The following is a 57,671-nucleotide window of genomic DNA, read 5'->3' as shown; positions in this document are numbered from 1 at the left end:
GCGCAGGACTTCCAGGCACGGACCGGTCGCCCGCCGACCCGGCGGGAAGCGTGGGCGCTGGCGCAGCAGGCGACGCTCGAGACCCGTCAGGCCAAGCACGAGCCGCGGACGCTGGGCGAGCAGCGTGCCGCGTGGGCCGCGCAGGCCGCCGGCCTGCTCGGCAGTCGACGCGCCGTCGAGCGGATGGTCAGCCGTGCGTTGGCACCTCAGCCCGAGGTCGCTCGGCCGGCAGATGCCGACGCCGTCGCCGATCTCGCCGGTCAGGTCGTCGCCGCCATGGAGGCCGAGCGGGCGACGTGGGGTACTTGGCATCTCCAAGCGGAGGCGCAACGACGTCTTCGTGCCTTCGACGTTCCCCCCGGCATGGTCGAGCACGTGGCCGACCTCGTGGTCGGGGAGGCAGTCAATCGGTGCGTTCCCCTGTCCGGCCCGACCGGGGTCGAGGTTCCGGACGAGCTGCGCCGATCGAACGGCTCGTCGGCGTACGAGCTGACCGGCACCCAGCGCTGGACGTCGACCCGGGTGCTCGCTGCGGAGGAGCGGCTCCTCACTGCAGCAACCCGTCGCGGCGGCCGCTGTGTGGACCCGGCCACGGTCGAGGTCGTCCTGCAGGAGTCTGCGCTCGAGGGGCGGCCGTTGAACGCGGGCCAGGCCGGGCTCGTCCGCGATCTGGCCGGTTCCGGCGCCCGGCTCCAGCTGGCACTGGCTCCGGCGGGAACCGGCAAGACCACGGCACTGCGCGTCTTGGCGCGTGCCTGGACGGGCGGCGGGGGGAACGTCATCGGGCTGGCCCCATCCGCGGCGGCGGCCAGCGTGTTGGGACAGGAACTCGACGGTCCGACCGACACCCTCGCCAAGCTCGTCTGGTCCCTCGACCACCCCGGGTCGCCCCAGCCCAGCTGGGTCGCCGGTCTCGGCTCGGGCTCGTTGGTGGTGGTCGACGAGGCGGGGCTGGCAGACAGCCCGAGCCTGGCCCGAGCGGTCGAGCACGTGCTGAAGGTCGGCGCCTCGGTCCGGCTGGTCGGGGACGACCAGCAGCTCGGCGCGGTCGGCGCCGGCGGCCTGCTCCGCGACCTCGCCGCCCGGCACGGCGCGGTCCGGCTGGACGATGTCGTCCGCTTCACCGACCCGGCCGAGGCCGCCGCCTCGCTCGCGCTGCGCGACGGGCGAGCGGAGGCCCTCGGCTTCTACCTCGACGAGCACCGCGTGCATGTCGGCGTCCCGACGACCGCCGCCGACCAGTTGTTCGCCGCGTGGACCGCCGACCGTGCGACAGGGCTCGACAGCCTGATGCTGGCCCCGACCCGCGATCTCGTCGCCGACCTCAACGCTCGCGCTCGAACGGCGCGCCTCGACGCTGTTCCTACGTCCTCGCTCGCGTGGGAGGTGACCTTGGCTGACCGGAACCCGGCGAGCGCCGGCGACACCGTCATCACCAGGACAAACGACAGGCGCCTGACCACGGGCCGAGAATCGGGTCGGCGGTGGGTCCGCAACGGTGACCGGTGGTTGGTCGTCCAGGCGCACCCGGACGGGGTCCTGACCGTCCGCTCGCTCAAGGACGAGCAGACGATCACTCTGCCTGCCGACTACGTGGCCGCGTCGGTCGAGCTCGGCTACGCCAGCACCATCCACGCCGCGCAGGGCTCGACCTGCGACACGGTCCACGGTCTCCTCAACGGGCGCGAGACGCGTGCGCAGCTATACACGCTCCTGACGCGCGGCCGAATAGCGAGCCACGTCTACCTCCAGCTCGACTCGGACGCCCCGACGCACGAACTGGCAAGCTCCGACGCCGCACCGCTACAAACCGCGACCCAGGTGCTCGAGCGAGTCCTCGCCCGCGACAGCGACGACCGGTCCGCGACCGGGGCCCGAGATGATCTCCACGACCCCGCGCTCCGGCTCCCGGTCGAGATCGACCGGTACCTCGACAGCCTCCGCCTCGCCGCCGAACGCACCACCTCACCCCAGGTCGACGTCCACCTGATAGCGACCGCGGAGCGGCTCGTCCCGGGACTGACCGACGAACCCGCCTGGCCCACCCTCCGCTCCGAGCTCCTCCTCGGCGCCGCGACCGGCACCGACCCCGCCCACCGCCTCACGCTTGCCATTGCCGTCCAACCGCTGGACGACCCCGACCGCCCCGCGCAGGACCGCGCAGCGCTCCTGCACCACCACCTCGTCAATCGTCAGGCACCACCTGTCGGCGGCCCCCTCCCCTGGCTTCCCCCCATCGCCGACCGCCTCCTGACGCATCCCAGCTGGGGTCCTTACCTCACCGCCCGGGCCGCCCTCATCAGCGACCTCGCGCATCAGGTCGGCGCCCGGACCGTCGACGACGGCCGTACCGACAGGACTCGCCCGGGCTGGACGACCGTCCTGCCCGCCGGCCTCCAGCGACGCACGATCGGCGACATCGCCATCTGGCGGGCCAGCCATCGCGTACCGGACAGCGACCACAGCCCACTGGGACCACCACCGACCAGCCCCACGTCGCAGCGCTGGTTCCAGCACCTCGGCGCCGCCACCTCGACCACGGGACCGGAACAGACCGACGGCTTGCTCCCACCAGCGATCGGCCGTGAGTCGGATCCCTTCCGCAGCCAGTTCAACCGGTACCTCAACCGGCTTACCGCGTCGGGCGTCGACGTCCAGCCCGCGCTGCACGCGGCAGCCGCAGCTCGAGCGCTTCCCGACGACCACCCCTCCGCCGCGCTCTGGTGGCGCCTACACCGCCACCTCCCCGGCTCGACCCTCACGGCGTCGAAGGCATCACTGGGCGAAGGACGGGCTTCCGGTGAGCTGACCCCTCAAGCAGACCAGCCCACGCCCACCCAACCGATGACCCGGGAGGGCCGGGTCGACGTCGCGCTCCTGGTCGCCGGGCTGCTCCGCCTAGGCCAACCTCGACCGCTTCTCGCGCCACCTAGGGACGACCTGCCCGCACCACGGCGCTCGGAGCTGCTCAGGGTCAACGAGCTCACCCTGCGCTACTACCAGGACCAGTACCCGGGCTCCTGGTCCGCCCGCTACCTCGCCGAACGCTGCGGCACCGATCTCCACCAGGACCCCCGCTTCACACCCGGCCACGCTCCCTCCGGCTGGACCTCTCTCGTCGACCACCTCCGCAGGCACGACGTCGGCGACCAGGACATGCTCGACGCCGGCGTCGCCCGCCGCGCCGGCAACGGTCACCTCATCGACCTGTTCCGCGACCGTCTCGTCCTTCCTATCCGCAACACCGACCACGAGGTCGTTGCGTTCGTCGCGCGGCGCCACGACGGCCCAGACCACGCCGAAGGAGGGCCGAAGTACCTCAACACGCCAACGACGGCTCTCTACGACAAGAGCGAGAGCCTCTACGGCGTGCATCTCCTCTCCCCCTTGTCAGAGCCAGGAATTGACGAGGGTGCGCACTCCGGCAACGGCCGCGCCCAGCAGGAAGTCGTCCTCGTCGAAGGACCGATCGACGCCATCGCGGTCAACCTCGCCGCCCGTGACCACACCACCGGTGTCGCCGTCCTCGGTACCGCGGTGACCGACCACCAAGCCAGGCTGCTGGCCCGCCACACAACCAACGCCGTCCTCGGACTCGACCCCGACCCTGCCGGGTTCGTCGCGGCCGAGCGCGCCTTCTGGACCCTGACCGCCGCCAACCTCGACCCGAATGTGGCAACCCTGCCGCACGGGACGGACCCGGCCCAACTCTTCCACGACTCAGGCGCCGACGCCCTCGCAGCAGTGGTCGACCGGTCGCAGAGTCTCGGCGAACAGCTCGCCCGCCGCGCTGTCCGGACGACCTCGGGCCCCGAGCTGATCGACGCGCTCGTGCGAATCTCCGCAGCACGGCCGCCGCACACCTGGGCAGCGTCGCTAGGCGACTTCTCGGCCGGGTGCGGACTCAACCAGGCGCAGCTGCGCGAACAACTCCTCCAACACGTTCGCGGCACCGCCAGCGCGCCCACTGATCGACGTCACGTATCGAGTACCAGACGATCAAGCGTCGGTGACTCCATCACGTCGAGGCCTCGCGCGAACTCAGCGCTCGATCGATCTACAACAGCGGCTGACGCCGAGGTCAGCCCTCCTCAGCGCATGTTGATGCGACAAGGACCGCATCGATGACCGCTCAATGCCAAGACGCCCGGCTGACGAGAATCAAACGCGGTCCGGGTTTCAGGAGCTAGCACCGCACGTGAGGGTCGGCCAGTGTTGTCCACTCCCGCTCACGCCCCACGGTCGGCTCGCGCGAGCTATAGACCAGCATCCGAGGCACTCCTCCGGTCTCTGAGGCGAAGTGGCATTGAGCATTGCGTATCGCGCCTTGAGGCGTGTAGCACATTCGCCGAACGTCAGTAAGTGCTCCTGATCGGTGCGAACATGCCCCGGTGCCGATGACAGACCTGTCTCTCTTGAAGCTCCTCCTGAGTTGCAGGCATGGGCTCGATCGGCCGATCCCAGACGAGAAGTCTTTAGGCGCAGGGTGACGGTCAACCTCAGCTGGTGGAACGACGCCCTAGCTCGTCGGTGGCCGTCGATACCTCCGCTCAACGCTGGAGCAGCCCCAGCAGGCGCGACGGCAGGCCATGCCACTCTCATAAGCCTGCGCCAGCTGGTCGAACAACCCACTGGGCCGCGGCTGCAGGCAGCCTCAGTGTCGTGAGCCGGCTCCTGGTGGGCGTAAGCCTCGCCGTGCTCCTACTCCTTACTGCATGTACGCCGGCGTCCTCGCGAGACCAAACCCCAGCGGCAGCACCCGACAGGCGTGCGGCAGCGCGGACTGCACTTGACGGCCTTCGCGTGGTGGCGAGGCCCGTGGCGGATCCGAGCTATCGCCGAGCCGCGTTCGGACCGGCCTGGGCCGACGTCGACCACGACGGCTGCAGCCAGAGGAAGGACGCGTTGGCCGCGTCAGTGGACCGGACCCGACCCCTGACTGAACGCCGCAACAAACGGTGCGCCCACGACGTCATCGCAGGCACTTGGACCGATCCGTACACAGGTGCCCTCTTGACCTTCACCGACCTTACTGACACTCGACAGGCACAGCAGATCCCGATCGACCATGTCGTTGCGCTCGCGGTTGCCTACCGCTACGGAGCGAGCAGGTGGACGGCAGAGCTCCGCCTCGCCTTCGCCAACGATCTGTCCAACCTTCAGCCGACAGCCCGTGCGACGAACTTGTCGAAGAGCGACCGCGACCCAGCTGCGTGGAAGCCGGTCCGGGCCTTCCAGTGTCCTTACGCGACCCGCTATATCTCGGTAAAGGCGAAGTACGCGCTACCAGTCGACGTGTCGGAGAAGCGCGCCCTGAGCGAGATGCTGGACCGCTGCTAACGCAAGGCCTCCAACGCGGGCGACGACGCGGCCTCTCTCCGGAGTTGAATTGCTCGAGCCAGCTCGAGTGGGAGCTCCTGGTGGTACCTCCCTTTGGATGATGCTCGTCAGAACCTCCGCGCGGAGATGCAGTTCCTGCAACACTGCGCTTGCCTGGTGCACGGGTGGGGTGCAACTAGGCAGAGGGGAGCTCCCATGCTCGGCATCGGCATCTCAGCGACGAGATCGTGGGCCGCCGCGCTGCTGTTCAGCGCGCTCGTCGCCGCCTTCATGATCCTGCCGGCTCCAGCTGCTGAAGCTCACCGTGACGGATGCCACCGGTGGCACTCCTGCCCCTCCGACACCGGGTCCTACGTTTGCGGCGACCTCGGTTACTACAGCGAGTGCCCCGGCGGTAAGCCAAGCAAGGACGATTCCACGTCGGCGACACCAGAAACTGACTACGAGCCGCCGGACTACGAAGCGCCGAATACGCCTCACCTCGCTCGAAGCCTCACCGGAGCAGGCGGACGCGTCACGGTCAAGGTGCGGGCGGAGAAACGGTCCACCATCCGCGTGCGGACCGAGACGGGCAAGCAGGTCGCAAAGATCACTGCGTCCGGCAAACAGCAGAAGATCCGTTTCAAGGCCAAGACCGGCCACCGCACCTACACGGTGACCGCCACTGACAAGGCCGGCAACGAAAGCCTGGAGGCGACGACCACGGTCAATGTCGACGCCACCGCCCCCCGCCTCAGCCGCGTGATCGCAACCGCTGGGACCGACGTCACCGGCGCATCGTCGCTGTCGTTCACCAGCGACCCAGGCGCGACGTGGACTCTCACCGGCGCCGGACGCAAGTCGGTGCGCGGCACCGTCACCGAGCCGACCACCACGCTCGCCCTGTGGCTACCCAACGGTACCTACAAGCCATCACTTACTGTGCGCGACAAGATCGGCAACACCCGGGGCACGACCATGACAATGAGGGTGCGTGTTCCCCGGCCGTTGCTTCGAGCGACTCGGACCAGCGCGTCCACCGAACGTCGACTTGCCTACGCCCTTACCGGCACGCCGCGCAGCACCGGCAAGCTCATCTTGAAGCACCTCGACGCGGTCCCGTTCAGCATCGATGATCACGGCAGCGCGAGCATCGCGCTCGACGCCGTCGACGGCACCTACGGCCCTGGGCGTGCGGTCCTCACCGACTTCGCCGGCCGCACGACGACCGCAGCTCTTCCCGAGGTCGTGGTCGACACCACCGCCCCCACCCTCGACCTGACCGTCGACCCAGCCCAGGCCAAGACCGGCACCCTCTCTCTGCAGGTTGCCGCGGAGTTGGGTAGCACGGTCCGTCTCACCGCACCCTTGAAGGACATCGGGGGTGACGACGAACGACTGGCCGAGATGTTCACCGCCACCGCAGTGCCGACCCGTCTCATCCGACGCCCTGCCGCGGGCTCCTACACCGTCGTTGCGACCGCGGCAGACGCCGTTGGCAACACGACAACACGACAGGTCGACGTCGACATTGTCATCCCCGCCACCCCGACCGAGACGGCGCTTGGAATAGCCATCCTGCTGTGGTTTGCCGCTATACCCGTTGCGGCCGCGATCCTGATCTGGCACTTCCGCGGACGGATCGGGGCGTGGCGGGCACGCCAGGCGGAGGCAGCACGTAGGCGAAAAGCTCAACGCGCAGCGAGGGCCGCCGAGGCGGCCTACCGACGCCAACTCGCAGCCCACACACACGCACTCGGAATCCACCGTGCCGCACTTGCTGATTGGGAACGGCACCGTCGTCGCTTGAACGACTTGATCAGCAAAGCCAGCACTTTCCAACCGACGAACGACACGGAAGGACTGCTGCAGCTGAAGCGATCCGAGACCTGCTATGGCACCTTCTCGGCCGTCATGGTCGAGCAGCGAACCCGTCAAGGAGGGACCACCCTCGAGGACGCGGCCGCCGGCCAAGCCGTCATCACTAGCCACCGCGTCGTCTTCGTCGCGGACAAGAAACGAGAGTGGACCTTCACCAAGCTCGACCGCGTGGTCCAGGACGGCCCACTCACGCTGCTGTCCGTAAGTAATCGCAAGCAGCCCTCTGGACTTCGGCCAACCCCGGGAAGCCTCGACGACTTCCGGCTGCGGCTCGACCTCGCACTCGCCGACCGCTTGGGCGACCGACAAGACATCATTAGTCGCCGCCTCCGAGCACTCCACCTGCACGACCAGCAGAAACCGGTAGCGCCCACGCCCCCGATCCCCCCGACAGCGCCGCCCGCAACCACCGGTACGCCCACGACTACCTTGCGGTAAGGCATGCGACGTATCGAGGCCAAAGTCGCGGGACCGGATGCACCTGGGTTAGGCCGAGCGTCCCAACGACCGGAAGTCGAGACCCCGCGCTCGCGGCTCCCGTCGCGTCAGGGTGCTCCAGCGCCCATACTTCGACGCCGAACGACGGGGAGCAATCACCGCGCTTGATCGCGTCGACCAGCGCAAGTCCAGGCCAACACGCAGGTCGCTGGGCCGCGCCCGACCTCAGTAGGGCTGGTGGTCGGCGGCGCACCACTGGCCGATGCTGGCTCTCGTGCGGTCGAGGAACGCGGGCAGAACGACGCGGTGCCAGTGTTCGAGCGCAGTGCTGCTGGTGGTGTCCTCGGCTCGCCGTCGTTGGTCGGCGAGGACGGCGATGTCGTGGACGAGGTGGGGGTGGCGCGACCAGCAGGGTGGGATGGCGCTGTCGGGGTTCCAGGTGTGCTGGGCGTTGAGCCAGTCGACGACGTCGCCGAACCATGCGCGGAGCTCGTGGAGCAGGCCGGGGCTGGTGCAGGTGGCGGGTATCCACGGCCTCGGCAAGTCGGGCGGGGCCGGCGCGCTCAGCGCCTCCACCGCGTCCCACTCGAGCTGAACAGCGGCGAGGAGATCGCCACCGACGGGGAAGCGCACGATCTCCGCGAACTGCCCGTCCTTGGCACTCATCGTCTTGTCCGTCGTCCTTCCCTAGGAGGAGCAGGTCCCGCTCACGAGTCGCTTCCCCCGTTGCGCCGAAGCCAGCCTTGGTCCCGCAGGAGTTGTTGCCCTCGAGCACCACGCGTGGCTCGCCGGAGTTGGGCGATGAGGGGTGGCGCTTGATCAGCGAGGACGAGGGCGTGGCCCGGTGGGAGGAGGCGGATCTCGTCGTCGGTGAGCGTGGCGAGATCCTCGCCGCTGATGTTCCGGCTCCGGGCTGTCCCGAGGCTTCCGGTCGTCCAGCTCACCCGCGGCGTACGGGTGCGTCCCGACAGCCGGGTGAGGTGCTGGGTGAGGGTGGCGTCGGTGGTGCCGCCGAAGACGACGAGGACGTTGGTGAGGCCGAGCAGCGTCTGGGCGCCGGTGGTGCCGAAGCGGGCGACGAGCTGGGTCCAGGTCTGCGCGGCCCAGACGAAGGAGATGCCGAGGGCGCGGTCGTTGGCCATGCGGGTCTGCAGGGTGGGCAGCGGGGCGATGGAAGGGAGCTCGTCGAGGCAGGCGAGCAGTGGCGGGCACAGCCTGCCGTACGGGCTGGTGTGGGCGAGGTGGAGGGCGGTGTCGAGGACGTCTTCGGCGATGGCGGTCATGAGCGGCGTGGCTGGAGCGTAGGGGTCGTCGCGGCCGAGCAGGTACACGGTCCCCCGCCGCTGCAACACGTCGGCGAGGTCGGTGGCCGGGGTCTGCGGGGTCGGCGTGCAGCGGGCGCGAAGCGCAGGCTGGAAGAACAGGCCGAGGGCTTGCTGGACGGTGGTGGCGGTGTTCGCGGCGGTGCGGTCGTCGCCGTGGAGGGCGGCGTGCAGCAGGCCGTGCCACTGGGGCGCGGCGCCGGGGTGGCGGCGCAGGATGTGGACGGGTTCGACGGCGGCAGTGGGGTCGGCGACCCAGCGCAGCAGCTGGTCGAGGGGGTGTCCGGCGAGTGCCGCAGCGTGGAGGAAGCCAGCGGTGACCTTCGCGGCTTCAGCGGCGTAGAAGCGGGACGCGTCGCTCCCTCCTCCCCCACCACCGGCGCCGTCGGCGCCGCTCAGGCCGCCGCAGAAGGCCTGGGCCCGGCGATGCGCGATCCAGGGGTCGGCGCAGCCAGCGATCGGGTCCCACACGAGCGGCGTGAGATGGGGCGCGAGGCCGAAGGGGTCGGCCACGACGCACGGACGGTCCGGGCCCGGCAGGTCGGCGCTCCCGCCGGAGTGCGGCAATCGGTGGTGACGGCGATGGTTCCAGGTGAGGTAGAGGTCGTCGGGTTTCGTCGTGCTCACCAGCGCTGCTCCGGGAGCGTCGAGCAGGGCCGGGACGAGGAGGTCGAGGGTCTTGCCGCTGCCCTGGGGTCCGAGGACGCCGGTGGTGCGGTCCCACGGCACCCAGAGCTGCTGCCTGGTGGACGGGGTGTGGGCGCGGCCGAGTCGCCATCCAACCTGGGTCGCATCGAAGCTGGTTTGAGCCGTCCGGGACGTCGCCGTTCGCCGTTGCCGGTCCGGGTGCCTCATCGGCGTCTCCTTCGGCCCGCGGACCATTGGCCTCGATGGTGCAGGTCGGGTCGGATGAAGTTCGCCGTGCTGCGAAGCCGGCGAATGCCGAGGACGGTGTCGACCTGGGCCGGAGTGGCGAAGCCCTGCGGCCGGTAGGGGCTCCAGCGCCGCCAGGCCCACCGCAGCGCGAGAACCGTGGGGACGAGGGTGACCAGCTGGACGAGCGCGATGATGAGCCAGAGCACGGTTGACGCGGCAGCGCGGGCAGGGTGTGGGTCGAGCCCGGCGCCGGCGTCGCCGGTGATGACCGCGAGGGTGGTTGTGGGCCAGGTCTCGGGGGGCGCGAGCTGCCAGTGTCCGGTGGTGAGGCCGTTGGCGAGGGCGCGTCCGGCCTGGACGCCGAGCAGGACGACAAGGGCGGGGACGCCGAGCAGAAGGGCGGCGGGTTCCCAGGTCCACGGGTAGGGGGTGCGGCGCCGTTCCTGCTGGCTCACGGTCGGGCCTCCGGGACTGCGTTCGCCGCCCGTCCGGTGGTGGCGGCGGGCGACCGGGTTCCTACCGGGCGCCAGATCTCGTAGCGGTGGTGGCGTGGTTGGTAGGTGAAGTGGCCGACACCCTGGCGCGTATTGTGCGCCTCGATGGTGGTGCGACGGGTGGGGTCCTGGACGAGGACGACGTGGCCGATGGTGCGGGGGCCGAGGTAGGAGTCCCAGAAGATCAGGTCGCCGGGTTGTTCGTGGCCGGGTGGGATGCGGGTGCCGTGGCCGTCGGCGAGCCAGTCGCGCTGGTCCTGCGCGATGCGCGGCAGCCGGACGCCGACCGTGGCCCAGGCGGCTTGGGTGAAGCTGGAGCAGTCCCAGGCGTGGGGGCCGGCCGCGCCCATGCGGTAGGCGTCGCCGGTGTGGCTGTCGGCCCACCGCAGCACCCGCGCGACGGCGTCCGCGGGTGTCGGGCCGGCTTCGTCGCCGGCGATGACCGCCGGGTCGGCGTCGTTCGGGGGACTCGACGAGGCGGTGGCTGCGAGCGCGAGGGCGGCGGCGAGGGGTAGGACGAGCAACGCCGCGCCGAGGGCAGTGAGCGCGACGAGGAGGCGGGTCATCCGGTGCTGCCGTTGCTGCTCGAGCGGCTGGGGTTTCGGCCGTCTCGGAGGCGGCTGTTGGTGTCGTAGAGCTGCTGCTCGAGCGGGTGCAGGACGGTCTGGACCCGGTGCAGTCGAGGGCCGAGGCACCAGACGGCTCGACCGGTGCCGTGCATGGCCCAGCCGGTGACGGCCTGCCGGGCGACCGGGCCGAGTCCGAGGATGTGGTCGAGGTCGTCGGCGGTGGCCGGGTCTTGTCCGTGGAGGATGCGGATGTCGGTGAGGTGGAGCAGGTCGCGGGCGATCTCGACGGCCTGGCTGCCGGTGTCGCCGGCGGTGAGCAGGTCGGACGGTTTGTGCGCGACCGCGATCTGGATGTCGCCGGTCGATCGCGACAGCCGCAGGTCGGCGTCGAACGCGGCGACGGCGTCGACGCCGAGGCGGAGCTGCTTCCACGCCTCGTCGCGCACCACTAGCCGGGGCCGACCCGGGCCTTCTCCTGAGCCTTTCGTGCCGGTGGACGGTCGGGTGGCGGCGGCCCAGGCGTTCAGGCAGAGCAGCGCGGTGCCGACGGCGTCGTCGCCGGCGGCGTTGAGGCGGGCGAGGGAGAGGCTTTGGATCGGCGCGTCCGGGTCGAGACGCACGGTGGTAGGGGCGTCGAACAGCCCGGCGAGGGTGCCGGTGACGAGCTGGCCGAGCGAGTCGCGCAGCAACCTGGTCTCGTCGAGGAAGTGCCGAGCGTCGGCGTAGCTGCAGGCGTCGATCAGCTCCTGCGTCGGCTGGGCGAGCCGCTGCCACAGCAGCGGAACCGTCACCGGTGCGAGTCGCGTGCCTGCGCGGTTCACGCCGGTCACGTCGCGCAGCGCGTGGGTGACGACGGTGGTGTCCGTCGGGGTGACCGGGGCGCGGCCGCCGCTGCGTCGGGCTGCGCCGACGAGCGCGGCCGTGAGCCGTACCCAGTGCCCGATGGTGGCGTCGAGCTCGGCTTGATCACCGGGGCGAGTGGCATGGGTGTCGTACGGGTTGAGGCGGGCGGGCAGGCCGGGGCCGAGGTCGACGGGTTCGACACCGAGCGCGCGGCACAGCGGGGCGTACTCGTCCTTGGGGTCGCCGAGGACGAGGGTGCGGTGGCCGAGGTCGGCCATCCGCAGGATCAGTGCCTTGATGGTGGCGGACTTGCCCCGGCCGGGCTTGCCGAAGACGAACACGTTCGGGTTCGCGACGGGCAGGTTGGGGTCGAGGACCCATCCAGCCGGGTCGGCGTGGAACAGCCCGCCCGACCCGAGGTCCCAGCCCATCAACGCCCCGGTCGCGGGCGGCGCCTGCCCGGCGATCAGCGGCCACAGCACCGGCGCCTGGTCTGAGGTCATCCGCCACCGCCACCGCGACACGGCCGGCCGGACCGGACGCGACCACATTGGGCGCTGCCGAGAACGACTGATGGGGAGGGCCATGGCCGCAAGGTGGGTGCCGCCAGCACTGCTGCGCGCGTGGCGCCTCATCGGGCGCCGCCCGCGCGCTCGAGGGTGTGGCCGAGGGGGATGCAGCCGGTGGCGAAGGCGGTGTCGTGGGCGAGGTCGAGGCGTTGTGCGGCGAACCCGGCCCGCCGGACCGACGCCTCGAGACTCCGGACGGCGTCGCCGATCCGCACCTGGTCGGTCCTGCTCGGGTCGGAAACACTGGTGAGGGGTGTGGCGGGAACGGTGGTGGTGGCGATGGCGTAGGGGCGCACGAGAGCAGCGCCGGCGACGAGCTTGGCGTCGACGCCGCGGGCGGTGGCCTGGTCGGCGCGTGTCTTAGCCCGCGGCCGGACCCCGGCGCGAGTGCGAAGGCCGTCGCCGAGGTCGGCGGCCCACTCCCGCGACGCGGTGACCCGATCGGCGACCGTCGCCGTGATCACCGGGTACGCGACGAGCAGGCAGCGGCGCTCCCCCACCGTGCCGCCGGACAGGACCGGTGCGAGCGCGCCGAGGGTGGCGCCGCGGGCAGGGAGCAGCACAGACACCGACGCCGACTCCCAAGCGTCGTGCGCGTAGGACAGGGGCGCGGTGTTCGTGTGCGCCGGCCCGGCTGCCGCCCATGGGACCCCGACCTCCGTCTGCTCCTCTCCGGTCCGCGGCCGCGCGTCGACCAGGACGGCGTGGCTGTCGGGGTGGTAGCCGGTACGGCAGGCCTGGGCCAGCCCGGACGCGTCCAACCAGTCGACGAGCTCGATGCCGCACCGAGCGCTGGCCTGCTGCCCGACTTCCGCCGCTGCGGCGGCGAGCAGGCTGAGCTGGTCGTCCTGCCGGTTCTTAGCCCCTCGGACAGACCTTCCACGCCGGGCCTGCTTGCGCAGCCTCGCGTCAGGCACGACGAGGACGAGGAACGCCTCCGAGTACCTAGCGGCCGGCGTCAGGTGACGGCGCAGACCATCATGAACCGTGCGCGCCAGTTCGGCAGCGTCAGCCGGGAATACGCCGGGTGTTGGTGCCGAGGGCTCTCGACCGTCGTGGAGCCAGCGTTCCCGCTCGGCTCCGTCGTCGGGGCACGCCCGGATCAGGAGCTGGAGCTCGCTGACGAGCTCGGTGCGGCACGCGGTGTCGAGCAGCGCGGCCAGCCCATCCCCGCGCACATCACGCTCCGCTCCCGTCAGCCAGCCGAGGTCACCGTGAGTGATCCGAGCAGCCAGGGCCCACGACCGTGCGGCCCGGTCCTGCACCACCCCGACCATGCCGCTCGACTCGCGGGCGGCGACCTGGTGAATGAGCAGCTGGTCGAGGGGTGGAGGCAGGTCGGGCGCCCCGGCGGGTCCGGCGAGGCCTGTGGCCAGGCCGCTGCGCCACGTCGTCGCGCCGGCGAGCCGGAGCGCGAGGAAGGTCGCCGAGGCGACAGTCCACCCGACCGCGCTGCGGCCGCGGACCGGGACGACGACCAGCGCCAGCAACCCGACCCAGCCGAGCAGCCCGGCGAACGCGCCCGCCCACCATCCTGTCCGCGCGGCCCAGCAGGTGGGAAGCGCACCCGCGGCCAGCAACCCCAGCTGCAACCCCGTCAGGCCGAAGAACCAGCCGACCCGGTCGCGCTGGTAGTCCCGGTACACCCGGCCGGTCACGAGTCGTACCCCCGAACCGCACGGGAGTCGAGTGAGCACCCCGGCCTCGCGGCAGAGCGGACCCGGCTCCTCATACCGGCACCATCGGAACGGCGCCCGCTTCCGCCACGGCCGCACCCGACCCTTCTGACTGGGGCCCGCCCGACGCCCCACCCGACGGCGCGCGACCCGTAGGGGCTCCGGCAGCGGAGTCCCCGGAACCGGACGCACCGCCCTGGGAAGCGCCGGTGTGCTCCCGTGCCGGGGACTGCGCAGGACTGGTAGGAGAGGCGGTCGAAGCCGGAGGCTTGCCGCCCGAGCCGGCGCCGGCTTGAGCGCCGGTCGAGGACGCGCTGCCCTGCAGCTGGCGCTCCGCGTCGTCGCGGCGGTCGGCCGACGCGTCGGAGCCCGACGAGCCGGTCGTCGACGCGTCGTCGGCCCCCGATCCGCTCGACGTCGTCGCCGCCTCCTCCGCGGCGGAGGGCCCGCCACCGGGTCCGGCGAGCATGAGGCCGGTCCGCAGCGCCGAGGCGAGGGCGTGGCGGAACGCGCCGCCGGACGGCGTCGCCGGGTCGACGAACGCCAACAGCCGGAACAGCGCCACCGGCGCGAAGCAGGACGTCAGAATCAGCAGCACTCCCGGTAGCGCCGAGCCCACGGCGCGCACCGCGCCGTCCGACAGACCGGCGGTCACCCCGCTTGTGGTTTGGACCCCGACCCCGAGGAGCAGCGCCATGAGCAGCGGGGTGAGCGCAGCGGCGTGGAACCAGCGCACGCTGCGCCAGAACCAGCCCCGACCCAGCTCACCCATCAACCCCGCCGCGGCGATCGGCGTCGTCGCCGCCAGCACCAGCAAGGCCACCGCCCGGCCGAGCATCACCAGCACGTGACCCAGCGCGGCCAGCCAGAGCACCATCCCGAGCAGCCCAAGGACCGTCGCGACCGTCACGTCCACCGCCTGCTCCGGCGACACACCGAGGGCTGGTCGCCACCCGGCGAACGACGACACGTGCAGCAGGCTGCGCAACACGGCGCGGGTCAAGCCCCCGCACACGGCGACCACCGCGCTCGCCCAGGCGACCCAACCGGCCCAGACCACGACGAACTTCGCGCAGCCCAGCAGGGCGGCACCCAGGCTGCGCGCGTCGCGTCGCAGCAACGTCACCAGCAGCTGCGCCAGCAGCATCAGCAGCCCCAGCGCCGCGGCGAGCCAGAACGTCAGCCCGTACGCCTCGCCCGCCGGCCCGCCGCTACGGAGGTCCGGGGTGAGAAGCGCATCTTCGAGGTGCAGGACCAGGCCCAGCAGCCAGAGCCCGGCGTTCCACAAGCCGAGCATCGCCACTTGCCACGCCTCGGCCGCCACCCCGCCCAGTAGTCCGGACCCCGGAACCCAGGGGACGCCCGGCGTCACCGGCCCTCCGCCGTCAGCGAGTCGATCAGCGCGAGAAGCTGCTCGACCAGGAGCATGCGGCGGCCGCCTGTGTTGTCGCGCATCAGATGCACCCGGAGCCGAGGATCGACTGCAGCATCCCCGGCAGCACCAGGTACGCGATGGCGCAGAGGAACACCACCACGATGCTGACCACGCCGAGCTTCGACGACTGCGGCATGGAGAACAGCCGGCCCGCGACGATCGCGCCGATGGAGACGACCAGAGCCACGACGAACATCACCTTGACGCCCCACTGCACGTAACCGGTGATCTGGTCCACGTAAGCCTGCGCACCTGCCGGTGCCACCGGGCACGTCTCGAGCAGCGTCCATCCCCAGCCGGTCACGACGCGTCCAACCGGTCATCGCGCGTTGCGTCCGGGGCTGCGGGGCCAGCCGTGCGCCACCCGTCCGTCGTGGACGCCGGGGAGGCTTCCATGACCGGCTGGTCGGACGCCTCTCGCGCCTCCGCCACCTCGGCGTCGGTGACGTCGAGCAGCGTCTGCCGTGCTCTACGCACAGCGTGCAGCTGGGCGACGCAGTCGTCGAGCCAGCCGAGAAGCGCCTCCTCCTGACGGATCAGCTCCAGCAGCGCCACGGTCTGCCGCAGAGCTCCGTCCACCCTCGCCGGCTGCTCCTCCCGCAGCGTCCAGCCCGCACCGGAGGCGGCCCGACGAGGCGAGCGCGGGCTGATCATGCGGCCTCGATCAGGCCAGCGCGGTGGGCGTCAGCCATCCTGACGACGATCCGGCGGATCCGTCGACGCACAGTCGCCGGCGACAGTCCCGCCTCCTCGGAGACCTGGCTCACCACGCGGTCCGCAAGCAGGCCGCCGCAGCCGCGACGGGCACCAGCGCCGGCCGTCCGGGCCTGCTCCAGCAACACGCCCAGCAGGTCCCGGTCCGCCAGGGACAGCGTTCCGGTGGCTGCTGCGTCGGCGATCAGCCCCTCAAGCTCGACGGACGCATCTGGGCCGGCTTGAAGCGGCGCCTCCGAGAGCTGCTCCCACCAGAGACTGTGCGGGTCGACGACACGGAGCCGACCGCCGTCACCTCGAGCGACAGGTCCCTCCGCCGACAGCTCGCTCGCCAGCACCCTGGCGCGGGTGTTGGCGAGCACGTTCGCCGCGACCTTCTTCAGTCGTTCCCAAGGGAACGCCCGGACCTCCAACCACAGCTGCGTCGCCACCAGCCGATCGACGTCCGGGGACAGGCCACGAAGGCGGTGGGCCAGTGCGCGCGCCCCAGGCAGCAGCGCCCACGCCACGACGTCGACCGCTTGCGGCTCGTCATTGCCCGACGGAGAGCCGACGTGTACCAGCGCGTGCAGCACGCGATCCGCCTCGGGAGGCGCCGCGGACCTCAGCCACGGAGCCAAGGTGTCCAACCCGGTTGGCCCGGCCAGCAAGGCCGTCGACGCGGACCACCTGGGCCAACAACTTGACGCTGCCACCATCGACGGGCTTCCCAGCCCACCCTCCAGACCCAACTCTCTCGCCACGCTCACCGCTGACCTCCCTGGTTCTTGCTCGACAGCAAGAACCTGAGGCGGTGACGTCACCCGACGGTCGACCTCGGCGGCCGCACAGCAACCAGGGACACCTGGGGGAACGAGGCAAAGCTCCTACTCAGACGGCGTTCCCCAGCGTTCCCCCACGGCAGCTCTTATGGTTGCCCGACCTGGCCGGCTACGACGCGACGAGAACCTGCGACCTTGCGGCGGCTCAACCAATGCTCCGTCGCACACCTCGCCGTCGAGGTGGTCCAGCAGAGGCGCCCCTTGCTTGACCACCGCCAACCGGGCCAGTGCACCGTCGTCGAGTGCCGGCACAGCCGCACGTCAAAGGCTCTCGAGGAACCATGACTAGTGCACGAAAGACGACCCCTCGTACGGAACACGCAGATCGAGCCGTGCTAGAACGCTCGGCGATTGCGGAGGCCATTCCAAGGCGGACCCTCAGGCAGGTCCTCTAGCTGCAGAGGTGAGATTTCGCAGTAGACCGACGGTCATGCTGGCCAGACCGACCAAGAAGATCCCGACGATCACCCATGTGAACGCCGACCCGCTAGTGACGCCCGCAACGACTAGGCAGCCAGCAGCAACCACTGCAAACCCGATGAGCAGGAGCCTCGTGCGCGTGGTCAGCGGCTCACTCGCGCCAACCGGAGTGAAGACCCGGAGTTGAACAAGGGCCCCGACCGCGACAGCCAGGGAACTTCCTGCCATCATCCACGCCCCCTCTCGACCGAGGAGGGCCAGTACCAGGCTCACCGCACCAAGCAGCAGCATCACGACTAAGACGGCCATCAGACCTCGATGACGAGCCACCGGAGACATATTCGTCAGTATCCGTCGCGAGGGGACTTCGCGCAGACCCGGTTGAGAAGTTTAGTCAGTAGCGCGTGAGTCAGCGCACGCACTGCGTTTGTCCTGCGAGCACCGATGCGTCGCCGCAAGCCGTCCGTCCTACGGGCGCCCGTAAGACGACCGTCTCGCGAAGCACCTGACCAGCCCTCGTGCGAAGCGCGACAGAGCTACAGCTTCTGCAAAGCGTCCAGCGACTTCCTCGAATGGTCGGCGGCCAACATCGCACCGATGGCGTAGTTCCGACCTACGAGCCGGTCCAGCTCCTGCAAGATGCGTCTGGCATCGCGCTTACCTGGCGCGTCGAACCAGCCGTTGTTGCCGGCAAAGTCGAGATCCTTCAAGAGGTCGGATACCGGCTCCGCCGGCGCCGCGATGGGCTGCCGGGTCACTATGTCGACGGCTCCTAGTGCGGCAGCCCATCCGTCTAGCCAGTGATCGTTGCCCCAAGCAACATAGACCAGTGGGCGGCGATGTCCGAACTTTTCGAGCCCGGCCACACCGATGCAGTATGCAAGCAGCGGTCCAGGTCCAACACGGGCGGCCGTCTTCACCGACGTCGTCTGACGGCCTCGAGCAAAGGACTTGATGAGGTCGCTGTAGTCGACGGCCTGTGGGGTCACCAGCCCAGCTCGAAGGCCCGTGCTTTGTTCGAGTCCCTCTGTCCAACGAATTGCGGCCAAGGTGCGCTCGTCTAACGGTGCATCGGGTCGTACAAAGGCGACCTGCGATTGGGCAACCATGGGCACATCACGGTAGCCGACCGTCGGGCGGAACCCGCACAAGCCGACCGTTCTGCGCAGAGGTCGTTCCACGGGTTTCGGTGCCGCCCACGATGAGCGGCTATGCCCTCACGACGACAGGAACCCGAGCCGAGGCCGCCACCCGCCGCGGGCGCAGCAGAGCAGACAGCCGAGGATGCGACTGAAAGTCGCTCATCACGTTCAGGACGGTGCTCTCCTCGAACAAGCCGAACCCGTCGCTGACGTTGATCAAAGTCAACGTCTCGGCGTCGAGCCAGCGCAGGCTCTTCGAGGTCCGCGCAAAGCTCTCGACCGTGCTGTACGCATCTAGGGCCGCGCTCGACCGGATCACCTGCCCGCTTACTCGATCGAGCAACTCAACCTGAACGCGTCCGAACCCGTCGTCACACAGCCAGAAGCGTGTCCGCGCTGCACGGCGCCGATCACGCGCCGCGACCATGCGTCCTTCCCACTTGAAGTGGAGGCCCGACGCTAACACCCGCCGCTTCGTCTCCGCCACCGCCTCAGACGGCCAGCCCTTCGCGGCCGCAAGCTCGCGCAGGACCAGGTCGATGGCGTCGAGCACCAGTCGAGCCCGCACCAGCGGGGTGAGGTTCCTGACCGACGCGGGCACCTCGATGCGAGCCCCCTCGAAGTCAGCCGCGGCGAACGCGTGGACCACCACGTCCGGGCCGGGACCACGGCCAGGCATCAGACGCAGTCCCTTTACCCGGCTGGGCAGGCTCACGTGCTTCAGCGCTTCGCCATACAGCTCACACACCCGGCGCGACGACTTCACCCACGCATCGACCTCGGTCTCGGCAACCCAAGGCTTGCGCTGATGCCCAGTCGCCGGCCAGAACTCAATCGACGACAAGTCCGGCACGAACGCACCTCCTCCTTGGTGATCAGGAGGAGTCTCACCCGTTCCCGCCCACCGATCAGCAGACGGGGCCCGCCCGCGCCAGAAGACGTCCGTTCTGCGGGCACCGATCGTCATCATGGCCTAACCACCATGCGCCGGCCACCGATCGGGAGGCGCCCAGAGCCAAGAGCCGGGCTGTTCGATCCGACCGCTCGACCACTTGCTGGTGGATCAGATCGCGTGCAGGGTTAGCCGATGTCGACAGGTGTTTCCACTTCCGCGCTGCGCAGCCGGACCTGCCGCTCTCGACGCCTATGGCTTCTTGCGCTCGCCAGCCTCGTCGTTGTGCTGGCCGCTGGATGGTGGTGGGGTCGAGGGCTTCAAGCCGCGTGGACCGCCAGGCAGCTGGTCGAGGCCATCAAGCGCGGTGATTGCACGACCGCGGCGAAGTACTCCGACGTCGTGGCGCTGCCCGAGGGATGTCCTCCCTCGCTCTACGGCCTCCCCGCCGACCTGAACGGGTACTCCCTGTACTGGGACCGCGTGCGGCACGACAGCCACCAAAACGAGACCGCGATCAGCCTCACCGTTCCCAGTGACCATTCCCAGTACGGCCTACACATGGTGCGAAGAGGCGACGGTTGGATCGTCGCGGACACCATCGTTCTACTTTGACGTCGGCGCTAGGTGATCCGGTACTTAAGCCGACCGTCATGAGGCGGCCGTGGGCTGACGGTCGTGCGCTCACAAGCCGCGCTCACCACCACCGCGTGGCGACGAGGTACTTGATCCCGCTCTGTCGAGGCGCAGTGTTCGAAGCCACTGGCTCCAGCGGCTAGCTCGGCGGGTCGTCGTCGCCAGGGGCTCGGCGGCGCTTAATCGCCATTACCGTCAAGGAGATGCCGAGGACCAGCAGCACGAGTGCCGGAAAGGCCACTGAAGCTATCTGACCCGGGTCGGTCTCGCGGCCTGTGAGGACTCGAACAGCGTCGGGTACCAGCAGACCCACACTGAGTACGACAAAGACGGCTAGTAAGCCTCGTCGCCAACGGGCACCTCCGCTAGCCGGCGGTGGATCGGCGGCAGGCTCGCCGTCGTGAGGCGCGGGCACCACACCACCTCCATCCCGTCTGTTAGCCCGACTATGACACCTCGCGACAGAAGGCGAAGGCTAGCCCCGAACTTCTCCGGTAAAGGTCAGCACGGGGCTTGGCGCTCGTCCCGCAAGCCGTCTGTCCTGCGGGCGCCCGTAAGCCGACCCTCGAGCGGAGCTCGCAAGCCGACTGTCGAACGGAGCAGGCGCTCGACCCCTGGAGGTCAGCGCAGTCGTTGGAGACGCGCCCGGAAAATCATCCTCAGGTCCGATCCCGAACAGAGCGGAGCCCTCTAAGGTCGCCCGCATCAGCTCGACGCAACGAAAGTGGAGCGCCAGTGCCTGAGGTCGCGCCGGCTGGACGAAGAACGCCCGTGCTGGTCGCCTTGCTGGTGATCGGCTTGGCGATCGCGGGTGTCGTCGTCATCCTGGTCAGAGACGTCTCCCAGACCTACCGCTGTGCCGATCCACCAAGCACACAGCAGCGAGCCGAGCAAGAAGCGTTCGTTAGCGCGCACCTGCCAGATGCCAGCGACTTCGAGTGGACCGTCGCAGACTGCGACGATCAGGGTCAGGCCTCCTTGACCTTCACGACCCGGCAGCGAGGTACGACAGCCACGCGAGCGTTCCTGCAAGACGGAGCCTGTCGCGCATCGAGGGAGCCCGACGCCAGCTTGGGAGACGTGACCTGCATGTCGTACGGCGTCACCGTCTTCATATACCTCGAGGACCATGGCGCAATCGACACATACGGAGAGCTCTCTCCGGACCTGCTATAGCCCGCGGCTCGGGGCTGTCGTCGCACCCTCTCCGTAAACCGTCCGTCCTGCGGGCGCCCACGTCGCCGTATCCCGACCGCCGTGCGGAGCACGCACTAACTGATCCCCGCCGAAGGCGCCTGGGAGTTCTCCGGTGCTTGAGGGCACGGATCGCTCTAGCATCGGTAGGTGGTCAGGACCTGCCTCGCGAGCCTCGGCGCGCTCACCATTCTGGCCGCCTGCGCCGGCGAGACGCCCGACCAGCTCGTCGACGTCAAGACCACGCGAGGATCGGCGGTGGTCGTGACGGCTAACGGTCCTGATCGCTGTCCCTCTGACACCGTGCTGCTCGACGACCCCGATCCAGGTAGCGGCGCCGGGGCGATCCCCGTGGGTTTCGACGGGCGCGTCCTCCTACGGTGCGAGGTCGACTACACGACGATGACAACTCGCGGTGGTCGAGACCAGTTCATGGTTCGGCAGTGGCAAGCAGACCTCACTCCAGAGCTCCAGAAAGCCCTCGGTCTGCCGGATCGTGAGCCTCGGTCGGACGGAGCTGCGTGCGGCGCCAGTAGAGGAGGCACGACAGCGCTGTACGTCATTGGCGCACGCGGTCAGATCGTCAGGGTGCTCCCGCCCAAGGACGGCCCCTGCCACGACATCCGCCCTGAAGTCGACGCTCTGCTACCAGACATCAGTACCCCACCTCGCCAGACCTTTCGTGCCAGCCGGAATGCGAGCTGACAAGCCATCGCTCAAGGCGACCGCTCAGCGGTACAGGAGTGCTAGGCGTCGGTCCCGGTTAGCTAGTCGATGCGGAACGACGCTGTCCGCCGACGGGTTTCGAAGCGAGCTCGGCGTAGCGGCCACCATGGCGGTGGGAGCCAACCCAAGACAAATTCGAGTTCTTCGCTCGATTCGTCGACTCCTTGCTGGCGATGGACCGCGCGGACCACGCAGCCCTTCCAGTAGGTCTCCTCGATCTCATAGGTAGCGGTGAGGACCTTGCCTAAGCGGCGCAACATCTGGTCGATCTGCGGCTCCCCGTAGTGCTCGTCGATTCCGCTGGGGTGCTCGACGAGGAACAGGTCGCCGTCTTGGATCAGGTTGATGTTGAGGTTTGGCTCAGTCGAGCACTGGATGTGGAACTCGGCGGAGGGTCCCGGCCCCACGTCGGCCGAGCTCGTGTCGTGATCGACGCCTATCGGCCCGTGGGTGTCGAGGACTCGTTCGACGTCGTCGATGGTCAGCGCCGAGGACGAGGCCGGGTCGAGGTGCACTTCGCCGAACCACCTGGATATCGGCTGACCGGCCATGCCCTCAGCGTGCCAGTTCACAGTGCGGAGAGTTCCACCGTCGACCGTCCTGCGGGACGTGGCGGAACAACCCTCATCGGCGTCGGCCATCCCGTTCTTCACTTCGACTCGCGGCCACGGCAACTTCGCTAGCGTCAACCGTGCAGGCCGTGAAAACGAGGTGGGCGCATTGAGGACTGAGTGGAGTGCAACCGACGACCCTCGGTGGCCGTTGACGATCCTTCTGTACGTCGTCTCGTCGGCCGCCGCGAGCGTGCTCACCGTTGTGGTGTGGCATCGCCCGTTGGGTTATGCGCTCGGGTTTCTGGGTGCCGGCGTGCTGGGCCTCGTCGCCACAGCCCGAGCACGGCTGAGGTTGACTGACGAAGGCGTCGAGGTCCGTGGGCTGCGGACCCGGCTCTACCGCTGGTCGGACATCGTCTCAGTGCAGCGCGCTCCTGAGTGGGAGAACGATTCAGTCATCTGGCTGCGACAGCGTGGAGCTGTGCCTAGCTCTGCTCCGGACGTCCTAGCTCCGCCTGGTCTACGCGGACGACACGCGAGAGACGAGGCCCTCGAGGGCCTGGTCGTCGCGATCCGGCAGCGAGCCGGACTTGATAGCAATGGCGCGGCCATGACTCCTCTTGAGGTGTCGTAAGAGGTTGACCAGCGGCAGACCGCAACCGTCGTAAGGGGACCCTCCTCCGGTGCACGTTCTGGAGATCCTCGCGGTTGAGCACGGGCTGCAGAGTGGTCTTGGGGCACACGGGCGCCTACTCGGTGGGCGTTTCTTGTTCCTCGTTCATTCGGGCCACGTAGTCGGCCAGCGGCTCCAATCCCGCCTCGGCGCGCAGCTGATCAACCATGCCGGGGGCGGCGAGGGGCTGTGGGCGCCACTCGCCGTCCTCACCGTCTGCGCCCTGGGTGCCATACCGCTGAGGGTCTCCGCGCGCGACGCGGACTCGGTCGTCGAGGTAAGCCAGACAGGATCGCGCTGCTTCACCGGCCTCGACAGCCGCAGCCAACAACACCAGACACTCTGCTTGGAACGTCGGATCGGCGTCCGCGTGCTGAGCCAGGAGCCAGGCCGCCTGTGCTGCGTCATCACCCACGTCCGAGCGCCCGGGCCAGCCACGCTGTCGCAGCACCTCCCGCAGCCAAGACGTGTTGTTCCGGTCGACCGTCGCAAGTTGGTCGACAACTCTCCGCTCTTCGGGCGCTAGGTATGCCGGGTCTACTACGCCGTCGACTGCCTTAACGAATAACGCGATGCACGCGCGCCTGGCCTGCTGGTCGACCTCCGCTCGACGTAGCAGCTCACCGCGAAGCGCCGCATCCGTCACGCCGGCGTCTGTCACGCTCCCCATTTCACGTTGTGGACCGGGCACTGGCAATCAGTAAGCGGCGCGCCGCGCGTCCAGGGCCGCACCCAGTTCGGGTCCGTCCCCACACAACGGCCGAGGACAGACACGTCGCGATAGCCGTTCGCCTTGCAGGCCGCCCGCAGGACGACCGGCTTACGGGCGGTGGCAGACCGGTGGCCTCGTCTCAGTCGCCGCGCTCAACCCGCGTCTTACGCGACAGTGCGAACGGCAGCAGGACCTCTACGACCAAGGGCAAGATCTCTGCTGAGCTCGGGTCACGAAAGGGCACGGAGCGCACCCACGTCTGACACGCTGGTAGCAATGGCCGAGGACTGGTTCCGATCGACGGACTGGAGCCGCGAAGGTGCGGACGAGTTCGAACGCCGGCTCGCCCGGGCCAGGCCGCACAACCGCGCTCAGTACCTCCGGATCAAGGGACTGTCCGTGGCGGCCGTTGGGAAGGTGGATGCGGCCCGCGAGCTGTGGGTGAGGGTCCTTGACGACCAGGGTCCCTACGCCCGCGGCCAGGGCTACGCCGCGTTGGAGCACCTCGCTGATTCCTACGCTGTTGGCGACCCGAGGCAGGCCGAGGCGTTCTATCGGCGCCTGATCTCCGAGAACCCGACGATGAATGGCACCTCATTCATGCAGCACGTCAAGCTCGCGGAGGTCCTGATCGCTCGCGGCAGCAACGATGCCCTAGAAGAGGCGATCGAGCTTCTCACGCAGTGGATGGAGACGGGCTCGCCGCGCTTCCCGAGCGAGCTCTTCCGCTGGAACTTGGCGCTGATTGCTGCGGCCGAGGCTGCGGGCGACGAGGTCGTCGCCCGCGAGGCAGCCCAACGTGCCCTCCAGCTCGCCGAACAAGGCCCTGTGTTCCCACGCCACCCGGGCGTCGGCGTGGTGCTGGCGGGTCTGCCCCCGGTTCGGTTGACTCCTTGCCTGTGAGGATCTGAGTCCTCGCTAGAAGGATCAGCATCGTGCCCACCCCGTATCCGAAGGAGTTCCGCGCCGATGTGATCGCGGTCGCTCGGCAGGGCGACAAGTCCCGAGCGCAGGTAGCCCGGAGCTTCGGCATCAGCGAGTCATGCCTGGCTCGCTGGCTCCAGATCGCCGACCGTGACGACGCCACCAAGGCGAGCCCGGCAGCGTCGGTCGACGGGAGCCTCGAGGCGGAGAACCGGGAGCTGCGCAGACGGACCAAGCAGTTGGAGCAGGAGAACGAGATCCTGCGCCGAGCGACGGCCTACTTCGCTCGCGACACCCTCCCAAAATGATGTACCCGCTGGTCCTCGACCTGGCCGCCGACAAGATCCCCGTCGCGGTGACCTGCCGGGTGCTCGGCTTCTCCAAGCAGGCCTTCTACAAGTGGCGCGCGCAGCCGGTGACCGAGCGCGACTGGGCCGACGCGCACCTGATCAACCCGGCGGTTGACATCCACCACGACGACCCTGAGTTCGGCTACCGCTTCATCGCCGACGAGCTTCCCGGCCGGGGCGTGACTGCCGGCCGAAACCGGGTCAGCCGGCTCTGCACCCAGCAGCGCCTCTGGTCGGCGCACGCAAAGAAGCGCGGCCTGACCCGCAAACCCGGCCCGCCGGTGCACGACGACCTCGTCGAGCGCGCCTTCGGCGCCGATGAGGTCGATCAGCTGTGGCTCACCGACATCACCGAGCACCCCACCGGCGAGGGCAAGCTCTACCTCTGCGCGATCTAGGACGCCTGCAGCCGACGCATCGTCGGCTACTCCATGGCCGAGCGGATGACCTCACAGCTCGCCGTCGACGCCCTCAAGCACGCCGTGCTGCGCCGCCGACCGGTCGCGACGATCGTGCACTCCGACCGCGGCAGCCAGTTCCGATCGCACGCCTTCGTCCAGACCCTCCGAAACCACGGCCTGCATGGGTCGATGGGCCGGGTCGGAGCCTGCGCCGACAACGCCGCGATGGAGTCGTTCTTCTCGCTGCTGCAGAAGAACGTCCTCAACCGACGCCGCTGGCAGACCCGCCAGCAGCTCCGGCTCGCGATCATCACCTGGATCGAGAACACCTACCACCGCCGACGCCGACAACCCGCCCTCGGCCGACTCACCCCAATCGAGTTCGAGATACTCCAACAAGCCGCTAACGCGGCCTGATCGCCCCCTACCGACCGAGTCAACCGAAGTCGGGGCAGACCCTTGTAAGCAAGAAGTTCCGGGGCGCGCGAAGACGTTATGAGACATCGTCCGCGCGGAGCCGCCGAATTGGTCGGTGTGCAGGCGTCGAATTCACTCGCTCTGCGGCCAGCGAGCCGTAGTCACGCACCTTCAATACGGGTGGACGCGGCGGCATTGTCATCGAGGCGAAACCGGGATGACTTGGATTCGCGGCAACCCAATCTATTGCTGCGTATGCAACTTTCCAGTTGATTTCCTCGGCGATCAAGCGCGCTTCCTCACCACCGAGCTCTAGTGCGGTGGGCAGGCCCTGATGATTTGGTGGCCCGTAAAGCAGCACGGCGGACGAAGAGACGGGGAGGAGAACTACGTCCGCGTTTCCGAATCCAAGTCCGCCCTCAACATTTACGAACTCCTCCGGTTCAACCTTCGCCTCTGACCTGCCTCCTTCGATGGGTCCGACCTTCTCGCTCTCAAGAATCACCGGCTCGTCGCCAATAATTAGTAAGGGCTTTTCTAGTTGAAGGAGAGACGTGGAACGCTTCCGAAGCGATTCGGCTACTCGCTCCACTAAGGATCCGAACATCTTTAGGTGGTCGTTAGAGTGCGGAAGGAACTCCGTATTCTGAATGTCGTCTTCAGAGATCTTGTCATGATTCAGGAGCTTGACCGTGTAATCGGTGACAACCTCTAGGCCCCGTCGAATGCGCATACCGCGAATTGCTTGCGACGCGACGAAAAGGTCGAGGGCGCTTCGCTCCTCGAGGGTGAAGGGCCTCGCTCGGGAGAAAGCGGGATAGTCCAGGTGCTGTCGAAGTATGTGCGCTGCCCTCCCTTCGACGATGCTCAAAAGGGACTCTAAGCTGGAATCGAGTCCGGTGTCAGTCGTTACGCTGGTATAGAAGTCACGCACAGCGAGATCGCCGATCGAACGAACTGATGCAGTGCCGTCGACCCTGCTTCGGACACGCAGTCTCTTGTCCGTAGAGGCGAAACGTTCGAGCAGGAACCTCGGGACGATATGGTGACGACTACCCACGGCGGCTTGATGGTCGAGGTTGCCGAGCCATTCCTTCGCGCGCCGATCGGCCCCTCGCTCGGACGCGTACGGATTAAGCAGGTCAACCACAGTCGAAAGTATGCGACTTGTCACCAAATCGGCGCACTTCCGGGGTCCATCGTGGATGCTCACGCTCCGAGGTCGGCCCTCGCCATTCGGGCCCTACACTTCGCACGAGTCATGCCGCTCCCTGGCTCTCGGCGAAAACGTCGTGGATCTCCGCGTTCCGTATCATCATCGAAGCTCAATCCCACGCGCTTGCCCGAACGGAAGCCGACCGTCGTCGCGACGCTCCCCGTAGTAGCCTCCTTCTAACGGCCTTAACTCGACTACGCAGACGGGGTCATCCTCGGTATCAGTCCCAGGCGCCCCCTCGCACGAGGGCGACCGCTGCGACGTCGGGAGCAGCTCCCCTAGGGCGGAAGTGCATCCATCGCGGAGCGACAACGCGGCATACGGTCAATTGAACGTCCCTCGTGCCTTGAACAAACTGTCATTCGAGCGAACTAGAATGTCGGCCATCTCGCCTATAAGGCTGGGGAAGGAAGTGGGAGAAGTGGGGTCGAAGCGATTTCGGGTTTATTCGGTAGTCGGCACCGACTCGAGGGAGTCGTCCGGCTGGCAGATCTGGGCGCATGACTCTTCCTTTTATATCGTGAACGAGGCTGTGGCCGGACTGAAGGTCAGCCTTCACGGAGTCGACGCCAGTCGAGCGGGATCAGGCCGATTTCACGTGAGGATCGAGGAGCCAGCACGGCAGGGAAGCATCCGCGTCATCACACCTCGTTTCGCCCCAGGCGACCATTCGGTTCCCTTTCGCGGTGCGAGCACCAGATATGGCCGGCTCGCCGTTCGAATCAGAACGACCTCTAGGGCTTGCTCCTTGGGAGGACTGAGTGCTGCGAGGAGCCGACCCAGCAGCGTCAGAGCTTCATTGCCGATTCCTCCACCCGGTTGGTCAGCCGACCTAGATTTGGCCTTTCAACAGGTACCTCGGGGCCTCGCTGGGGCGAACAACTTCGAGTACTCCTTCAACACTGGAAACTACGGGTCGCGAATCGAGGTTGGGATCCCTGGGCCTCTCGGTTCAGGGCGCTCAGGCTTCGCCATCACTACGGGCCGAGGAATCGTCCTCAACGGATCCTTCCGTAACCGGCGTTACGACAACGAACCAACACCAGTCCACCTTCTCGGGCGTCCGAGCAGCCGAGACGACGGCGAAGCTGACAGACAGATCGCACTCGGTGTGGAAAGCGATTCAATTCTTTGGATTGTGGAGGACACGTCCCATTGGGCGCACGTCCCTACGTTGCGGGCCCTGACGGCCAGCTAAGGCCTCAGAGTGTCTGAGAGGCTCGGCGCTTTCTCCGATCGCCTTCCATGGCGCCGTCAGCCCTCGCGTTGCGTAGTCCGCAAGCCGTCCGCCCTACGGGCCAGCGGCGTCACCGTTAGCCGACCGTCGAGCGGAGCGCATTTATGCATGCCCGGCCTGGGCCCATTGCCTGTAAGCCTCGCAGGCTGCCTGGTCGAGCCGATCGCATACCTCTGATTTGCGCCGCGTTCCAGGGCTGTCTGGGCACGCCGCACGACCACTCCGCCGATCCCCATGGCAATCACCGTCCATATCAGCCGGAAGACGAGGTTGCTGCAGTGGGAGTTCTGAGCGATCAGCGGGACCGAATTGACGAAGGCCAATCGATCCTCCCGTTTTGACTGTGAATGTTAACGTCGCGCAGCGCGTTCTGCGCTCGGGGGAGTCGCTTCAAGCGCCAGAGCGGTCAGCTCCTCGCGACCGCCTGCCTTGCATCCTGATGATCAGGCCGGCCGCAAATGTGATGAGCCCGAGCGCGCCAGCGACCACGCCACGGATGGCCATCCTGATCGCGTGGTCAGTGCGCTCCGGCTCGTTGTATCGGTAGGTCGTAGGGATGTCTTGCCCGAAAGGCAGGTTCTAGGCCCAGATAGCCGCAACGGCGCCAACGACGAAGGCGGCGGCCCCCGGGGTCATGCAGGCAAGTGCTAGACCGCCGATCGAACGCCTACGAACACCCGTCATCGCTGCTCCTGAACCGGCCCGAAGTACCAGGAGGCCACGGCCAGATTCTCGCGCTCGCTCGTCGGCACTTGGCAAGCGTAGGGAGCATCCGGTCAGTAGTGCAACCTCTGCTACTCACTCGCCCGCATGACGTCCGTTCAGCGCGAATACGGCGGCGGGCGCAGCGGCACTGCGTCGCAGTCAGCGCCGTTCTCGTAAGCCCCGCCCGCGAAGATGCCCGATGGACGGGGTTCTTGCGAAGAGGCTGAACCGGACGACTGGCCGGCTCTTGGTCGGGTAGGCACGCTGGCTTGGACGGTGAGCCGTGTTCTTCGCCACCTCAAGGTCGTAAGGGAGCGAGTCGACTACGCCGTACTCCGCGGGCAGTTGACATGTCACCGCATCACGATGGCCAGCAACGCGGTCTCAACAACGATGCGAGTCGTCATGCCCGCCTACGCCGGGCTTGAGCCGGGAGGCACTCACCTGACTGCTGGCGGCTTGATCTTCCCGAGTTGGCGCTTGAACTTTCCAAGCTCGCTCAGAGCGGGCGCCAGCCTCGCTGCGAGCTCGTGACGCTCGGCGTCGGTGAGTTGCGCGAGCTGTAGGTGGCGGGCCTGCTTAGCAAGCTCCACGAGGTCAGCCACGAGTCGACGGCTTGATTGCGTGTGCGCCACGCGCAGATCAGCCGGACTGCGATCCACGCAGTCGCCGTCAAGGGCGGCAAGTAGTTCCGGGATGGACGGGCTGGCCAGCTCGCTGCGGACGAGCACCAGCCGGTTGTGGTCGCCGAAGGCTTCGCTGACCTGAATATGCTCGAGACGCCCAAGACCAGATGCGGCGAAACTGTGAGCGGCTCTCCGCGCGGCGTTGGCCTCGCTGCGGCTTGGTGGTCGACCCAGATGGTCAGTGACGGCGACCAGGACTCCGACCGCAGGTCGATCGCGTAGTGCGGCGGCAAAGACGCGGTGCCATCGCGATCGTGGCGGCTGCCGTACGTAATGGTCTGAGTTCGGCTCGGCGTCATTCATCGGATAATTAGCTTGTAGGTCATCGGGGCTGGCCTTCGCCGGTAAGAGTCATGACAGAAGCCACGCCACGTGGGGCTCGGGCACGTACCCCGGGAAGAGCGCGTCGACGTAGCTGACTGAGCTCCAGCAGAAGCAATGCGGCTCCTCCGACTCGAAACTGCGGCCTCCATTAGGTCAAGAGCCAAGCCGGCAGACAGGCGCGATGGCTCCAGCCTCGAGCGGTCAGGCCGGGAACGTTGACGGCGATGGGGTCGGCGATCTTGTCATCGCAGCGGCAGCAGACGGCTTCCTGGGGTGGAGGTGCCAGCAGGTACAGCGGCGCCGTGATGCTCGTGCGAGTCGCCGAGCCGGTCCTCGGGAGCCGCCCTGGCTCGAACGGCTGGTTCATGACGTCATGCTCTCCGACTCCCGGGCTCTCTGGGGGTCGATCGTGCCCAGCATGTCGGCAACGCGACGGGCGGCGTCTTCGTCGCGCTGGGCGCGGTGGTAGGCGATCAGCTCGACGGCGACGCTCCAGGCCGCAGTGGCCGCGTGCAGGTCGATTCGGTCGCCCTCGAAGAGCCAGCTCCAGCCGCTGGGGCGAAGCTGGTCGAACGGCTGGCCCGTGACCAGGTTGAGGGCCGCATGCAGGTGGTCTGCCCGCTTGGCGCCGCTCGTCCGCCCGGCTGCGGCCTGGAGCCGGGTGAAGAGGTGCCAGTCGCAGAGGACGCCGTCGAGCTGGTAGACCGCGGTCCCGCGGCGCAGGGCGGCCGGGGTGGTACGCGCGTCGGGCAGGTAGGCGTTACCGGTGTGCGGGTCGGCGCCGAGCCAGTCGCGCAAGATCTTCATGTCGGTGCGCACACGGGGTGAGGTGAGGGCGAAGTCGTCGGCGATCTGGTCCACGGTCATGCCGCTCGGGTGCAAGGCGAGATAGGTGAGGAGCTCGGTGTAGTAGGGGCGGCGGCGAGCCAGGGCCTTGCCGCGGGTGCGGGCGTGCACCGGTCCGAGGACGCTCAGCCGGGGGCGGTGGGTGTCGTCTGACCGCCAGGCTGCGAGGTCGGCGGCCAGGCTCGCCGCCAGGCCGGAGGACAGCGCTGATTCGGTCTCACCCTTCGACTGGGTGGGCAGAGCGCCGGTTCCACACGCTGCGGCGGTGGTGCTGTCCACGCTGCTCGGTGGCACGGTGCTCGGGTCGCGCTCCGCAGCCAATGCCTCCCCGACGGTACCGGCTGAAGTTTGCTCAGGCGCGGTTCCGTTGTCGTGGTTCGAGGTGAGTGGAGGTCCGTCTACCTCGGACGTCCCGTCCTCGACGTCGGACCGCGGTGGCGGTGCCGGTGCCTTTTGAGCCTCCGGGTCGACGGCCCGGCGCCGACGGAGCCGGTCGAGGAGCGCGCCCCCGACGACCAGGGTGGTTCCAATCCCGCCGATCCAGCGCCACGGGAGCCCGTGCGAGGGGTTCGTGGTGGACGTGGTCGGGGTCGGCTCGGGAGGCGGGGGTGCTGCGGCGGGAGTCGTTGACGCGGAGGTCGTCGCAGCGGTCGGCGTGGGAGTCGGTGCGGCAGTCGACGTCGCTGGCGGAGCCGGGGCTTGATCAGGCCGGGGGCTGGGATCCCGTCGAGCGCGGTTCGCGGCTGGGCGGGTCGCCGTGGTGCGGGTCAGTGTGACGACGACGCGGCGGTTCTTGCGGCGGTTCGCTTCGCTGGTGTTGGGGACCGCCGGGTGAGCTTCGCCGAGCCCGCGGACGGTCATCGGGAACTGCTGGACGGGGAGCGTGTGGGCGAGCTCGTGAGCGACGCGTCGGGCCCGGCGTGCGGACAGGTCGAGGCCGTGGGCGGCGCTGCCGAGGTCGTCGGTGTAGCCGGTGATCGCCACGCGACCTGCACCTTGGGAACGCAGCTCCTCGGCGAGGCGGCGCAGACGCTCCTTCGCGCCGGGCCGCAGGACGTCGCTGTCCTTGCCGAACAAGATGGTGCAGTCCAGACGCGACTTCGACCCGTTTCCAGTGGGCTCGATCGTGGTGCTGCCGTCGATCTCGGCGGTGCCGGCGTAGATGGCGACGACAGGCCCGTTGACGTCGACAACCGGCGCGGTGCTGCCTGGAGGCATGGCCAGCGCGACCGGCGCCACCACCAGCAGCGATGCGCTCGCGACCAGCGTCGCGCCCGCGACCCGCCGAACGGCCCCCGCCTGCAGGGTTGAGCTCGCGCCGTTAGTGGATCGGGACATCGGTGAACGTGCCGAAGGTCGGGACGGTGACGTTGATCAGAGTGAGCTGTGCGGGCGGCGCGGCGAAGGTGACGGTGACCCAAACGGAGCTGCGGATCTCCCCCGTCGCCCCGTCGTCGGGCGAGCAGACGCACTGACCGTCGGCGGTGACCGCGGGCAGGTACGCCTTTTTCGCGACCGGGTCGACCAGGCGGACTCCGTCGACGGAGGTGAGGGCCTTCGACGACGTCTCGGTGTTCCCGTCGCCGAGGCTGTTGAGGAGCATGAACGTGCCGTCCGGGTCCTGCGCGGCGATGTACAGGTTCACCGAGGCCGTCTCCCCTGTTCGGCGCACCGGGTACAGGGTCGCGATGACCTTGTCCTTGTCGAACGACCCCGGTCGGGTCGCGACCGCGACGTCGCCCGGCGTCCCTGACGCCGCCGGCGTCGGCGCCGGGCTCGCCGAGCCGGACGTCGACGAGCTGGTCGGATCGCCCGGGTCGACCGGGTCCACGGGCGCGACCACAGTCGCCGTGCCGCTGGGCCCCGCGGGTTCGTTGCTGGTGGTGGTCGTGGTGGGCAGGCCACAGCCCGCGGCGAGAAGCAGGGCTGCTCCCCCGCCGAGACCGGCAAGAAGTCGTGGACACATCGGGCGCTCCTTCCCGACCCATTTGCGGGTCGAGTACTGTCGTTCACGTCCACCTGCTGGACGTGAAAACGACTGTAGGGCAGCGGCGTCCGATTTCCGGACGTAAAAGCCGGTCCTGCTCGGAACCTCAGGAGGCGATGGGTGGGAACCCCGGAAGCGATCAGGGCCAACCGCGTCAAGCTCGGCCTCACCCAGGCCCAGCTCGCCCGGGAGATCGGCGTCGACACCCGCCAGATCAACCGCTACGAGATCGGCGAGACCGAACCGACGCTCGCTATCGCCCGCCGGCTCGCTGACCGGCTCCGCATCACGATGGACGAGCTCGCAGGGGGCCTGTCACCCCTCAACGGCACCTGGCACTCCGCCTGGCACAACCTCGACCCAGGCGGCAGCCCGGACCTGCGCAGCGGGTCGGTGGAGCTCGTCCAACAAGGCCACCACCTCACCATCCAGCCGGTCCGAAGCCGCTCCGCCTCTCGCGCCGTCAGCGCCGGCACCCCTGACGCCCCAGACGTGGACACCGCCGTTGACGTCGTGACCGACCTGGCCTGGAGCGCCGAGGCGTTCGTCGACGTCGACACCATTCTCGGCGGCTACAAGATCGACACCCCGGCCCTGCGCAGCCGCGGCCTGCTCAACCTCACCCACCACGGCGACGCCATCGACGGCACCTGGGTCCGGATCCACCTCACCAGCTCCAGCACCGGGCAGCTCGTCCTCGCCCGCGACGCCGAGAGCGCGCTGACCCGGCTGAGGCAGCTCCTCGACAACGACTGACACCGCGGCTGGGCTCAGGCTCGATCACGGTCATGGGCCTGCGGGCCCGAGCAGCGCGTCGAGCCGGTCGACGGCGGCGTCGCTGCCGTCCTCGTAGAGGCCGCCGTAGCGGGTCAGGGTGAAGGCCACGCTGTTGTGACCTGCCCACTCCGACACCTCGCGCACGTTGCAGCCGGCCGCCACCATGATGGCGACGAAGCTATGGCGCAACCCGTGGAAGGTGAGGCCTTCGAGCCCGGCCCGGCGCGCGGCCGGCGCTAGCGTGTTCTGGCTCCAGGCGCGGAACAGCGGCCCCCCGCCGGGGGCGGTGAACACGAGGCTTTCAGGTGATCCGTCGACATGCTCGTCGAGGTGTTCCTGGATGCGCCGCATCACGCTGCGCGCGATGGGAACGGATCGCTTCGAGCGCTCGGTCTTCGGCTCGTTGTCGAGGGTGATGCGCCCGCCGAGCTGGACGGCTGTCCCTTCCACGCGGATCCTCGAGCGGAGCGCGTCGATGTTGCGGCGGCGCAGTCCCGCAGCCTCGCCCCAGCGCAGCCCGCCGTAGGCGCCGACCAGCACCAGCGCCCGGTCGCGCGCGGGCAGCTCGGCCACCAGCCGCTCGACCTCGGTCTGGCTCAGGAAGCGGGGCCGTTTCTGCCGCTCACTCGGCAGCGGCACCTTGTCGGCCGGGTTGTGCAGGATCCGGCCGTCAGCGATCGCCGCCTCGAGCGCCTGCCGCAGCGCGAACACGGCCTTGCGGGTCGAGGCGGCCGAGAGCCCGCCGGCGAGCAGGTCAGAGACCCATCGCCGGACCTCGGCGTTGGTGATGCGTTGCAGCGGGGCGTCGCCGAAGCGGGGCAGGACCTGCTTGGCCATCGTCATCTCGAGTCGGGCGCTGGTCGTGGCCCGCAGGTCGTGGCGCGTGGGCAGCCAGTCGCTCACCCACTCGCGCAGCGGCACCTGCCCGCGCTGGGGGTCGCGCCAGGTGCCGCGGGCGAGCTCGACCTCGATCTCGGCCTTGCGGCGTTCGGCGTCGACGCGCCGGGCAACCGTCTCGCTGTGCTCCGTCCCGGCCGAGTCCCGGTACCGCACGCGGTACCGGACAACCTCGCGCACACGCCCGGTTGCGTCACGGTGGCGACCGCTCCGCCGCTCGACGTACGCCATCAGCTACCCGCTCCGGACGTCCGCCCGTGTGGCGAGCCAAGCCTCGACTCCAGCCCGTCGGTAGCGCACGTACCGACCGATCCGGTAGCCCTGCGGACCCTCGCCGCGGTGGCGCCAGCCGTAGAGCGTGGCGACGGGAACGCCCAGCATCGCGCTGAGCTCGTGGATCGTGAGGAGCCGCTCCACCTCGTCGGGCACGCGCCGCCCTCCTCTGCTGGATGCCGGTGACGTCGAAGAGGCGCCACCGTCCTCCACAAGCAGGTCGGCCGACGTCGGCACTCACCCGATCGCAACAGCAGGGTGAGGCAGGCGACCCCCGCACCGCCGCTAGCAACGGCCCCGACCGAGGTCAGGAGCAGATCAAAGGGACACCTCGCCAGCACGGACAGCGGTGCATAGTGAGGCCTAAATGAGGCCTGCGGACTCAAACTAGATAGGCGTTCAATGTTCTCGCGAAACATCCGCCCTAGTGAGAACGGACTTTCTTGAGTAGCCCCGACGGGATTCGAACCCGCGCTACCGCCTTGAGAGGGCGGCGTGCTAGGCCGCTACACAACGGGGCCCTAGCTGTCCTGCGCTGGGGTACTAGGACTCGAACCTAGACTAACTGAACCAGAATCAGCCGGGCTGCCAATTACCCCATACCCCATCTCGGTCGAGCCCTGGAGGACTCTTCCCAGACGGTGCTCCCTGCTCAGGAGCACGAGGAGAAACACTACCGGAGACCTGCACTCCGACTCAAACCGGCGGGTTGTCGGAGACGTCACACCGGCCCGAGCGGCGCGTCGGCGAGCGCCCGTCGGCCACCGGACTCCCCTCGTCAGGCGCGCGAGGTGACCCCCGGCGCCGACAGGTCGACCCTCGTCCGCAGCTTCATGAGCCGGGCGACCAGCAGGGTGAGCGCGGCGCAGACGACGAAGGCGAGGATCTGCAAACCGGACTGCGCCCAGGTCAGCGACTGCACGGCCCGCAGCGTCGCGATGGACGTCGTCAGGCCGGCCCAGCCGAAGGCCACGATGTTGTTGAGCACGTGGGCGGCGATGCCGGCCTCGAGACCGCCGACCAGCCAGACGAGCAGCCCGGCGAGCAGGCCGAAGGCCAGCCGGTTGACGAACAGCGCGAGGTTCTGGGTCCCGTGCATCAGGGCGAAGACCAGCGCCGACGCCACGACGCCGAACCAGGGCCTGGAGTTCGCGCTGCCGAGCGCCTGCATCAGGTAGCCGCGGAAGAAGATCTCCTCGGCGGCCGCCTGGATCGGCGAGGAGATCAGCACGACGGCGGCGAACAGCACGAACCCGGGCTGCGGGGCGACCCGGCCCGACGAGGCGAGCTGCTCCATGACCGCCTGGATCCCGACGAACACGACGGCGGAGACGCCGAGGCAGACGAGCAGGTAGCGCCAGCGGATGCCCGGCTGCACCGAGAACAGCCAGTGCGTCCTCGCGTGGTGGATGACCAGCACCAGCGCGAGCGAGATCGGGATCAGGGTGGCGATGCCGACGTTGGAGGCGAGCAGGCCGATCGGGCGCTGGTACGCGATCGCCTGCGCCGAGTAGGTCGCGTAGTCGACCGGGTGCGTGACGATCCAGCCGAGGTAGACGACCAGCTGGCTGACGAGGATGACCAGCAGCAGGTAGAGCGACAGCCCGAACAGCGCGCCGAGCGCGGAGCGCCACCACACCGTCTCGGCGTTGCGCAGCGCGAGCGGGTACGGGGCGCCGTCGGCGGGCAGCAGCCCCGGGACGAACTCCCGAGGCGGCGCCGCGGGCGCGGGGCGCCCGGGTCGGGAGGCGCGGTCCCGCGGCGGCTGGACCCCGCCGCGGACGGCGGGGTTGCCGGAACGCTGCCGGTCCTTGGCCGACGCCACGTCAGCGGGCCGGCGCGTCGGCCGCACCGGCGCCCTGCGCGGCGTCGATGCGGGCGAGCGTCGACTCCCGCCCCAGCAGCTCGATCGACTCGAACAGCGGCGGCGAGATCTTGCGCCCGGTCACCGCGGCCCGCACGGGCCCGAAGGCCAGCCGCGGCTTGAGCCCGAGCCCGTCGACGAGCGCGGCGCGCAGGGCGGCCTCGACGCCGGCGGCGTCGAACGTCTGGAGCCCGGCCAGCGCCTCGCGGGCGGCGGCCAGCACGGGCCCGGACTGGGCGCTCAGGAGGCCGTCCTCGACCTGGATGCGGGCGTCGTCGACGAAGAGGAACGCCACCAGCCCGACCGCCTCGGACAGCGTCTGGATGCGCTCCTGCACGAGCGGCGCGACCGCGGCGAGCAGCGCGTGCTGCTCGGTCGTGGGCGGGTCGGCGACCAGCCCGGCGCCGACGAAGAACGGCACCAGCGCCTCGGTCAGGCTGCCGACGTCGAGCAGGCGGATGTGGGAGGCGTTGATCGCCTCGCACTTGCGCGGGTCGAAGCGGGCCGGGTTGGCGTTGACGCGCAGGATGTCGAACGCCTCGACCATCTCGGCGAGGGTGAAGACGTCACGGTCCTCCGCGATCGACCAGCCGAGCAGCGCGAGGTAGTTCAGCAGCGCCTCGGGCAGGTAGCCCTGCTCGCGGTACTCCGCCAGGCCGGAGCCCTTGTCGCGCTTGGACAGGCGGCGGTTGCCCTCGCCGAGCACCGTCGGCAGGTGGCCGAAGCGCGGGGTGCGGCCCGGGCCTACGCCGATGCGGGCGAGCGCCTCGTAGAGGACGACCTGGCGCGGCGTCGACGGCAGCAGGTCCTCCCCGCGCAGCACGTGGGTGATCTCCATGAGCGCGTCGTCGACCGGGTTGACCAGCGTGTAGAGCGGCTCGCCGTTGGCCCGCACCAGGACGTAGTCGGGCACGTGCTCGGCGGCGAAGCGCACCTCGCCGCGCACGAGGTCGTCGAAGACGATGTCGCCGTCGGGCACCCGCATCCGGACCACCGACGGCGCCCCGACCGCCTCGAGCTGCGCGACGCGCTCGGCCGGCAGGTTGCGGCAGAAGCCGTCGTAGCCCGAGGGGGCGCCCTTCGGCAGCAGTGCCTCGCGCGCCTCGATCTCCTCGCGCGTGCAGTAGCAGCGGTAGGCCGCGCCGCTCTCGAGCAGGCGCCCGGCCACGTCGCGGTAGACGTCCCCGCGCTCGCTCTGCACGTACGGCGCGTACGGGCCGCCGACGCCGGGGCCCTCGTCCCACTCCAGGCCGAGCCAGGTCAGCGAGTCGTAGAGGACCTGGTAGGACTCCGCGAGGTTGCGGCCGGCGTCGGTGTCCTCGACGCGCAGCACGAAGGTGCCGCCGTAGTGGCGGGCGAAGACCCAGTTGAACAGCGCGCTGCGGACGTTGCCGACGTGCAGGTTGCCGGTCGGCGACGGCGGGAACCGCACCCGGACCTGCTCGGGCGCGAGGTCGCCGAGCACGCGGGCGTCGTCACGCGGGGCGTGCAGCGGCTGGTCCGGGCTGGGCCCGGTCTCCTCGGGCCCGGTGGCCTGCTCGGCGCCGGCGGGGTCGGCCGAGCTGGTCGCGTCGCTCACGCGTCCTCCTTGCTCGTGCTGCGGTCGCTCGCCACGACGTTGGTCAGCGAGCCGATGCCCTCGACGGTCACGGTCACCTCCTGGCCCGGCAGCATCGCGCCAACGCCCTCCGGGGTGCCGGTGAGGATCACGTCGCCGGGCAGCAGCGTGGTGTACGAGGAGATGAACGAGATCACCTCGGCCACGCCGAGGACCATGTCCGCGGTCGTGCCGTCCTGCACGACCTGACCGTCGAGCGTGGTGGTCAGCCGCAGGTTCCCGACCTCCGCGAGGCTCTGGTGCGTCGTCACCCACGGACCGAGCGGGCAGAAGGTGTCGTAGCCCTTGGCCCGCGACCACTGCCCGTCGCTCTTCTGCAGGTCCCGCGCGGTCACGTCGTTGGCGACGGTGTAGCCGAAGATCACGTCCTTGACCCGCTCGACCGGCACCTCGCGGCAGATCCGGCCGATGACCACGGCCAGCTCGCCCTCGTAGGAGAGGTGCTGCGTGGTGGTCGGGTAGATGATCGGCTCACCCGGCCCGATGACCGAGGTGTTGGGCTTGAAGAAGGTCAGCGGCGTGTCCGGCACCTCGCCGCCCATCTCGCGGGCGTGCGCGGCGTAGTTCTTGCCGACGGCCACGACCTTGCTGCGCGGGATGACCGGCGCGAGGAGGCGCACGGCGTCGAGCTCGCGACGCTCGCCGGTGAGACCGACCGGGGAGGCGATGGGGTCGCCGGTGAGCACGGAGATGGTGCCGGGGTGCTTGCCGCCGTCCTCCGCCAGCTCCACGACGCCGTACTGGGGGTCGCCGTCAGCGGCGAAACGGGCGATACGCATGCGGGCCAGCCTATCGAGGCGGGGCGAGGACCCGACGCGCCGAGACGGTCGGCAGACTGGGCGCCATGGCGGCCTTCGACGTGGTGGACCTGATCAAGACCAAGCGCGACGGCGGGACGCTCGCCCCGGAGGAGATCGACTGGCTGATCGCCGCCTACACCGACGGCACGGTCGCCGAGGAGCAGATGTCCGCGCTGGCCATGGCCGTGCTGCTGCGCGGCCTGGACCGCGACGAGCTGAGCCGCTGGACGGCCGCCATGATCGCGTCGGGCGAGCGGCTCGACTTCTCCTCGCTCTCGCGCCCCACCGCCGACAAGCACTCCACCGGCGGCGTCGGCGACAAGATCACCCTGCCGCTCGCGCCGCTGGTGGCGGCCTGCGGCGTCGCCGTGCCCCAGCTGTCCGGGCGTGGCCTCGGCCACACCGGCGGGACGCTCGACAAGCTCGAGGCGATCCCGGGCTGGCGGGCCTCGCTGAGCAACGAGGAGATGCTCGCCCAGCTCGAGGACGTCGGCGCCGTGATCTGCGCGGCGGGGTCGGGGCTCGCGCCCGCGGACAAGAAGCTGTACGCGCTGCGCGACGTCACCGGCACCGTCGAGTCGATCGCGCTGATCGCCTCGTCGATCATGAGCAAGAAGATCGCGGAGGGCACCGGCTCGCTGGTGCTCGACGTCAAGGTCGGGACCGGCGCGTTCATGAAGGACGAGGCGTCGGCCCGCGAGCTGGCCGAGACGATGGTCGCGCTCGGCACCGACGCCGGGGTCCGCACCGTGGCCCTGCTGACCGCGATGGAGTCGCCCATGGGCCGCAGCGCCGGCAACGCGGTCGAGGTCGCGGAGTCGGTCGAGGTGCTGCAGGGCGGCGGGCCCGCCGACGTCGTCGAGCTCACCCTGGCGCTGGCCCGCGAGATGCTCGCCGGAGCGGGGCGCGACGACGTCGACCCGGCCGACGCGCTCGCAGACGGCCGCGCGTACAACACCTGGAAGGCGATGATCCGCGCCCAGGGCGGTGACCCGGACGCCCCGCTGCCGAAGGCCGAGGCGACCGAGGACCTGATCGCGCCGGCCACCGGCACCCTGACCCGGCTCGACGCGATGGCCGTCGGCGTCGCCGCCTGGCGCCTCGGTGCAGGGCGCGCCCGGCCGGGCGACGACGTGCAGGCCGCCGCCGGCGTCACCTGGCACGCCGGTGTCGGCGACAAGGTCCGCGAGGGCGAGCCGCTGCTCACGCTGCACACCGACACCCCGGAACGCTTCGAGCGCGCGTTCGCCGCGCTCGAGAACGCCTTCGACATCGGGTCGGGCACCGTCGAGCGGCAACCCCTGGTCATCGACCGCATCGGCGCCTGAGCCGAGCGCCCGCTCAGGGAGCGTCCCTCGGCGGCCCTTCCGCGAGCTCAGGGCGTTCGCAGCCAGACAACCGCTTCGACAGGTGCCGGCCCCGTGCGCGAGGCTCGGAGCATGATCGTCCCCAGCGACCTCTGGCCGCCCTTCGGGCTCGTCGTGCGCAGCGGTGACCTGACGCTGAGCGCGATCAGCGACGACGACCTGCCCGGGCTCGTCGAGCTCGTGCGCTCGGGGATCCACCCCGAGGACTTCATGCCCTTCACGTTCCCGTGGACCCGCGTGCCCCACGACGAGCAGCCCCGGCGCTTCGCCGCGCACCACTGGGCCGAGCGGGCCGCCTTCGGGCCCGACCACGTGTCGGTCGACCTGGCGGTCCGCGTGGACGGCGAGCTGGTCGGCACCCAGGGCTTCGCCGGCGGCGCGTACGCGGTGACCCGCACGGCCCTGACCGGGTCCTGGCTGGCCCGGCGGCACCAGGGACGCGGCATCGGCACGCGGATGCGCCGGGCGGTCTGCACGCTGCTGGTCGACCACCTGGGCGCCGTCGAGGTGACCTCGGCCGCGTTCGTCGACAACCCGGCCTCGCTCGCCGTCAGCCGCAAGGTCGGCTACCGCGAGGGCGACGTCCTGCGCACGGTCCGCGAGGGACGCCTGGCGCTGACCCGGCACCTCGTGCTCCGCCCCGAGGACCTGGTGCGGGGCGAGCCGGTGGAGGTGACCGGGGCCGAGCCGCTCCAGCGGTTCCTCGGGCTGGCTCAGACCGCCGGCTCGGCGTAGACCGCGCGCGCTGCCTCGAGGCTGCCGCGCAGGTGCTCGACGACCTCGGGCGGGTCGAGCACGCGGACCAGGTCGCCGAACCCGGCCAGCGCGGCCGTCGCGGCGTGGGCCGACAGCACCTCCACCTCGACGACGGTCGGTTGCTCCGCCACGACGCGGGGCCGGCCGCTGCCGACGGCGCCCAGCATGATGCGCACCTCGGACAGGTGGCCGGCGGCGACCTGGAGCCGCACGGTCAGCGTGGGCCGGCGGGCGAACCGGCCGCGCAGCTCGGCCCACAGCGCCCGCAGGTCGAGGTCGGCCGGGCGCCCGCTCGCCTCGTCGAGGACCTCCGCAGCCTCGACCCGGTCCACGCGGTAGGTGTGCGGGCGGCCCCGGTGCGCGGCGACGAGGTACCAGGTGCCGCGGGCCTGGAGCAGCCCGTACGGGTCGAGCGTCCGCAGCGAGCCGCGGGCGTCGTTGCGGCCCTGGTAGCGCACGCGCAGCCGCCGGTCGCCGAACACCGCGCGCTGCAGGGCGGCCAGGTGGGTCAGCTCCTCCTGCTCGCCGAACCAGCCGCCGGGGTCGACGACGACCCGGTCCGCGACCCGGTCGGCCGCGAGGCTCTGCTCGGGCGCGAGCCGTACGGAGAGCTTGCGGACGGCGCTGCGCAGGGCCTCGTCGAGCCCGGCACCCTGCACCGAACCGGCGCCCTGGCCCGGCCCGCGTCCGGCACCGCTGAGCAGCAGGGCCTGCGTCTCGGCCTCCGTCAGGTCCTCGACGGCCGGGCGGTAGCCGGGCAGCAGCGCGAACCCGCCGGACCGGCCGCGCTCGGCGTAGACCGGGACCCCCGCCGCCGACAGCGCTTCCATGTCGCGCAGGACCGTCCGCTCGCTGACCTCCAGGCGCGCGGCGAGGTCGGCCGCGCTGAGCCGGCCGTGCGCGCGCAGCAGCGCCACCACCCGCAGCAGCCGGTCCGCCCGCACGTCGCGATCCTGCCAGGAAAACCTGACACAGGACGTCAGGTATGGCGTTCGAGGATGGCGACACCGGCCGCGGACGACGGCCTGGGACCGAGGAGGACGCCATGACCGCACCGACCACCGCCGCCGCGACCGAGCAGGGGCTGCCCGACCTGCGCGAGGCCGTGCACGCCGCCCAGCAGTGGGTCGCCGGCCTGCTCGCGGAGGTCCGGCCCGACCAGCTGGGCGGGGCGACGCCCTGCGCCGACTTCGACGTGGAGACCCTGGTCCGCCACGTCTTCGGCGTGGCCGACCGGCTCGTCGTCATGGGAGCGGGCCGCCCGGCCTCGGACGCCGCCGCGCTCGTGCCCGCGCTCCCGGACGACGTCGTCGCGGACTACCGCGAGCGCGTCGAGCAGGGCCGCCGGGCCTGGGCCGACCCCGCCGCGCTCGGCCGGCTCGTCGAGGCGCCCTTCGGGCAGGTGCCCGGCGCGGCGGTCCTCGGCGTCTACCTCGCGGAGAACCTCACGCACGGCTGGGACCTCGCCCGCGCCACCGGTCAGGAGGCCGAGGCCGACCCCGCGCTCGTCGCCCCGGCGTACGCGACCATGCGCCGGGTGCTGCCGCCCGAGGGCCGCGAGGGCTTCCCGTTCGCCGAGCCGGTGGAGCCGGCGGGCGACGCCGGCCCGACCGAACGGCTCGCGAACTGGTCGGGCCGGGTCAGCCGGTGACCCGACGCGGCCTCAGACGTGCTCGAGGTCGCGGAGCGTCGTGCTCCCGGGCGCCTGCTCGGACTGCTCGTGCGGCGCCGGGTCGGCCGCCTCCGCGTGCAGGAGACCGAAGAGGTAGGCGTCGCTGAGGGCCTCCCACGAGGCCTCGATGACGTTCTGCCCGACGCCGACCGTCGTCCACAGGCGACGGCCGTCGGTGGTCTGGATGAGCACGCGGACGGTCGCGTCGGTGCCGTGGCCCTGGTCGAGGATGCGCACGCGGTAGTCGGTCAGGCCGAAGTCCTCGACCACCGGGTACGCGTGCAGCAGCGCGTTCTGCAGGGCCGCGTCGAGGGCGTTCACGGGACCGTTGCCCTCCCCCACCACGCGCTGGGACACCCCGCGCGCGGTCAGCTTGACCGTGCACTCGGTGTCGCTGTCGTCGCCGGCGCGGCCGCCCGGGAAGCCCTCGCCGCCGGGGTGGCCCTGGGTGAAGAGGCGCCAGGAGTGGACGTCGAAGTACGCCGGCAGCTGGTCGAGCTCGCGGCGCAGCAGCAGCTCGAAGCTGGCGTCGGCGGCCTCGTACGTGTAGCCGGCGGCCTCGCGCTCCTTGACCTTGTCGGTGATCCGGGCGGCGAGGTCGCGGTCGGAGAGGTCGAAGCCGAGCTCGGATCCCTTGATCTGGATGTTGGCGCGCCCGGCCATGTCGGACACGAGCATCCGCATGTCGTTGCCGACGACGGCCGGGTCGATGTGCTGGTAGAGGTTCGGGTCGACCTTGATCGCGCTCGCGTGCAGCCCGGCCTTGTGGGCGAAGGAGCTCATCCCGACGTAGGGCTGGCGCGCGCTCGGCGGGACGTTCGTGACCTCGGCGATGGCGTGGGCCAGGCGGGTCGCCTCGCGCAGCGAACCCTCCGGCAGCAGCGGCCACCCGTACTTGAGCTCGAGGTTGGCCACCACGGAGACCAGCTCGGCGTTGCCCGTGCGCTCGCCGTAGCCGTTCACGGTGCCCTGCACGTGCGTCGCGCCGGCGTCGACGGCGGCGAGGGTGTTCGCGACCGCGCAGCCGGTGTCGTTGTGCGCGTGGATCCCCAGGCGGGCGGAGGTCGCCGCAGCGGTTCCCGCGACGATCTCGCCGACCCACGGCGGGAGCATGCCGCCGTTGGTGTCGCAGAGGACGACCACCTCGGCGCCGGCCTCGGCCGCCGTGCGGACCACCTCCAGCGCGTACGCCGGGTTCTCCCGGTAGCCGTCGAAGAAGTGCTCGCAGTCGACGAAGACCCGCTGGCCCTCCGAGCGCAGGTGCGACACGGTGTCGGCCACCATCGCGAGGTTCTCCTCGAGCGTGGTGCGCAGGGCCTGCTCGACGTGGCGGTCGTGGCTCTTGGCGACGATGCAGGCGACCGGGGCGCGCGAGTCGCGCAGCGCCGCGGTGAGCGGGTCGTCGGCGGCGCGCATGCCCACGCGGCGGGTGAAGCCGAAAGAGACGAGCTGAGCGTTCTTGAGCCGCACGGCCCCGTCGGCCATGGCCGCGAAGTAGGCCGTGTCGGCCGGGTTGGCCCCCGGCCAGCCACCCTCGACGAACCCGACCCCCAGCTCGTCCAGCAGCGCGGTGATCGCCAGCTTGTCGGCCACGGAGAGGTTGAGCCCCTCCTGCTGCGAGCCGTCGCGCAACGTGGTGTCGAAGACGTGGAAGTCGGTCGGGACCGGCCTGGGCTGGGCTGCCATGAAGGTGCTCCTCCGTTGGGGCGGACGGCGTGCTGTTCGTGTTGTGCCCCCTGCGGGCACAAAAAAACCTCCTGGGGTGCAGGAGGTTGGCGCGTCGGGCGGGAGCCCGGCGCGCTAGCGAATGATGACCACGGTCAGCACGCCGCCCAGTGTGGCGCGGATGCTCCGCCGACGCCAGTCCGCGCTCGCAGGACGGACGCGGGGACGGGAGGGCGAGCCGTCGCCCGGACGCCCCTGAGCTCGTCCAAGGGCCCGGCCACGCCCCCTGAGCCTGTCGAAGGGCCCGAGCCACACCCCGCGAGCTCGTCGAAAGACTCCGGGTCGCGCTCCCTGAGCTCGTCGAAGGGCCCCGAGTCGCGCTCCCTGAGCTCGTCGAAGGGCCTCGGGTCACGCTCCCTGAGCTCGTCGAAGGGCCCCGGGTCACGCTCCCTGAGCTCGTCGAAGGGCCCCGGGTCACGCTCCCTGAGCTCGTCGAAGGGCCCCGGGTCACGCTCCCTGAGCTCGTCGAAGGGCCCCGGGTCACGCTCCCTGAGCTTGTCGAAGGGCCCCGGAGGGGTCGGCGTGACTCGCAGACGGAGAGGCCGACCTCTTCGAGGCCCTTCGACAGGCTCAGGAGGCGGCCTGCCCTTCGACAGGCTCAGGGGGCGTCCTGCCCTTCGACAGGCTCAGGGGGCGTCCTGCCCTTCGACAGGCTCAGGGAGCGTTGAGCGGCTCAGGGAACGTCCGACGAGCCCGGAGCCGCGAGACCGGGGTCAGACGATCTTGCGCATCCAGCCGTGGGTGTCCTCGGCGCGCCCGTACTGGACGTCGAGGAGGTTCTTGCGGATCGCCGCCGTGACCTCCCCGGTGACGCCGGCGGAGACCTTGTGCTCCCCCGCGTCGTCGGCGAGCAGGCCGATGGGGGTGATGACCGCCGCGGTCCCGCAGGCGAAGACCTCCGAGATCGCGCCGGAGTCGACGCCCTCGAGCAGCTCGGTCATGGCGATCTGCCGCTCGACCGGCGTGAGGCCGAACTCGCGCGCCAGGGTCAGGATCGAGTCGCGGGTGACGCCCTCGAGGATCGTGCCGGTGAGGGCCGGCGTCACGAGCTCGCCGTCGGTGGTGACGAGGTAGACGTTCATGCCGCCGAGCTCCTCGACCCAGCGCTGCTCGACCGCGTCGGTGAACATCACCTGGTCGAAGCCCTTGTCGGCCGCCTCGGCCTGCGCGAGCAGGCTGGCCGCGTAGTTGCCGCCGGTCTTGGCCGCGCCGGTGCCGCCGGGGCCGGACCGGTTGTAGGTCGTGGAGATCCAGATCCGGACGGGGTGGACGCCGCTGGCGAAGTACGGGCCGGCCGGGCTGGCAATGCAGCAGTAGGTCACCCGGCGCGCGGCCCGGACGCCCAGGAACGACTCGGACGCGAACATGAACGGGCGCAGGTAGAGGCTCTGCTCGGACTCCTGCGCGGCGCTGCGTGCACCCTCGGGCACCCACGCCTCGTCCGCCGCGACCAGCGCCTCGATGCCGGCGAGGAAGTCGGCCTCGCTCAGCTCCGGCAGGGCCATGCGCCGGGCGGAACGGGCCAGCCGCGCGGCGTTCTGGTCGGGACGGAACGTCCACACGCTGCCGTCGGCGTGGCGGTAGGCCTTCAGCCCCTCGAAGATCTCCTGCGCGTAGTGCAGCACCGCCGTCGCGGGGTCGAGCGTGAACGGTCCGTACGGGACGACGGCCGAGTCGTGCCAGCCGTCGGTCGAGGTCCACGTGGCGACGGCCATGTGGTCGGTGAAGTGCACGCCGAAGCCGGGGTCGGCCAGGATCGCCGCGCGCTCGGCGTCGCTGCGGGGGCTCGGGTGCGGACGGAGGTCGAAGGGGAGGCTCACGGGTTCACTCTCTGGGCTGCGGGGTGGGTGTGGCGGAGGGGTCTTCGAGGGTGGACGACGACCGCCGGGGACGGCGCCCTCGCCGCTACGATGCGCCGGTGACGCAGAAGAAGCTGGCGGTGATCGGTGGCGACGGCATCGGACCGGAGGTCGTCGACGAGGGTCTGAAGGTGCTCGAGGCCGTGGCCGGGAGCGACGCGTTCGCGATCACCCGCTACGACCTGGGCGCCGCGCACTGGCAGCGTACGGGCGAGGTGCTCTCCGACGAGACCATGGCGTCGCTGGCCGCCGCCGACGTGATCCTGCTGGGCGCCGTCGGCGCCGCGCCGGGCGCGACGGACGTGCCGAGCGGGCTGCTCGAGCGCGGGCTGCTGCTCAAGCTGCGCTTCGCCTTCGACCACTACGTCAACCTGCGTCCGAGCCGGCTCTTCCCCGGTGTCGAGACGCCGCTGTCCGACGCGGTCGTGGGCGGTCGCGAGGTCGACTTCGTCGTCGTGCGCGAGGGCACGGAGGGCCTCTACTGCGGCAACGGCGGGACGTTCCGCGGCGGGACGCCCCACGAGGTCGGCACCGAGGTCAGCATCAACACCGCCTACGGCGTGGAGCGCGTCGTGCGCGACGCCTTCGAGCGCGCGACCCGTCGCCGCAACAAGCTGACGCTGGTCCACAAGCACAACGTCCTCGTCTACGCGGGCGGGCTGTGGCGGCGCATCTTCGAGTCCGTGGCCGAGGAGTACCCGCAGGTCAGCACCGACTACCTGCACGTCGACGCGGCCACGATCTTCCTGGCGACCGACCCGGCCCGCTTCGACGTGATCGTGACCGACAACCTGTTCGGCGACATCCTCACCGACCTCGCGGCGGCGGTCACGGGCGGCATCGGCCTCGCGGCGAGCGGGAACATCAACCCCTCCGGAGCCTTCCCGTCCATGTTCGAGCCGGTGCACGGCTCCGCGCCGGACATCGCCGGGAAGGGTCTGGCCGACCCGACCGCGACGATCCTGTCGGTGGCGCTGCTGCTCGAGCACGTGGGACTCCTGGACGAGGCGGCGCGCGTGGAGCGGGCCGTGCTGGCCGACATCACGGCGCGCACGCCGGGGACGAAGCGGTCGACCTCCGAGATCGGCGACGCGATCGCGGCGCAGGTGTGCGACGAGGTGGCCGCGAAGGTCTGAGCGGGAGGTCTGGGCGGGGCGCCGCGCGACGAGGACGGCCCGCCGCCGGGGACCGGTGGGTGCCCCTTCCGGAGCGGCGCCGGCGTCAGGCGCTGGGGCGCGTACGGCTCGGGACGCTCTGCGGTACGAGGACGGCGGGGACCACCGGGTGGTCCTTGCGGGCACGACGCCGGGGCTTGCCGGCGGTGTCGTGGTGGCCGTCGTCGGCGACGTGCCACGTGTCCGGGTACATCTCGTACATCGCGTGTCCTGCGGTCGGCGGGCTTGCTCGGTAGGAAGATGCTAGGACATCCGACTATCGGGCGTCCGGGTTGTTTCCCGGGTTCCCACATGATGGACCGGGCGCCCGGCGAGCGGCCCCGCGCGGCCCACACTGCTGGGGTGAGCGCACCGCCGGAGCTGCCGGAGCTCGTGCTGCGCGCGCTGCGGATGTCGCTGCAGCGCGGCTACGTGCAGGCCTCCCGGACCGAGACGGGCCGGCTGCTGGCCACGCTCGCGGCCACCCGGACCGGGACGATCGCCGAGTGCGGCACCGGCTGCGGCGTCGGCGCCGCCTGGCTGCGCAGCGGTGCCCCCAAGAGCACGCGCGTGGTCACCGCCGAGGTCGACCCGGGCCTCGCGCACGGGGTCATGGCGATGTTCGCCGACGACGACATCGACGTGATCCACGCCGACTGGAGCAGCCTGGCCGGGCACGCACCGTTCTCGCTGATCTTCATGGACGCGGCGAGCGCGCGCGACTGGCCGCGCGAGGAGGTGACCGCCCTCCTCGACCAGGGCGGGATGCTCGTCCTCGACGACTTCGTGCCGTGCGCCAGCTGGCCGCCGCTGCGGGGCGGCCGCGTCGACGACCTCCGGGTGGCGTGGCTGTCGGACGAGCGCTTCACCAGCGTCGACGTGATGGTCGCCGAGGACACCTCGGTCCTGATCGCCGTCAAGCGGTGAGCCCGGCAGCCGAGCCGGTCACGCTGGACAGCCCGCCGGTCGGGCATCCTGGGGCGGTGCCGACGCCGACCGTGACCCTGCGTCGGCAGGCGAAGGCCCGCAAGGCGCTGACCATCGCGATCTTCTGCGTCTGCCTCGTGCTCGGCGTCCTCCTCGCGCTGCTCGTGCTCGCACGGTTCGCGGGCGGCTGGGGCATCCCGTACTTCTCCAAGACCACCGAGCGCGGTTCGCGCTGCGTCAACACCTTCGCCGGCTTCGAGTGCGCCTCGCTCACGCTCGCCGACGTCGAGTACTTCGGCGACGTCGACCTGCCCGACGACACCCGCGTGGTGCGCTCGAACTACGTGTCGACGCACGACTACGCGCTGCAGGCGGCCCTCGAGGTGCCGGCAGCCGGCGCGGCCGACGCGCTGGCCGCGCTCAAGGACACGTACGGCGGCTGCGTGAAGAACCACCCGTCGCCGCTCTCCGAGCCCGACCTGACCTCGCTCTGCATCCTGGCCAACGACCAGGAGACGACCCAGACCGGGACGCCCGACAGCCGCGTGTTCGTCGTCGGCACCGCCCTGCGGCCCGACAAGACCCGCGTGATCAACCTGTCCGTCCGCTCCCGCTGAGTTCCGCGGCGCGGCCACGCCACGAGGCGCACCTTGTTCCACCACGCGCACCTTGTTCGACGACGCGCACCCTGCAGGGTGCGCGTCGTGAAGGAACGTGCGCGACGTGGCGGGACGCTAGAGGTTCACCCGTGGGCCCGCGCGAAGGCGCGCCGCACCCGCTCGGCGATGACGGCGGGCCGGTCGAGGTCGGCCCACACCCAGCGGACGACCTGCCAGCCGAGGTCGCGCAGCTGGTCCTCGCGCAGCTTCTCCCGGTAGACGACGTCGCCGACGTCCTCGCCGGGCCGGAGCAGCCGGCCGTACTTGACGCGGCCGTCGAACTCGCCGATCGTGCGGTGCTCGGGCCACGCGAAGTCCACCCGCCCCAGCGGACCGTCGGCGCCGTGGACCACGAGCTGGAGCTCGGTCGGCGTCAACCCCTGGTCCGTGAGCAGCACGCGGCTCAGCGACTCCCCCGCCGACTCGGCACGACCGTCGGCGAGCAGCACGACCCGCCGAGCGCGGGCGGCACCGGGCCACCGGTCCTGGCGGCGCAGAGCCGCCTCGAGCACACCTCGGTCCAGGCCGAGCCGCAGGGCGGCGTCGCCCGCCGCGACCCCCTGCTCGTACGGCAGCGTCCGGGCGAGGTCGACCACCGTCCTCGGCACGGTGGTGACCGCCCACCCGTCGACCGTCGTCGTCTCGCCGGCCTCGAGCGCGCTGGTGTGGCGGCGCACGACGGTCCGTCGCCCGCCACCGCCGGTCCTCGGCCTCGTGATGTGCACCGTGCCGACCTGAGCGGGCCAGAGCGGCAGTCCGTGGAGGACCCCGGCAGATGCATGGCTCAGCACCGCCCCGTCGCCCAGCTGCGGCACCGTGGCACCGATCAGCAGGCGGTGCACCTCCTCCGGGCTCCGCCTCGCACCGAGGGCTCTTGCGTAGGCACCTCGACGCAGCCGCTCGAGGTCGCCGAGCCCGACGAGGCGTGCCAGGTCGTTGTCGCTCAGCCCGCCCCGTGTCGCCGCGGAACGGAGCAGCACCTCGTCCATGGTTCCGAGAACAGCAGCCGTTGCGGCCCGTCACCAGCCCTGAGGCCCGCGTCTGTGGACAGCGAGCGACTCGCTCTTCGACCTGTGGACGGCCGACACAGCACGAAGCGCACCCTTCTCGGCGAGGCGCACCCTGCAGGGTGCGCGCGGCGGAGGAAGGTGCGCCTCGTGGCGTACCGGGCTCGGACCAGATCCGGTCCGGCGGACCTCAGCGCGCGGCGGAACCTTCGACGTAGTCGTCGTCGTGGCTCTTGACCCACGACATCAGGTCGCGCAGCTGGTGGCCGACGGCCTCGATCGGGTGCCGCTCACCCTCCTCGCGGAGCCGCGTGAACTCCGGCGCGCCGGCGTCCTGGTCGTCGATGAAGCGCTTGGCGAAGGTGCCGTCCTGGATGTCGGTGAGGACGGCCTTCATGTTCTGCTTCACGTGGTCGTCGATCACGCGCGGGCCGGAGACGTAGTCGCCGTACTCCGCGGTGTCGGAGACGCTCCAGCGCTGCTTGGCGATGCCGCCCTCGTACATGAGGTCGACGATCAGCTTGAGCTCGTGGAGGCACTCGAAGTACGCGACCTCGGGCTGGTAGCCCGCCGCGGTCAGCGTCTCGAAACCGGCCATGACGAGCGCGGAGGCACCGCCGCAGAGGACGGCCTGCTCACCGAACAGGTCGGTCTCGGTCTCCTCGGTGAAGGTGGTCTTGATGCCGCCGGCGCGCAGGCCGCCGATCGCCTTGGCGTACGCGAGCCCGAGGTCCCACGCCTTGCCGGTCGCGTCCTGCTCGACGGCGACGAGCACGGGGACGCCGCGACCCTCGCTGTACTCGCGGCGCACCAGGTGGCCCGGCCCCTTCGGCGCGACCATGACGACGTCGACGCCCTCGGGCGGGGTGATGTAGCCGTAGCGGATGTTGAAGCCGTGGCTGAAGAACAGCGCGTCGCCAGGCACGAGGTTGGGCTCGATCGCCTCGGCGTAGAGCTTGCGCTGCGAGGGGTCCGGGGTGAGGACCATGATCAGGTCCGCCTCCTCGCAGGCCTCGTACGGCGTGAGGACGCGGAGGCCCTGGGCCTCGGCCTTGGCGCGGCTCTTGCTGCCCTCGGGCAGGCCGACGCGGACGTCGACACCCGAGTCGCGCAGCGAGAGGGCGTGCGCGTGGCCCTGGCTGCCGAAGCCGAGGACGGCGACGTTGCGGCCCTGGATCAGGGACAGGTCGGCGTCGGTGTCGTAGAACATCGTGGCTGGCACGGGTGGGACTCTCCTGGTGGTTGGGGATGGTGCGGGCTGGTGGACGCCCAGGTCGGCTCGGACCTGCTCGGCGTCAGGGGACGAGGCGGATCGCCTTCTGCCGCTCGCCGCGGCCGCTACGGTCGGTGATCGAGCGCGGGCCGCGGCCCATCGCGACGACGCCGGACTGGACGAGCTCGCGGATGCCGAAGGGCTCGAGCAGCTGCATCAGCGCGGCGAGCTTCTCCGGGCTGCCGACCGCCTCGATGGTGATCGTCTCCGGCGACAGGTCCACGGCCTTGGCGCCCTGGAACAGCTGCAGGATCTCCAGCACCCGGCCGCGGCTGTCGACGTCGGCCGCGACCTTGATCAGGATCAGCTCGCGGTGCACGGCCGACGGCTCGAGCTCGACGATCTTGAGGACCTCGATGAGCTTGTTCAGCTGCTTGGTCATCTGCTCGAGCACGAGGTCGTCGACGTCCACCGACAGCGTGATCCTCGAGATGCCCGGGTCCTCGGTGGCCCCGACGGCCAACGACTCGATGTTGAAGCCGCGGCGGCTGACCAGGCCGGACACCCGGGCCAGGACGCCCGGCACGTTCTGGACGAGGACCGACAAGGTGTGCGCGCTCATCCCGCCGCCTTTCGGGGGTTCGAGGGGGTCGTCCCCTTCGCGTCGATCACAGGTCCTCCTGCGCCCAGTTCGGCGCCATGTCGCGGGCGATCTTGATGTCGTCGTTGCTGGCGCCGGCGGCGACCATCGGCCAGATCATGGCGTCCTTGTGCACGACGAACTCGACCACGACCGGGGCGTCGTCGATGGACAGCGCCTTGTCGATCACCGCGTCGACGTCCTCCGCGGTCTCGGCGCGCAGCCCGACGCAGCCCATCGCCTCGGCCAGCTTGGGGAAGTCGGGGACGCGGTTGGTCTTGAGGTCGGTGTTGGAGTAGCGGCCCTCGTAGAACAGTGTCTGCCACTGCCGCACCATGCCGAGGCTCTGGTTGTTGATCACCGCGATCTTGACCGGGATGCCCTCGAGCGCGCAGGTGACGAGCTCCTGGTTGGTCATCTGGAAGCAGCCGTCGCCGTCGATGCCCCACACGGTGGCGTCGGGGCGCCCGACCTTGGCGCCCATGGCCGCGGGCACGCAGTAGCCCATGGTCCCGAGACCGCCCGAGTTGAGCCAGCGGCCCGGCAGCTCCCAGGGCAGGAAGTGCGCGGCCCACATCTGGTGCTGCCCCACGCCCGAGGCGTAGTAGGCGTCCGGGCCGGTCAGCTCGCCGATCCGCTTGATCACGTGCTGCGGCGACAGCGTGCCGTCGTCGGGCAGGTCGAACGAGGTCGGGTAGCGGTGCTTGAGGTCGGCCAGCTGGCGCGACCACTCCCCCACGTCCGGCAGGCGCGCGTCGTTGCCGCGCAGCAGCGAGGTCAGCTCGGCGATGACCTCCTTGGCGTCGCCCACGATCGGGACGTCGGCGCTTCGGTTCTTGGAGATCTCGGCCGGGTCGATGTCGGCGTGGATGACCTTGGCGCCGGGGGCGAACGACGAGAGCTGGCCGGTCACCCGGTCGTCGAAGCGGGTCCCCAGCGCGATCAGCAGGTCGGCGCGCTGCAGGGCGCCCACGGCGGCGACCGTGCCGTGCATGCCCGGCATGCCCATGTTCTGCGGGTGGCTGTCGGGGAAGACGCCGCGGGCCATCAGCGTCGTCACGACCGGGATGGCGGTCAGCTCGGCGAGCTCGCGCAGCTCGTCCCAGGCGCGAGCCTTGAGCACGCCGCCGCCGACGTACAGCACGGGACGGCGGGCCTCGCCGATCAGGCGGGCCGCCTCACGGACCTGCTTGGCGTGGGGGCGGGTGACCGGGTGGTAGCCCGGCAGGTCGAGGTGCGTCGGCCAGCGGAACTGGCTGGTCGACTGCAGGGCGTCCTTGGTGACGTCGACGAGCACGGGGCCGGGGCGCCCGGTCGAGGCGATGTGGAAGGCCGACGCGACCGCGGCCGGGATGTCCTCGGCCTTGGTCACCAGGAAGCTGTGCTTGGTGATCGGCATCGTGATGCCACGGATGTCCGCCTCCTGGAAGGCGTCGGTCCCGATCGCCGGGGCCGCGACCTGGCCCGTGATGGCGACCATCGGCACCGAGTCCATGTAGGCGTCGGCGATCGGGGTCACGAGGTTCGTCGCGCCGGGGCCGGAGGTGGCCATGCAGACGCCGACCCGACCGGTGGCGACGGCGTACCCCTCGGCCGCGTGACCGGCGCCCTGCTCGTGGCGCACGAGGATGTGGCGCACGCTGGAGTCGAAGAGCGGGTCGTACGCAGGCAGGATCGCGCCGCCGGGGATGCCGAAGACGACGTCCACCCCTGCGTGCTCGAGCGACGAGACGAGAGACTGGGCTCCGGTCTGCTCGGGTGCGGCGGGGTCTGTCGTGGACATCGCGGGTCTCTCCCTCGTGCGGTGCGGGCCCCCTGTGCCTGGACCCAGCGCTGGCGGTGCGCTGGTCAGGAGGCCCTGCTGGATGTTACGCCGGTGCAACTTCTCTCCCCGTCGCCCGAGCGTCGGTGAACGCGTGGGCAACAAAAAACCCCCGCTGCCCGGAGGCAGACGAGGGAGCGTCGACGAGCGGGGTGGGCTCAGCCGACGCGGGTGCGTACGAGGAGGTGCTGCATGCCTCAAGAGTCCGTGCCGCGCAAGTCCGCGTCAACTCGTGAGACTCGTCGTCCCGGATTCCGGAAGGACGCTCGGAGGCCCTAGGAGTTTCGCAGCAGGAGCGCGGCCGACGCCAGGAACGGCCCGGCTACGCGCGGCGCGCCGAACGAGGTGACGTAGAGCCCGGTCGACACCCGCTCCAGGTAGGCCCAGGCCCAGACCCGCTCGGGGTCGGTGCCGCTCGGCGCGGCCACCGCGCGGCACCAGGACCGGAGCCGGGCGGCGGCGGTTCCCGGGTCGGCGAGCAACGCGCCCGAGAAGTCGCGCACGGCGACGCCGAGGTCGTACGCGCGGTCGGTCACCAGGGGTTCGGGGTCGACGAAGCACCAGCCGCTCTCGGCCCCGGGCCGGGTCCGGGGCACCCGCAGGAGGTTGCCCGGGTGCGGGTCGCCGTGCACGCGCACCAGGTCCGTGCCCGCGTGGTCGGCGAGCTGCGCGGCGTGGGCGAGGGCGCGGTCGACCACGGCGTCGTCGGCGGCGCCCGGATGCTGCACGTGCCGGGCGCGGACGCCCTCGGCCAGCGACCCGGCCTTGTCCGCCGGGGCACGGTCCGGCGGTCGCCAGGCGACGGCGAGCGTGCGGGCGAGCACCTCGACCTGCTCCTCGGGTCCGAGGCCGGAGCGGTCCAGGGAGGGACCGAGCCGCTCGAGCAGGAGCGCGCCTGCCGGCTCGTCGACCTCGAGGACCGCCGCGTGGCCCCGGCCGGCCGACTCCCTCAGCGCCTCGGCGACCCGGGCGAAGCCGGGCCCGGGCAGCGCGACCTTGAGCACCGCGTCGCCGCCGCCGGCACGCGTGGCCGCGACGAGGTAGGACGCGGACCCGCCGGGGAGCCCACGGCCGAGGCGGAGCGACCAGCGCGCGGCCAGGTCGGCGAGCAGCCCGGGCAGCGCGTCCACCCACGCCTGGCCGGCCGGGCCGAGCGCCGCGACCCGCGCCCGGACGAGCGGCTGCAGCCGGACGCGGAACAGGTCGCTCTCCTGGGCCACGCCCACCCCCTTCCGTCGTCCCGGTTCCCGCGGACGGGCCCCGCCGACACCCGGCGGTGGCACAATCGTCACGCGATGGCCGTCCTCACCGCTCCGGACATCCCCGGCATGAGCGGCTGGCGGCCGCTGGCCCGGGGCGGCTTCGCCACGGTCTGGCAGGCCCGCCAGGAGTCGCTGGACCGCCTCGTCGCGGTCAAGGTCGACGCCCGCACCCTCGACACCGAGACCGAGCGCGACCGCTTCCTCTCCGAGGCCCGGACCGCGGGCGGCCTGTCGGGGCACGCCGGCATCGTCACCGTGCACGACGCCGGGATCCTCGAGGACGGCCGCCCCTACCTGGTCATGGACCTCTGCCCGGGTGGTTCGCTGACGCGTTGGCAGAGCCCGGAGGGCCGCCAGGACGAGGACCGGGTCCGTGCCGTCGGCGTCCGCATCGCCGACGCGCTGTCCGCGGCGCACGCGCAGGGGATGCTGCACCGCGACGTCAAGCCGGCGAACATCCTCATCGACCGCTACGGCCACGCCGGGCTCGCCGACTTCGGCCTGGCCGGCCACGTCGAGTCGAGCAGCGGCGAGGGCATCACCCCGGCCTACGCACCGCCGGAGGTGCTGCGCGGCGAGCGGGCCAGCGAGGCTGGCGACGTCTACCAGCTGGGGGCGACCCTCTACGCGGTGCTGGGCGGCAGCCCGCCGCACGGCACCGTCGACGACGACCTGTCGCTGCCCGAGCTGCTGGCCCGGTTCGACGAGCCGGTCGCCGCCCTGCCCGGCGTGAGCCCCGCGCTGATGCGGGTCGTGCTCGGCGCGCTGGCGACGGACCCCGCCGAGCGCCCGACCGCGGCCGAGCTGCGCGACCGGCTCGCGGCGACCGCCCCGCTGCCCGCGTCGACCCGCCGCCGTCGTACCACCCTGCTCGTCGCCGTCGGGGTGGTCGTCGCCGTGCTCGCCCTCGTCCTCGGGGCGAGCGGCGTCTACCTCTACGAGGTGGACCGGAGCGTGACCGCGAACATCAGCCGTGGGCTCCAGCTGACGCCCGACACGAAGCGGCCGCCCAAGGACCCCGCGGCCGTCGACACGCTCAACTACCTCCTCATCGGCAAGGACGCGGGCGACAAGTCCGACCCGGAGCGCAACGACGCGATCATGCTCGTGCACCTCACCCAGGCGCGCGACCAGGCGTACGTCATCTCGTTCCCGCGCGACCTGGTGGTGCCCGACGGCGACGGGACGACGACCCTGGGGCGCACGTACGACGGCGAGGACGACGTGTCGCCGGTCGTCCGCGCGGTCGAGGCCGTGACGTCGACGCCGGTGGACCACGTGGCGATGATCGACTTCACCGGGTTCGTGGGGCTGACCGAGGAGCTCGGCGGGGTCACCGTCGACAACCGGCGCAAGTTCGAGAGCCACGGCTTCACCTACCCGGTCGGGCGGATCACGCTGTCCGGGGAGTCGGCGCTGGCCTACGTCCGCCAGGGCAGCACCAGCGAGCGGGACCGGGCCGAGCACCAGCGCGACATGCTCAAGGCGATCCTCACCAAGGGCCTGTCCCCCGAGGTGCTGGCCCGGCCGCGCCAGTTCACCCAGTTCGTCGGCAACGCCGCCAAGCGGATCCAGGTCGACAGCTCGCTGTCGGACTCCGAGCTGCGCTCGACCGCGCTGTCGCTCCGGCTCGGCCCGAGCGACATCCGGCTGCTCGCCGTGCCCGTCGAGAAGGCGGTCCGGCAGGACGGGGAGACCGTCGAGCCGGTCGACGCGGCGCAGATGGCCGAGCTGAGCGATGGCCTGCGGACCGACCGGATGGCCGCGTACCTGGACAAGCACCCTAACGGCTGAGCCCGGCCTCGCGGGCGAGCTCGTCCTCCCCCGCCCGACTCCTGCCCTGCCCGCCGTCAGAGGCTGCCCTCCCGGGCCGCGACCGCGACGGTCGGCACGACCGGCACGAAGCCGAGCTCGCGGATGAGCGAACCGTCCATCCGACCCGACCAGGGGTCCACCAGGGGCTCCGCCGAACCCTCGATCAGCACGCCGCCGTAGCGGGCCAGCTCGAACACGGTCACGGCCGCGTCGTCGGTCAGGTTCACGACGCGCCCGTCCATCCGGCCCTCGGCCGCCAGCAGCACGGCCGCCGCGACGTCACGGTGGTGCGCGACGGAGTAGGTGTGCGCCGGGTGCAGCCCGAAGCGCGGCGCCAGGGCGGCCAGCGACGCCAGGTGCCCGTCGCCCTCACCGTAGACGAACGGCAGCCGCAGGACGGCCCAGGTGAGTCCGCTCTCGCGCAGCAGCCGCTCGGCCGCCACCTTGCTCGCGGGGTACGCGGCGGTCGGCGCGCACGCGTCCGTCTCGAGGGCGGGCCGGGCGGCGTCGGCGTCGTACACGTTGCCGGTGCTGGCCATCACGACGCGGGCCCGGGGCGCGTACG

At 70.5% G+C, this 57,671-nt stretch carries 49 protein-coding genes, 2 tRNA genes and 1 pseudogene (2 of these 52 cut by a window edge); 17 read left to right on the top strand and 35 right to left on the bottom strand.

Going from position 1 to position 57,671, the window contains the following annotated elements; genetic code table 11:
- The 3 genes from mobF to BMY04_RS20440 form a co-directional block, all read left to right on the top strand.
- On the top strand, nucleotides 1–4,128 hold the 3' portion of the coding sequence (gene mobF, locus BMY04_RS20450; RefSeq protein WP_091186122.1) for a MobF family relaxase. The gene continues 1,089 nt to the left of window position 1, outside the view; 4,128 of the gene's 5,217 nt are visible here — the last part of the coding sequence; its start codon lies off the left edge, out of view; it ends in the stop codon at nucleotides 4,126–4,128.
- 378 nt (nucleotides 4,129–4,506) lie between these two features.
- Nucleotides 4,507–5,340, top strand: a complete 834-nt coding sequence (locus BMY04_RS23640) for an HNH endonuclease family protein (protein ID WP_332452344.1) — start codon at nucleotides 4,507–4,509, stop codon at nucleotides 5,338–5,340.
- A gap of 195 nt (nucleotides 5,341–5,535) precedes the next feature.
- On the top strand, nucleotides 5,536–7,638 hold the full coding sequence (locus BMY04_RS20440) for a hypothetical protein (protein ID WP_139210052.1): 2,103 nt from the start codon (nucleotides 5,536–5,538) through the stop codon (nucleotides 7,636–7,638).
- Nucleotides 7,639–7,863: 225 nt separating this feature from the next.
- On the opposite strand, the gene BMY04_RS20435 is transcribed toward BMY04_RS20440, so the two are convergent.
- The 12 genes from BMY04_RS20435 to BMY04_RS20375 all read right to left on the bottom strand — a co-directional run bounded on the left by BMY04_RS20435 (nucleotide 7,864) and on the right by BMY04_RS20375 (nucleotide 19,372).
- Nucleotides 7,864–8,304, bottom strand: coding sequence for a hypothetical protein (locus tag BMY04_RS20435; RefSeq protein ID WP_091186113.1), 441 nt, complete (start codon nucleotides 8,302–8,304; stop codon nucleotides 7,864–7,866).
- 41 nt (nucleotides 8,305–8,345) lie between these two features.
- Nucleotides 8,346–9,689 (bottom strand): type IV secretory system conjugative DNA transfer family protein, encoded by a 1,344-nt coding sequence (locus tag BMY04_RS20430; RefSeq protein ID WP_232506543.1) that lies wholly within the window; start codon nucleotides 9,687–9,689, stop codon nucleotides 8,346–8,348.
- 122 nt (nucleotides 9,690–9,811) lie between these two features.
- Nucleotides 9,812–10,291, bottom strand: a complete 480-nt coding sequence (locus BMY04_RS20425) for a hypothetical protein (protein WP_091186110.1) — start codon at nucleotides 10,289–10,291, stop codon at nucleotides 9,812–9,814.
- The gene (locus tag BMY04_RS20420) at nucleotides 10,288–10,896 is read right to left on the bottom strand and encodes a C40 family peptidase (RefSeq protein WP_091186105.1); all 609 of its coding nucleotides are present in this window, start codon (nucleotides 10,894–10,896) and stop codon (nucleotides 10,288–10,290) included. Before BMY04_RS20420 ends, BMY04_RS20425 begins: the two co-directional genes overlap by 4 nt.
- On the bottom strand, nucleotides 10,893–12,245 hold the full coding sequence (locus tag BMY04_RS20415; protein ID WP_139210051.1) for an ATP-binding protein: 1,353 nt from the start codon (nucleotides 12,243–12,245) through the stop codon (nucleotides 10,893–10,895). The genes BMY04_RS20420 and BMY04_RS20415 overlap by 4 nt, the downstream gene beginning before the upstream one ends.
- 128 nt (nucleotides 12,246–12,373) lie before the next feature.
- Nucleotides 12,374–13,969: an SCO6880 family protein gene (locus BMY04_RS20410; RefSeq protein WP_091186095.1), complete on the bottom strand. Its 1,596-nt coding sequence runs from the start codon at nucleotides 13,967–13,969 to the stop codon at nucleotides 12,374–12,376.
- Nucleotides 13,970–14,039: 70 nt separating this feature from the next.
- Nucleotides 14,040–15,290 (bottom strand): hypothetical protein, encoded by a 1,251-nt coding sequence (locus tag BMY04_RS20405; RefSeq protein WP_139210049.1) that lies wholly within the window; start codon nucleotides 15,288–15,290, stop codon nucleotides 14,040–14,042.
- 151 nt (nucleotides 15,291–15,441) lie between these two features.
- Nucleotides 15,442–15,660, bottom strand: coding sequence for a hypothetical protein (locus tag BMY04_RS20400; RefSeq protein WP_232506542.1), 219 nt, complete (start codon nucleotides 15,658–15,660; stop codon nucleotides 15,442–15,444).
- Nucleotides 15,661–15,722: 62 nt separating this feature from the next.
- Nucleotides 15,723–16,076 carry a hypothetical protein gene (locus BMY04_RS20395; protein ID WP_091186085.1) on the bottom strand — a complete coding sequence of 118 codons (354 nt, stop codon included), beginning with the start codon at nucleotides 16,074–16,076 and terminating at the stop codon, nucleotides 15,723–15,725.
- Nucleotides 16,073–16,711 (bottom strand): hypothetical protein, encoded by a 639-nt coding sequence (locus tag BMY04_RS20390; protein ID WP_091186081.1) that lies wholly within the window; start codon nucleotides 16,709–16,711, stop codon nucleotides 16,073–16,075. Before BMY04_RS20390 ends, BMY04_RS20395 begins: the two co-directional genes overlap by 4 nt.
- Before the next feature lie 1,202 nt (nucleotides 16,712–17,913).
- Nucleotides 17,914–18,366, bottom strand: a complete 453-nt coding sequence (locus BMY04_RS22540) for a hypothetical protein (protein WP_139210047.1) — start codon at nucleotides 18,364–18,366, stop codon at nucleotides 17,914–17,916.
- Between the two features lie 220 nt (nucleotides 18,367–18,586).
- Entirely contained in the window at nucleotides 18,587–19,372 is a 786-nt protein-coding gene (locus BMY04_RS20375; RefSeq protein WP_091186070.1) for a hypothetical protein, read from the bottom strand.
- Nucleotides 19,373–19,606: 234 nt separating this feature from the next.
- On the opposite strand from BMY04_RS20375, the gene BMY04_RS23470 reads away from it, so the two are divergent.
- The 3 genes from BMY04_RS23470 (at nucleotide 19,607) to BMY04_RS22535 (ending at nucleotide 21,946) form a co-directional block, all read left to right on the top strand.
- A complete protein-coding gene (locus tag BMY04_RS23470; protein ID WP_139210045.1) occupies nucleotides 19,607–20,026 on the top strand; it encodes a hypothetical protein in 420 nt (139 codons plus the stop codon).
- Between the two features lie 792 nt (nucleotides 20,027–20,818).
- Nucleotides 20,819–21,223, top strand: coding sequence for a hypothetical protein (locus BMY04_RS20365; RefSeq protein ID WP_091186063.1), 405 nt, complete (start codon nucleotides 20,819–20,821; stop codon nucleotides 21,221–21,223).
- Between the two features lie 168 nt (nucleotides 21,224–21,391).
- Nucleotides 21,392–21,946: a hypothetical protein gene (locus BMY04_RS22535; protein ID WP_139210043.1), complete on the top strand. Its 555-nt coding sequence runs from the start codon at nucleotides 21,392–21,394 to the stop codon at nucleotides 21,944–21,946.
- Between the two features lie 62 nt (nucleotides 21,947–22,008).
- Here the strand turns inward: BMY04_RS22535 and BMY04_RS20360 are convergent, their stop codons facing one another.
- Nucleotides 22,009–22,779, bottom strand: coding sequence for a hypothetical protein (locus BMY04_RS20360; RefSeq protein WP_170854240.1), 771 nt, complete (start codon nucleotides 22,777–22,779; stop codon nucleotides 22,009–22,011).
- Between BMY04_RS20360 and BMY04_RS23725 the strand changes: the two genes are divergently transcribed.
- Nucleotides 22,679–23,155: a PH domain-containing protein gene (locus tag BMY04_RS23725; protein WP_408630471.1), complete on the top strand. Its 477-nt coding sequence runs from the start codon at nucleotides 22,679–22,681 to the stop codon at nucleotides 23,153–23,155. The genes BMY04_RS20360 and BMY04_RS23725 overlap by 101 nt on opposite strands.
- A 115-nt stretch (nucleotides 23,156–23,270) precedes the next feature.
- On the opposite strand, the gene BMY04_RS20355 is transcribed toward BMY04_RS23725, so the two are convergent.
- A complete protein-coding gene (locus BMY04_RS20355; protein ID WP_198410311.1) occupies nucleotides 23,271–23,855 on the bottom strand; it encodes a DUF6624 domain-containing protein in 585 nt (194 codons plus the stop codon).
- 327 nt (nucleotides 23,856–24,182) lie between these two features.
- On the opposite strand from BMY04_RS20355, the gene BMY04_RS20350 reads away from it, so the two are divergent.
- The gene (locus BMY04_RS20350) at nucleotides 24,183–24,809 is read left to right on the top strand and encodes a tetratricopeptide repeat protein (protein WP_091186053.1); all 627 of its coding nucleotides are present in this window, start codon (nucleotides 24,183–24,185) and stop codon (nucleotides 24,807–24,809) included.
- A gap of 32 nt (nucleotides 24,810–24,841) precedes the next feature.
- Nucleotides 24,842–25,998, top strand: a pseudogene (locus tag BMY04_RS20345) (IS3 family transposase).
- A gap of 76 nt (nucleotides 25,999–26,074) precedes the next feature.
- Here the strand turns inward: BMY04_RS20345 and BMY04_RS20340 are convergent.
- The 4 genes from BMY04_RS20340 to BMY04_RS20325 all read right to left on the bottom strand — a co-directional run bounded on the left by BMY04_RS20340 (nucleotide 26,075) and on the right by BMY04_RS20325 (nucleotide 32,843).
- Entirely contained in the window at nucleotides 26,075–27,148 is a 1,074-nt protein-coding gene (locus BMY04_RS20340; RefSeq protein WP_170854249.1) for a DUF4238 domain-containing protein, read from the bottom strand.
- Between the two features lie 2,448 nt (nucleotides 27,149–29,596).
- A complete protein-coding gene (locus BMY04_RS22525; protein ID WP_139210037.1) occupies nucleotides 29,597–30,145 on the bottom strand; it encodes a hypothetical protein in 549 nt (182 codons plus the stop codon).
- A 384-nt stretch (nucleotides 30,146–30,529) separates the two neighbouring features.
- Complete coding sequence (locus tag BMY04_RS20330; protein WP_091186042.1) at nucleotides 30,530–32,350, bottom strand: AfsR/SARP family transcriptional regulator; 1,821 nt, start codon at nucleotides 32,348–32,350, stop codon at nucleotides 30,530–30,532.
- On the bottom strand, nucleotides 32,334–32,843 hold the full coding sequence (locus BMY04_RS20325; RefSeq protein ID WP_139210035.1) for a hypothetical protein: 510 nt from the start codon (nucleotides 32,841–32,843) through the stop codon (nucleotides 32,334–32,336). Before BMY04_RS20325 ends, BMY04_RS20330 begins: the two co-directional genes overlap by 17 nt.
- A 276-nt stretch (nucleotides 32,844–33,119) precedes the next feature.
- On the opposite strand from BMY04_RS20325, the gene BMY04_RS23165 reads away from it, so the two are divergent.
- The gene (locus tag BMY04_RS23165) at nucleotides 33,120–33,755 is read left to right on the top strand and encodes a helix-turn-helix transcriptional regulator (RefSeq protein ID WP_198410310.1); all 636 of its coding nucleotides are present in this window, start codon (nucleotides 33,120–33,122) and stop codon (nucleotides 33,753–33,755) included.
- 30 nt (nucleotides 33,756–33,785) lie between these two features.
- Here the strand turns inward: BMY04_RS23165 and BMY04_RS20315 are convergent, their stop codons facing one another.
- From BMY04_RS20315 to BMY04_RS20285, 7 genes are all read right to left on the bottom strand, one after another.
- Nucleotides 33,786–34,697, bottom strand: coding sequence for a tyrosine-type recombinase/integrase (locus BMY04_RS20315; protein WP_232506541.1), 912 nt, complete (start codon nucleotides 34,695–34,697; stop codon nucleotides 33,786–33,788).
- A 210-nt stretch (nucleotides 34,698–34,907) separates the two neighbouring features.
- Complete coding sequence (locus tag BMY04_RS20310) at nucleotides 34,908–35,102, bottom strand: helix-turn-helix transcriptional regulator (protein WP_198410309.1); 195 nt, start codon at nucleotides 35,100–35,102, stop codon at nucleotides 34,908–34,910.
- A 292-nt stretch (nucleotides 35,103–35,394) separates the two neighbouring features.
- A tRNA-Glu gene (locus tag BMY04_RS20305) sits at nucleotides 35,395–35,467 on the bottom strand.
- Between the two features lie 14 nt (nucleotides 35,468–35,481).
- A tRNA-Gln gene (locus BMY04_RS20300) sits at nucleotides 35,482–35,553 on the bottom strand.
- Between the two features lie 171 nt (nucleotides 35,554–35,724).
- Entirely contained in the window at nucleotides 35,725–36,798 is a 1,074-nt protein-coding gene (locus BMY04_RS20295; protein ID WP_091186031.1) for a CPBP family intramembrane glutamic endopeptidase, read from the bottom strand.
- Nucleotides 36,773–38,389, bottom strand: coding sequence for a glutamate--tRNA ligase (gene gltX, locus BMY04_RS20290; protein ID WP_456299064.1), 1,617 nt, complete (start codon nucleotides 38,387–38,389; stop codon nucleotides 36,773–36,775). The genes BMY04_RS20295 and gltX overlap by 26 nt, the downstream gene beginning before the upstream one ends.
- A complete protein-coding gene (locus BMY04_RS20285; RefSeq protein WP_091186026.1) occupies nucleotides 38,386–39,207 on the bottom strand; it encodes a fumarylacetoacetate hydrolase family protein in 822 nt (273 codons plus the stop codon). Before BMY04_RS20285 ends, gltX begins: the two co-directional genes overlap by 4 nt.
- Before the next feature lie 65 nt (nucleotides 39,208–39,272).
- Between BMY04_RS20285 and BMY04_RS20280 the strand changes: the two genes are divergently transcribed.
- Both BMY04_RS20280 and BMY04_RS20275 read left to right on the top strand, forming a co-directional pair.
- Nucleotides 39,273–40,556 carry a thymidine phosphorylase gene (locus tag BMY04_RS20280; protein WP_091186024.1) on the top strand — a complete coding sequence of 428 codons (1,284 nt, stop codon included), beginning with the start codon at nucleotides 39,273–39,275 and terminating at the stop codon, nucleotides 40,554–40,556.
- Between the two features lie 111 nt (nucleotides 40,557–40,667).
- A complete protein-coding gene (locus tag BMY04_RS20275) occupies nucleotides 40,668–41,330 on the top strand; it encodes a GNAT family N-acetyltransferase (protein WP_091186021.1) in 663 nt (220 codons plus the stop codon).
- Here BMY04_RS20275 and BMY04_RS20270 read toward each other — a convergent pair.
- Nucleotides 41,309–42,295 carry a helix-turn-helix transcriptional regulator gene (locus tag BMY04_RS20270; protein ID WP_170854248.1) on the bottom strand — a complete coding sequence of 329 codons (987 nt, stop codon included), beginning with the start codon at nucleotides 42,293–42,295 and terminating at the stop codon, nucleotides 41,309–41,311. The genes BMY04_RS20275 and BMY04_RS20270 overlap by 22 nt on opposite strands.
- Before the next feature lie 101 nt (nucleotides 42,296–42,396).
- On the opposite strand from BMY04_RS20270, the gene BMY04_RS20265 reads away from it, so the two are divergent.
- Nucleotides 42,397–43,002, top strand: a complete 606-nt coding sequence (locus BMY04_RS20265) for a TIGR03086 family metal-binding protein (RefSeq protein ID WP_091186014.1) — start codon at nucleotides 42,397–42,399, stop codon at nucleotides 43,000–43,002.
- Nucleotides 43,003–43,014: 12 nt separating this feature from the next.
- Here BMY04_RS20265 and cimA read toward each other — a convergent pair whose 3' ends face one another.
- Together cimA and BMY04_RS20255 are read right to left on the bottom strand one after the other, a co-directional pair.
- The gene (gene cimA, locus BMY04_RS20260) at nucleotides 43,015–44,709 is read right to left on the bottom strand and encodes a citramalate synthase (RefSeq protein WP_091186011.1); all 1,695 of its coding nucleotides are present in this window, start codon (nucleotides 44,707–44,709) and stop codon (nucleotides 43,015–43,017) included.
- Nucleotides 44,710–45,461: 752 nt separating this feature from the next.
- Nucleotides 45,462–46,568, bottom strand: a complete 1,107-nt coding sequence (locus BMY04_RS20255; protein ID WP_091186009.1) for a branched-chain amino acid aminotransferase — start codon at nucleotides 46,566–46,568, stop codon at nucleotides 45,462–45,464.
- 98 nt (nucleotides 46,569–46,666) lie between these two features.
- Between BMY04_RS20255 and BMY04_RS20250 the strand changes: the two genes are divergently transcribed.
- Complete coding sequence (locus BMY04_RS20250; protein WP_091186007.1) at nucleotides 46,667–47,743, top strand: 3-isopropylmalate dehydrogenase; 1,077 nt, start codon at nucleotides 46,667–46,669, stop codon at nucleotides 47,741–47,743.
- A gap of 85 nt (nucleotides 47,744–47,828) precedes the next feature.
- On the opposite strand, the gene BMY04_RS22950 is transcribed toward BMY04_RS20250, so the two are convergent.
- On the bottom strand, nucleotides 47,829–47,984 hold the full coding sequence (locus tag BMY04_RS22950; RefSeq protein WP_170854247.1) for a hypothetical protein: 156 nt from the start codon (nucleotides 47,982–47,984) through the stop codon (nucleotides 47,829–47,831).
- A 140-nt stretch (nucleotides 47,985–48,124) separates the two neighbouring features.
- Between BMY04_RS22950 and BMY04_RS20245 the strand changes: the two genes are divergently transcribed.
- Nucleotides 48,125–48,688, top strand: a complete 564-nt coding sequence (locus BMY04_RS20245) for an O-methyltransferase (protein ID WP_091186003.1) — start codon at nucleotides 48,125–48,127, stop codon at nucleotides 48,686–48,688.
- Nucleotides 48,689–48,744: 56 nt separating this feature from the next.
- Entirely contained in the window at nucleotides 48,745–49,305 is a 561-nt protein-coding gene (locus tag BMY04_RS20240; protein ID WP_139210033.1) for a hypothetical protein, read from the top strand.
- Nucleotides 49,306–49,430: 125 nt separating this feature from the next.
- Here the strand turns inward: BMY04_RS20240 and BMY04_RS20235 are convergent, their stop codons facing one another.
- From BMY04_RS20235 to BMY04_RS20215, 5 genes are all read right to left on the bottom strand, one after another.
- On the bottom strand, nucleotides 49,431–50,336 hold the full coding sequence (locus BMY04_RS20235) for a hypothetical protein (protein WP_091185998.1): 906 nt from the start codon (nucleotides 50,334–50,336) through the stop codon (nucleotides 49,431–49,433).
- 208 nt (nucleotides 50,337–50,544) lie between these two features.
- Nucleotides 50,545–51,564 (bottom strand): ketol-acid reductoisomerase, encoded by a 1,020-nt coding sequence (ilvC, locus tag BMY04_RS20230; RefSeq protein WP_091185995.1) that lies wholly within the window; start codon nucleotides 51,562–51,564, stop codon nucleotides 50,545–50,547.
- Nucleotides 51,565–51,649: 85 nt separating this feature from the next.
- A complete protein-coding gene (gene ilvN, locus BMY04_RS20225) occupies nucleotides 51,650–52,189 on the bottom strand; it encodes an acetolactate synthase small subunit (protein ID WP_091185991.1) in 540 nt (179 codons plus the stop codon).
- 46 nt (nucleotides 52,190–52,235) lie between these two features.
- The gene (locus BMY04_RS20220; RefSeq protein ID WP_091185988.1) at nucleotides 52,236–53,990 is read right to left on the bottom strand and encodes an acetolactate synthase large subunit; all 1,755 of its coding nucleotides are present in this window, start codon (nucleotides 53,988–53,990) and stop codon (nucleotides 52,236–52,238) included.
- A 314-nt stretch (nucleotides 53,991–54,304) separates the two neighbouring features.
- Nucleotides 54,305–55,249 carry an aminoglycoside phosphotransferase family protein gene (locus BMY04_RS20215; protein WP_170854246.1) on the bottom strand — a complete coding sequence of 315 codons (945 nt, stop codon included), beginning with the start codon at nucleotides 55,247–55,249 and terminating at the stop codon, nucleotides 54,305–54,307.
- Between the two features lie 75 nt (nucleotides 55,250–55,324).
- Between BMY04_RS20215 and BMY04_RS20210 the strand changes: the two genes are divergently transcribed.
- Entirely contained in the window at nucleotides 55,325–57,085 is a 1,761-nt protein-coding gene (locus BMY04_RS20210) for a protein kinase domain-containing protein (RefSeq protein WP_091185981.1), read from the top strand.
- Nucleotides 57,086–57,141: 56 nt separating this feature from the next.
- Here the strand turns inward: BMY04_RS20210 and BMY04_RS20205 are convergent, their stop codons facing one another.
- A protein-coding gene (locus BMY04_RS20205) for an NAD-dependent epimerase/dehydratase family protein (RefSeq protein WP_091185979.1) crosses the window boundary here: on the bottom strand, nucleotides 57,142–57,671 show its 3' portion. It continues 289 nt past the right edge of the window; only the last 530 of its 819 coding nucleotides appear in the window; its start codon lies off the right edge, out of view; it ends in the stop codon at nucleotides 57,142–57,144.

The organism is Microlunatus flavus, from assembly GCF_900110855.1.
GTDB classification, from domain to species: domain Bacteria; phylum Actinomycetota; class Actinomycetes; order Propionibacteriales; family Propionibacteriaceae; genus Microlunatus; species Microlunatus flavus.
The sequence above is the reverse complement of the archived record's forward strand: the minus strand, read 5'-3'. Positions and strand labels throughout refer to the sequence as shown.

What these genes read in the sequence shown, in the direction of transcription:
- BMY04_RS20440 (WP_139210052.1), top strand. Translation starts at nt 5,536, where the DNA reads ATGCTCGGCATCGGCATCTCAGCGACGAGATCGTGGGCCGCCGCGCTG.
- BMY04_RS20435 (WP_091186113.1), bottom strand. Translation starts at nt 8,304, where the DNA reads ATGAGTGCCAAGGACGGGCAGTTCGCGGAGATCGTGCGCTTCCCCGTC.
- BMY04_RS20420 (WP_091186105.1), bottom strand. Translation starts at nt 10,896, where the DNA reads ATGACCCGCCTCCTCGTCGCGCTCACTGCCCTCGGCGCGGCGTTGCTC.
- BMY04_RS20415 (WP_139210051.1), bottom strand. Translation starts at nt 12,245, where the DNA reads ATGACCTCAGACCAGGCGCCGGTGCTGTGGCCGCTGATCGCCGGGCAG.
- BMY04_RS20395 (WP_091186085.1), bottom strand. Translation starts at nt 16,076, where the DNA reads ATGATCAGCCCGCGCTCGCCTCGTCGGGCCGCCTCCGGTGCGGGCTGG.
- BMY04_RS23470 (WP_139210045.1), top strand. Translation starts at nt 19,607, where the DNA reads ATGTCGACAGGTGTTTCCACTTCCGCGCTGCGCAGCCGGACCTGCCGC.
- BMY04_RS20350 (WP_091186053.1), top strand. Translation starts at nt 24,183, where the DNA reads ATGGCCGAGGACTGGTTCCGATCGACGGACTGGAGCCGCGAAGGTGCG.
- BMY04_RS22525 (WP_139210037.1), bottom strand. Translation starts at nt 30,145, where the DNA reads ATGAATGACGCCGAGCCGAACTCAGACCATTACGTACGGCAGCCGCCA.
- BMY04_RS20330 (WP_091186042.1), bottom strand. Translation starts at nt 32,350, where the DNA reads ATGTCCCGATCCACTAACGGCGCGAGCTCAACCCTGCAGGCGGGGGCC.
- BMY04_RS20285 (WP_091186026.1), bottom strand. Translation starts at nt 39,207, where the DNA reads ATGCGTATCGCCCGTTTCGCCGCTGACGGCGACCCCCAGTACGGCGTC.
- BMY04_RS20280 (WP_091186024.1), top strand. Translation starts at nt 39,273, where the DNA reads ATGGCGGCCTTCGACGTGGTGGACCTGATCAAGACCAAGCGCGACGGC.
- BMY04_RS20275 (WP_091186021.1), top strand. Translation starts at nt 40,668, where the DNA reads ATGATCGTCCCCAGCGACCTCTGGCCGCCCTTCGGGCTCGTCGTGCGC.
- BMY04_RS20265 (WP_091186014.1), top strand. Translation starts at nt 42,397, where the DNA reads ATGACCGCACCGACCACCGCCGCCGCGACCGAGCAGGGGCTGCCCGAC.
- cimA (WP_091186011.1), bottom strand. Translation starts at nt 44,709, where the DNA reads ATGGCAGCCCAGCCCAGGCCGGTCCCGACCGACTTCCACGTCTTCGAC.
- BMY04_RS22950 (WP_170854247.1), bottom strand. Translation starts at nt 47,984, where the DNA reads ATGTACGAGATGTACCCGGACACGTGGCACGTCGCCGACGACGGCCAC.
- BMY04_RS20235 (WP_091185998.1), bottom strand. Translation starts at nt 50,336, where the DNA reads ATGGACGAGGTGCTGCTCCGTTCCGCGGCGACACGGGGCGGGCTGAGC.
- ilvC (WP_091185995.1), bottom strand. Translation starts at nt 51,564, where the DNA reads ATGTTCTACGACACCGACGCCGACCTGTCCCTGATCCAGGGCCGCAAC.
- ilvN (WP_091185991.1), bottom strand. Translation starts at nt 52,189, where the DNA reads ATGAGCGCGCACACCTTGTCGGTCCTCGTCCAGAACGTGCCGGGCGTC.
- BMY04_RS20220 (WP_091185988.1), bottom strand. Translation starts at nt 53,990, where the DNA reads ATGTCCACGACAGACCCCGCCGCACCCGAGCAGACCGGAGCCCAGTCT.
- BMY04_RS20210 (WP_091185981.1), top strand. Translation starts at nt 55,325, where the DNA reads ATGGCCGTCCTCACCGCTCCGGACATCCCCGGCATGAGCGGCTGGCGG.